This is a genomic window from Sphingobacterium sp. UGAL515B_05 (assembly GCF_033097525.1).
In the GTDB taxonomy this organism is placed as follows: domain Bacteria; phylum Bacteroidota; class Bacteroidia; order Sphingobacteriales; family Sphingobacteriaceae; genus Sphingobacterium.
Map to the genome: position 1 here is coordinate 4,843,350 of NZ_CP109907.1, position 57,671 is coordinate 4,901,020.

55 protein-coding genes (2 of these 55 cut by a window edge) are annotated in these 57,671 nt (G+C 38.5%); 39 read left to right on the forward strand and 16 right to left on the reverse strand.

The features are described from left to right. The 8 genes from OK025_RS19955 to OK025_RS19990 form a co-directional block, all read left to right on the forward strand. Nucleotides 1–370 carry the end of an FAD-binding and (Fe-S)-binding domain-containing protein gene (locus OK025_RS19955; RefSeq protein ID WP_317666428.1) on the forward strand. It extends 1,490 nt beyond the left edge of the window, so 370 of the gene's 1,860 nt are visible here — the last part of the coding sequence; its start codon lies beyond the left edge, outside the window; it ends in the stop codon at nucleotides 368–370. Nucleotides 371–463: 93 nt separating this feature from the next. Then, nucleotides 464–1,114 carry a hypothetical protein gene (locus OK025_RS19960; RefSeq protein WP_317666430.1) on the forward strand — a complete coding sequence of 217 codons (651 nt, stop codon included), beginning with the start codon at nucleotides 464–466 and terminating at the stop codon, nucleotides 1,112–1,114. 158 nt (nucleotides 1,115–1,272) lie between these two features. Next, nucleotides 1,273–2,487 (forward strand): DUF763 domain-containing protein, encoded by a 1,215-nt coding sequence (locus OK025_RS19965; protein ID WP_317666432.1) that lies wholly within the window; start codon nucleotides 1,273–1,275, stop codon nucleotides 2,485–2,487. 84 nt (nucleotides 2,488–2,571) lie between these two features. Continuing rightward, nucleotides 2,572–2,973 (forward strand): hypothetical protein, encoded by a 402-nt coding sequence (locus tag OK025_RS19970; RefSeq protein ID WP_317666434.1) that lies wholly within the window; start codon nucleotides 2,572–2,574, stop codon nucleotides 2,971–2,973. 178 nt (nucleotides 2,974–3,151) lie between these two features. Then, nucleotides 3,152–4,234, forward strand: a complete 1,083-nt coding sequence (locus tag OK025_RS19975) for an efflux RND transporter periplasmic adaptor subunit (protein ID WP_145326753.1) — start codon at nucleotides 3,152–3,154, stop codon at nucleotides 4,232–4,234. Nucleotides 4,235–4,255: 21 nt separating this feature from the next. Beyond that, complete coding sequence (locus OK025_RS19980; protein ID WP_088161595.1) at nucleotides 4,256–7,420, forward strand: efflux RND transporter permease subunit; 3,165 nt, start codon at nucleotides 4,256–4,258, stop codon at nucleotides 7,418–7,420. Continuing rightward, nucleotides 7,413–8,852 (forward strand): efflux transporter outer membrane subunit, encoded by a 1,440-nt coding sequence (locus tag OK025_RS19985; RefSeq protein WP_317666437.1) that lies wholly within the window; start codon nucleotides 7,413–7,415, stop codon nucleotides 8,850–8,852. Before OK025_RS19980 ends, OK025_RS19985 begins: the two co-directional genes overlap by 8 nt. A gap of 68 nt (nucleotides 8,853–8,920) precedes the next feature. After that, nucleotides 8,921–9,664, forward strand: coding sequence for a Bax inhibitor-1 family protein (locus tag OK025_RS19990; protein ID WP_317666439.1), 744 nt, complete (start codon nucleotides 8,921–8,923; stop codon nucleotides 9,662–9,664). Nucleotides 9,665–9,743: 79 nt separating this feature from the next. Here the strand turns inward: OK025_RS19990 and OK025_RS19995 are convergent, their stop codons facing one another. From OK025_RS19995 to OK025_RS20015, 5 genes are all read right to left on the reverse strand, one after another. Next, the gene (locus OK025_RS19995; RefSeq protein ID WP_317666441.1) at nucleotides 9,744–10,256 is read right to left on the reverse strand and encodes an SRPBCC family protein; all 513 of its coding nucleotides are present in this window, start codon (nucleotides 10,254–10,256) and stop codon (nucleotides 9,744–9,746) included. 138 nt (nucleotides 10,257–10,394) lie between these two features. Then, nucleotides 10,395–10,835, reverse strand: coding sequence for a carboxymuconolactone decarboxylase family protein (locus OK025_RS20000; RefSeq protein ID WP_317666443.1), 441 nt, complete (start codon nucleotides 10,833–10,835; stop codon nucleotides 10,395–10,397). 124 nt (nucleotides 10,836–10,959) lie between these two features. Beyond that, complete coding sequence (locus OK025_RS20005) at nucleotides 10,960–11,325, reverse strand: VOC family protein (RefSeq protein ID WP_317666445.1); 366 nt, start codon at nucleotides 11,323–11,325, stop codon at nucleotides 10,960–10,962. A 27-nt stretch (nucleotides 11,326–11,352) separates the two neighbouring features. Next, nucleotides 11,353–12,384 carry a glutaminase A gene (gene glsA / locus OK025_RS20010; RefSeq protein ID WP_317666447.1) on the reverse strand — a complete coding sequence of 344 codons (1,032 nt, stop codon included), beginning with the start codon at nucleotides 12,382–12,384 and terminating at the stop codon, nucleotides 11,353–11,355. Nucleotides 12,385–12,488: 104 nt separating this feature from the next. Then, nucleotides 12,489–13,880, reverse strand: a complete 1,392-nt coding sequence (locus OK025_RS20015; RefSeq protein ID WP_317666449.1) for a hypothetical protein — start codon at nucleotides 13,878–13,880, stop codon at nucleotides 12,489–12,491. Nucleotides 13,881–14,203: 323 nt separating this feature from the next. Between OK025_RS20015 and OK025_RS20020 the strand changes: the two genes are divergently transcribed. The 6 genes from OK025_RS20020 to OK025_RS20045 all read left to right on the forward strand — a co-directional run bounded on the left by OK025_RS20020 (nucleotide 14,204) and on the right by OK025_RS20045 (nucleotide 21,328). Beyond that, a complete protein-coding gene (locus OK025_RS20020; protein WP_317666451.1) occupies nucleotides 14,204–15,370 on the forward strand; it encodes a porin in 1,167 nt (388 codons plus the stop codon). 20 nt (nucleotides 15,371–15,390) lie between these two features. Then, the gene (locus OK025_RS20025; RefSeq protein ID WP_075992653.1) at nucleotides 15,391–16,821 is read left to right on the forward strand and encodes an anion permease; all 1,431 of its coding nucleotides are present in this window, start codon (nucleotides 15,391–15,393) and stop codon (nucleotides 16,819–16,821) included. A gap of 15 nt (nucleotides 16,822–16,836) precedes the next feature. Next, a complete protein-coding gene (locus OK025_RS20030) occupies nucleotides 16,837–17,493 on the forward strand; it encodes a succinate dehydrogenase cytochrome b subunit (RefSeq protein WP_317666454.1) in 657 nt (218 codons plus the stop codon). 12 nt (nucleotides 17,494–17,505) lie between these two features. Next, a complete protein-coding gene (locus OK025_RS20035) occupies nucleotides 17,506–19,422 on the forward strand; it encodes a fumarate reductase/succinate dehydrogenase flavoprotein subunit (protein WP_317666455.1) in 1,917 nt (638 codons plus the stop codon). 11 nt (nucleotides 19,423–19,433) lie between these two features. Further along, nucleotides 19,434–20,183 carry a succinate dehydrogenase/fumarate reductase iron-sulfur subunit gene (locus OK025_RS20040; protein ID WP_313188369.1) on the forward strand — a complete coding sequence of 250 codons (750 nt, stop codon included), beginning with the start codon at nucleotides 19,434–19,436 and terminating at the stop codon, nucleotides 20,181–20,183. 248 nt (nucleotides 20,184–20,431) lie between these two features. Continuing rightward, nucleotides 20,432–21,328 (forward strand): polysaccharide deacetylase family protein, encoded by an 897-nt coding sequence (locus tag OK025_RS20045; protein WP_075992649.1) that lies wholly within the window; start codon nucleotides 20,432–20,434, stop codon nucleotides 21,326–21,328. Between the two features lie 43 nt (nucleotides 21,329–21,371). Here OK025_RS20045 and OK025_RS20050 read toward each other — a convergent pair whose 3' ends face one another. Then, nucleotides 21,372–21,914 carry an N-acetyltransferase gene (locus OK025_RS20050; protein WP_317666457.1) on the reverse strand — a complete coding sequence of 181 codons (543 nt, stop codon included), beginning with the start codon at nucleotides 21,912–21,914 and terminating at the stop codon, nucleotides 21,372–21,374. A gap of 493 nt (nucleotides 21,915–22,407) precedes the next feature. Between OK025_RS20050 and OK025_RS20055 the strand changes: the two genes are divergently transcribed. Next, the gene (locus tag OK025_RS20055) at nucleotides 22,408–25,623 is read left to right on the forward strand and encodes a TonB-dependent receptor (RefSeq protein WP_317666459.1); all 3,216 of its coding nucleotides are present in this window, start codon (nucleotides 22,408–22,410) and stop codon (nucleotides 25,621–25,623) included. 35 nt (nucleotides 25,624–25,658) lie between these two features. Then, nucleotides 25,659–27,536: a RagB/SusD family nutrient uptake outer membrane protein gene (locus tag OK025_RS20060; RefSeq protein WP_317666461.1), complete on the forward strand. Its 1,878-nt coding sequence runs from the start codon at nucleotides 25,659–25,661 to the stop codon at nucleotides 27,534–27,536. Between the two features lie 193 nt (nucleotides 27,537–27,729). On the opposite strand, the gene OK025_RS20065 is transcribed toward OK025_RS20060, so the two are convergent. Beyond that, on the reverse strand, nucleotides 27,730–28,941 hold the full coding sequence (locus tag OK025_RS20065) for an MFS transporter (protein WP_317666463.1): 1,212 nt from the start codon (nucleotides 28,939–28,941) through the stop codon (nucleotides 27,730–27,732). An 88-nt stretch (nucleotides 28,942–29,029) separates the two neighbouring features. Further along, nucleotides 29,030–29,689, reverse strand: a complete 660-nt coding sequence (locus OK025_RS20070; RefSeq protein ID WP_317666465.1) for a FadR/GntR family transcriptional regulator — start codon at nucleotides 29,687–29,689, stop codon at nucleotides 29,030–29,032. 262 nt (nucleotides 29,690–29,951) lie between these two features. Between OK025_RS20070 and OK025_RS20075 the strand changes: the two genes are divergently transcribed. Together OK025_RS20075 and OK025_RS20080 are read left to right on the forward strand one after the other, a co-directional pair. Beyond that, on the forward strand, nucleotides 29,952–31,757 hold the full coding sequence (locus tag OK025_RS20075; RefSeq protein ID WP_317666467.1) for a serine hydrolase: 1,806 nt from the start codon (nucleotides 29,952–29,954) through the stop codon (nucleotides 31,755–31,757). A 39-nt stretch (nucleotides 31,758–31,796) separates the two neighbouring features. Then, the gene (locus OK025_RS20080) at nucleotides 31,797–32,063 is read left to right on the forward strand and encodes a hypothetical protein (RefSeq protein ID WP_317666470.1); all 267 of its coding nucleotides are present in this window, start codon (nucleotides 31,797–31,799) and stop codon (nucleotides 32,061–32,063) included. 77 nt (nucleotides 32,064–32,140) lie between these two features. Here the strand turns inward: OK025_RS20080 and OK025_RS20085 are convergent, their stop codons facing one another. Together OK025_RS20085 and OK025_RS20090 are read right to left on the reverse strand one after the other, a co-directional pair. Further along, nucleotides 32,141–33,718, reverse strand: a complete 1,578-nt coding sequence (locus OK025_RS20085; protein WP_317666472.1) for a Na+/H+ antiporter — start codon at nucleotides 33,716–33,718, stop codon at nucleotides 32,141–32,143. A 192-nt stretch (nucleotides 33,719–33,910) separates the two neighbouring features. Further along, nucleotides 33,911–34,375, reverse strand: coding sequence for an Lrp/AsnC family transcriptional regulator (locus tag OK025_RS20090; RefSeq protein WP_317666474.1), 465 nt, complete (start codon nucleotides 34,373–34,375; stop codon nucleotides 33,911–33,913). A 191-nt stretch (nucleotides 34,376–34,566) separates the two neighbouring features. Between OK025_RS20090 and eat the strand changes: the two genes are divergently transcribed. The 11 genes from eat (at nucleotide 34,567) to OK025_RS20145 (ending at nucleotide 46,270) form a co-directional block, all read left to right on the forward strand. Further along, nucleotides 34,567–35,889: an ethanolamine permease gene (gene eat / locus OK025_RS20095; RefSeq protein ID WP_317666476.1), complete on the forward strand. Its 1,323-nt coding sequence runs from the start codon at nucleotides 34,567–34,569 to the stop codon at nucleotides 35,887–35,889. Next, nucleotides 35,886–37,247, forward strand: a complete 1,362-nt coding sequence (locus OK025_RS20100) for a glutamine synthetase family protein (RefSeq protein WP_317666478.1) — start codon at nucleotides 35,886–35,888, stop codon at nucleotides 37,245–37,247. The genes eat and OK025_RS20100 overlap by 4 nt, the downstream gene beginning before the upstream one ends. Nucleotides 37,248–37,254: 7 nt before the next feature. After that, complete coding sequence (locus OK025_RS20105) at nucleotides 37,255–38,412, forward strand: iron-containing alcohol dehydrogenase (RefSeq protein ID WP_317666480.1); 1,158 nt, start codon at nucleotides 37,255–37,257, stop codon at nucleotides 38,410–38,412. Nucleotide 38,413: 1 nt separating this feature from the next. Further along, the gene (locus OK025_RS20110) at nucleotides 38,414–39,163 is read left to right on the forward strand and encodes a gamma-glutamyl-gamma-aminobutyrate hydrolase family protein (RefSeq protein WP_317666482.1); all 750 of its coding nucleotides are present in this window, start codon (nucleotides 38,414–38,416) and stop codon (nucleotides 39,161–39,163) included. Further along, nucleotides 39,141–40,517 (forward strand): aldehyde dehydrogenase family protein, encoded by a 1,377-nt coding sequence (locus OK025_RS20115; RefSeq protein ID WP_317666484.1) that lies wholly within the window; start codon nucleotides 39,141–39,143, stop codon nucleotides 40,515–40,517. Before OK025_RS20110 ends, OK025_RS20115 begins: the two co-directional genes overlap by 23 nt. Nucleotides 40,518–40,890: 373 nt before the next feature. Further along, complete coding sequence (locus OK025_RS20120; protein WP_317666486.1) at nucleotides 40,891–41,466, forward strand: DUF3267 domain-containing protein; 576 nt, start codon at nucleotides 40,891–40,893, stop codon at nucleotides 41,464–41,466. Nucleotides 41,467–41,899: 433 nt separating this feature from the next. Then, on the forward strand, nucleotides 41,900–42,739 hold the full coding sequence (locus OK025_RS20125) for a class I SAM-dependent methyltransferase (protein ID WP_317666488.1): 840 nt from the start codon (nucleotides 41,900–41,902) through the stop codon (nucleotides 42,737–42,739). After that, complete coding sequence (locus OK025_RS20130; protein WP_317666490.1) at nucleotides 42,729–42,950, forward strand: hypothetical protein; 222 nt, start codon at nucleotides 42,729–42,731, stop codon at nucleotides 42,948–42,950. The genes OK025_RS20125 and OK025_RS20130 overlap by 11 nt, the downstream gene beginning before the upstream one ends. A gap of 53 nt (nucleotides 42,951–43,003) precedes the next feature. Beyond that, on the forward strand, nucleotides 43,004–43,492 hold the full coding sequence (locus OK025_RS20135; protein WP_317666492.1) for an NUDIX hydrolase: 489 nt from the start codon (nucleotides 43,004–43,006) through the stop codon (nucleotides 43,490–43,492). A gap of 27 nt (nucleotides 43,493–43,519) precedes the next feature. After that, nucleotides 43,520–44,221: an HAD family hydrolase gene (locus OK025_RS20140; RefSeq protein WP_317666494.1), complete on the forward strand. Its 702-nt coding sequence runs from the start codon at nucleotides 43,520–43,522 to the stop codon at nucleotides 44,219–44,221. A 330-nt stretch (nucleotides 44,222–44,551) separates the two neighbouring features. Further along, the gene (locus OK025_RS20145) at nucleotides 44,552–46,270 is read left to right on the forward strand and encodes an amidohydrolase (RefSeq protein WP_317666496.1); all 1,719 of its coding nucleotides are present in this window, start codon (nucleotides 44,552–44,554) and stop codon (nucleotides 46,268–46,270) included. 325 nt (nucleotides 46,271–46,595) lie between these two features. Here the strand turns inward: OK025_RS20145 and OK025_RS20150 are convergent, their stop codons facing one another. Then, nucleotides 46,596–46,877: a hypothetical protein gene (locus tag OK025_RS20150; RefSeq protein ID WP_317666498.1), complete on the reverse strand. Its 282-nt coding sequence runs from the start codon at nucleotides 46,875–46,877 to the stop codon at nucleotides 46,596–46,598. A 61-nt stretch (nucleotides 46,878–46,938) separates the two neighbouring features. Here OK025_RS20150 and OK025_RS26835 point away from each other — a divergent pair, with 61 nt between their 5' ends. After that, entirely contained in the window at nucleotides 46,939–47,061 is a 123-nt protein-coding gene (locus tag OK025_RS26835; RefSeq protein WP_411567707.1) for an iron-containing alcohol dehydrogenase, read from the forward strand. A gap of 39 nt (nucleotides 47,062–47,100) precedes the next feature. Here OK025_RS26835 and OK025_RS20155 read toward each other — a convergent pair whose 3' ends face one another. Continuing rightward, a complete protein-coding gene (locus tag OK025_RS20155; protein WP_317666500.1) occupies nucleotides 47,101–47,922 on the reverse strand; it encodes an AraC family transcriptional regulator in 822 nt (273 codons plus the stop codon). Between the two features lie 325 nt (nucleotides 47,923–48,247). On the opposite strand from OK025_RS20155, the gene OK025_RS20160 reads away from it, so the two are divergent. Together OK025_RS20160 and OK025_RS20165 are read left to right on the forward strand one after the other, a co-directional pair. Then, nucleotides 48,248–49,036 carry a hypothetical protein gene (locus OK025_RS20160; protein ID WP_317666502.1) on the forward strand — a complete coding sequence of 263 codons (789 nt, stop codon included), beginning with the start codon at nucleotides 48,248–48,250 and terminating at the stop codon, nucleotides 49,034–49,036. A gap of 49 nt (nucleotides 49,037–49,085) precedes the next feature. Then, nucleotides 49,086–49,550 (forward strand): GNAT family N-acetyltransferase, encoded by a 465-nt coding sequence (locus tag OK025_RS20165; protein ID WP_317666504.1) that lies wholly within the window; start codon nucleotides 49,086–49,088, stop codon nucleotides 49,548–49,550. 122 nt (nucleotides 49,551–49,672) lie between these two features. Here the strand turns inward: OK025_RS20165 and OK025_RS20170 are convergent, their stop codons facing one another. Further along, nucleotides 49,673–50,395, reverse strand: coding sequence for a DUF6090 family protein (locus tag OK025_RS20170; protein WP_317666506.1), 723 nt, complete (start codon nucleotides 50,393–50,395; stop codon nucleotides 49,673–49,675). Nucleotides 50,396–50,637: 242 nt separating this feature from the next. On the opposite strand from OK025_RS20170, the gene OK025_RS20175 reads away from it, so the two are divergent. After that, on the forward strand, nucleotides 50,638–51,798 hold the full coding sequence (locus tag OK025_RS20175) for a TlpA disulfide reductase family protein (RefSeq protein ID WP_317666508.1): 1,161 nt from the start codon (nucleotides 50,638–50,640) through the stop codon (nucleotides 51,796–51,798). A gap of 23 nt (nucleotides 51,799–51,821) precedes the next feature. On the opposite strand, the gene OK025_RS20180 is transcribed toward OK025_RS20175, so the two are convergent. From OK025_RS20180 to OK025_RS20190, 3 genes are read right to left on the reverse strand one after another with little or no spacing between them, the layout of a single operon-like run. Continuing rightward, a complete protein-coding gene (locus tag OK025_RS20180) occupies nucleotides 51,822–52,310 on the reverse strand; it encodes a GNAT family N-acetyltransferase (RefSeq protein ID WP_317666510.1) in 489 nt (162 codons plus the stop codon). Between the two features lie 59 nt (nucleotides 52,311–52,369). After that, a complete protein-coding gene (locus OK025_RS20185) occupies nucleotides 52,370–52,915 on the reverse strand; it encodes a hypothetical protein (RefSeq protein ID WP_317666512.1) in 546 nt (181 codons plus the stop codon). Between the two features lie 2 nt (nucleotides 52,916–52,917). Next, a complete protein-coding gene (locus OK025_RS20190; protein WP_317666514.1) occupies nucleotides 52,918–53,130 on the reverse strand; it encodes a hypothetical protein in 213 nt (70 codons plus the stop codon). Between the two features lie 434 nt (nucleotides 53,131–53,564). On the opposite strand from OK025_RS20190, the gene OK025_RS20195 reads away from it, so the two are divergent. From OK025_RS20195 to OK025_RS20215, 6 genes are all read left to right on the forward strand, one after another. Then, nucleotides 53,565–54,179 carry a hypothetical protein gene (locus OK025_RS20195; RefSeq protein WP_317666516.1) on the forward strand — a complete coding sequence of 205 codons (615 nt, stop codon included), beginning with the start codon at nucleotides 53,565–53,567 and terminating at the stop codon, nucleotides 54,177–54,179. Between the two features lie 384 nt (nucleotides 54,180–54,563). Further along, a complete protein-coding gene (locus OK025_RS20200; protein ID WP_317666518.1) occupies nucleotides 54,564–55,061 on the forward strand; it encodes a hypothetical protein in 498 nt (165 codons plus the stop codon). Between the two features lie 240 nt (nucleotides 55,062–55,301). Next, entirely contained in the window at nucleotides 55,302–56,153 is an 852-nt protein-coding gene (locus OK025_RS20205; protein ID WP_317666520.1) for an AraC family transcriptional regulator, read from the forward strand. 602 nt (nucleotides 56,154–56,755) lie between these two features. Continuing rightward, nucleotides 56,756–57,001, forward strand: coding sequence for a helix-turn-helix domain-containing protein (locus OK025_RS26840; protein WP_411567708.1), 246 nt, complete (start codon nucleotides 56,756–56,758; stop codon nucleotides 56,999–57,001). A gap of 170 nt (nucleotides 57,002–57,171) precedes the next feature. Then, nucleotides 57,172–57,417 carry an alpha/beta hydrolase gene (locus OK025_RS20210; protein ID WP_317666522.1) on the forward strand — a complete coding sequence of 82 codons (246 nt, stop codon included), beginning with the start codon at nucleotides 57,172–57,174 and terminating at the stop codon, nucleotides 57,415–57,417. Next, nucleotides 57,380–57,671 carry the 5' end (the start) of a hypothetical protein gene (locus tag OK025_RS20215; RefSeq protein WP_317666524.1) on the forward strand. The gene runs 344 nt beyond the window's last position, so only the first 292 of its 636 coding nucleotides appear in the window; its start codon is at nucleotides 57,380–57,382; its stop codon lies off the right edge, out of view. Before OK025_RS20210 ends, OK025_RS20215 begins: the two co-directional genes overlap by 38 nt.

The following is a 57,671-nucleotide window of genomic DNA, read 5'->3' on the forward strand; positions in this document are numbered from 1 at the left end:
GGCAGGACGTATTCATCCGGAACAGTTTACTGGAACAACAAAAAAGATAAAGCTGCATGGTCACTGTTACCAAAAGGCTTTTCACCTCGTGACTGTGACAGAACAGGTTCTATCATTCCCGACGAATTTTAGCGTAGAAATTATTCCTTCGGGCTGTTGTGGTATGGCAGGATCATTTGGTTATGAGGCTGAACATTATGATGTTTCGATGAAAGTGGCCGAACTGGTTTTGTTACCAACCATACGTAAAACATCATCCGATACGCTAATTGCTGCGGCGGGCACTTCCTGTAGGCATCAGATTAAAGATGGTGTAGGAAGAAAATCTTATCATCCTGTGGAAATTTTATACGATGCTTTATTGAAATAAAATAAAAACATTGATAATAGTTGTTTGTTATCAGTAATAATGGTAATATTATAAGAGCAATATTCATTAATAACTGATAACAAACAATTCAATATGTACAAGATTCAATCTATAGCATTTCTTGCTACCGCTACGGTGCTGATGGCTAGTTGCGGAAATTCCAATCAGAAGAAAACTGATGGAAGTGATACAACAACGGTTAACAAAATTGAAGGTGTAAAAATCGAACAATTTACGAATGGTACACCGGGCGCAGAAAAGAAGAACTTTTTTCTACGTATCACAGATGAGATCTTAACCGATTCAAGTCGTATTTATATCACAAAATCTCTTTACAAACAAGATACTGTAGGAGCGAAGTTTGAGGTTGTAGATTTTATACCCGCAGGTATAATAGATGGCCAGCCGAGTGATGACGTCGGTTTTACCAAAGGTAAAATTAGAATCTCGTCATCGGGCCAACAGTCTGACAATTTAATTAAAGCGTTAGGGGAATTATTTCAGACGCCTACAACGGATTCTTTTACAAAAGATGTAATTCTTCCGAATGTGTTTTCATCCAATAAGGTGAATGCTGACTTGTCCAAAAAAACAGCCTATAGCTTTAAATTATTTTTGGATAATAAAAAAGCTGCTCCAGCGGAGCTCTTCTTTAATGTAGACACATATAAGCATTCTATTGAATTTTCAGAGAAAGATCCTTCGTTCCGTGCTGGTTTGTTGTCAGCGTTAACCGGTAAATAGGGAAGCTGTGACATGTGCCGCTACTTCGATGAGCCCTAAGTTGTATGCTCAGGTGTAGTGTATAGATTGATTATAAAATAAAAACGGCTAGAAATTATCTAGCCGTTTTTATTTTATATGAAAAAGAGATAGATTTGTACTAATATATTTAGTTTACAATGAAACGTTCCGGCACTGCAGATCTCCCATTACATTATGGCAAAGTACCAGCGTGGCTTTACGAACGAATGGCTTCCCTAGGCCGTTCAATAGTTGAAGTTATCCTCATGGATTATGGTAAAGATGAAGTTTTAAGAAGACTGGCGGATCCATTCTGGTTTCAGAGTTTCGGTGCTGTTCTTGGGATGGATTGGCATTCTTCAGGTATCACAACGGCTGTTATGGGGGCATTAAAACGCGCTATTAATCCAGATGCGAAGTCGCTGGGGCTTTATATCTGTGGGGGGAAAGGCAAGTTGTCAATGCAGACTCCACAGGAACTACTTCAGTTGTCAGATCGAATTGGGTTGGATGGCAACGGCTTGATTCGCAGCAGTAAGCTTGTCGCTAAAGTGGATAACACAGCCATTCAAGATGGTTACCAACTGTATTTACATAATTTTATCGTAACAGATCAGGGTAATTGGTCTGTTGTCCAGCAAGGTATGCATGAAAAAGATGGTACTGCTCGTCGCTACCATTGGCATTCTGAAAAGGTCAAATCGTTCGTTGAAGAACCTCATGCTGGTATCAGTGGGCCTTCGCAAGGTATAATCCTCAACTTGACAGCTGCAGAAGCGGCTGCCAATAGAGCCGGTATCATGACTATAGTGAGAGAGGATTCAAGTAAAGTAATGCAAGATTTCGCTAAACTTATTATGCCAGCTCATCACGATGTACGTGCTGCAGATGTTGACTTGAAAAGATTGGGAGCGATGTTGTACGTCGCCCGAGAAAGTCAACCAAGCCATTTTGAAGATCTACTGCTGTTAAAAGGAGTTGGTCCACGCACGTTACAGTCATTGGCCCTGGTTAGTGAGGTGATCCATGGAGCGCCTTCACGGTTCAACGACCCCGCACGATTTTCCTTTGCTCATGGCGGAAAAGATGGACATCCTTTTCCGGTTCCATTAACCATTTACGATGAGAGCATTCAGATTTTACAAAAAGGTGTTGAAAAATCTAAACTGGGTTATGGTGAAAAGTTAAAATCAATAAACAAGTTGCACCAGATCGTCGTGGATAGCGAAAGAGATTTTCAGCCACAGTTTGATATTCAGCAAATTATAGCGGAGGAACGGAGGGATTCTTGGAAGTATGGAGGCAGGACAGTCTTTGGAGATGCAGAACCTTTGCGAACAAATGGACGGGGTTTGCAATTATCACTTTTCTAGCGGAAATCTGCGGATTGTAATTGTTTTGTTAAAATGTGTTAAAGATCGTTAAAATTATTTGTACGCTAGTATATTTGCTCCGCAATGAAAGCGGTTATTACCATATTCCTTTTCCTATGCTTCTTATTTATCAGAAGCAGTAATAGCCATGCTGTGCTCATTGAATCCGATCGACCAGCTGTCAGTTTTATGTATCAGCATAATCATGCTGACATGCAGCATTATATTGATGCATCGGTTGATCACATCGATCCGCTATTTTATGGTAATATACACAGTGATAATCCCGTTATAGAGGAGTTTGATGCCGAGAATTTTCAATTGACCAAGGATTTGCAGGTAACGTCTCAATTTGTTGCGCTGCTGCTTTTTGCAATTGTCCTTTTTGTTTTTGTTTTTCGATTTGCAAAGAAGATTCCTTTTTGCAATTTCATAGCCTATCTTTTCCCTCAAAGATACGTTCTTCAACAAAACTGGAGAATTTAAAATATTCCCTTCGAAATTTCATATGCTTTGGTGGATATCCTAAGGGATGCTCCATTGCGTTGTAATCGATTTGTACAATCTATTAACAAGTCGAAACGGCCATAAACCAAAGTAGAGGTTATTTCACCAACCAGCACAACAAACAATCAAACTTATTTTTTTAATTAGACGCTTACAAATGAAAAGAGTATTTATGCTCGCTAGTTTGGCTATTAGCTTATGCCAAATCGGGTGTACTTCCAAAAAGGAAGAAAAGGAAGAAAAAGAGAAATTCACAGCGACCTCTCCGGTACAAATGGATACAACTATCCGTAAGGATTTTGTCTCCCAGATTAGATCTTTCCGAAATATTGAGCTTCGGGCTCAAGAGAAGGGCTATCTTGAACAGATTTTCGTGGACGAAGGACAATTTGTCCATAAGGGGCAACTACTTTTTCGGATTATGCCGAAGATGTATGAGGCCGAATACCGCAAATCTTCTGCAGAAGTTAATGTAGCGGAAATTGAAGTTCAAAATACAAAAACATTAGCTGATAAAAATGTTGTATCGCCCAACGAACTCGCTATGGCTAAAGCGAAGCTTGAGCAAGCCAAAGCCGAGGCAGCGATTGCAAAATTACATCTCTCCTTTACAGAAATCAGGGCACCTTTTGACGGAACGATTGATCGGATTCCATTGAAATTGGGGAGTTTGGTGGATGAAGGCGAATTATTGACAAGTCTGTCTGATAATAGTGAGATGTTGGTTTATTTCAATGTTTCCGAACCAGAATATTTAAGTTATCAAACTAACGTTAGTAAACGCGGGGATACCCATGTGGGCCTGCTACTTGCCAATAATGAGCTATTTGCTCAAAATGGTCTTGTAGAGACCATAGAAAGTGAATTTAACAGTGAAACAGGAAATATTGCTTTTAGAGCGAAATTTCCCAACCCAAACCGTCTATTAAAACATGGCGAGAGCGGCAAGGTGGTGATGAACTTTCCGTTGAAACAGGTTTTAATTATTCCACAGAAAGCGACATACGAAATGCAGGACCGTAAATATGTGTATGTAGTCGATAAGGATGGGAAATTAAAAGCTCGTCATATCACAATCGGTAACTCCCTACCAGATCTGTATGTGGTAACGAGCGGACTTCAAAAAGATGATAAATTTTTGTTGGACGGTATTCAGAAAGCAAAAGAGGATGATAAAATCAGCTACAGCTTTGTGCAACCTAAAGACGCTATTTCAAATTTGAAGTTAAAAACAGAATAGACCCCTTACACTTAAATTACTATGTTTAGTCGTTTTATAAATAGACCAGTACTTTCAATCGTTATATCACTGATCATTGTGTTTTTGGGTGTGCTTTCTATGGTACAGCTTCCTGTAACACAATTTCCATCTATATCGCCACCGAAGGTGAATATCACTGCGGAGTATCCTGGAGCAAATGGTGAGTTGATGATTAAATCAGTTATCATACCGCTAGAGCGGGCGATAAATGGGGTTCCGGGCATGAAATACATGGCTTCTGATGCCGGTAACGACGGGGAAGCAAGTATCCAGGTGGTATTCAACCTAGGAACAGATCCGAATCAGGCTTCATTAAATGTGCAGAACCGTGTGGCTTCTGTGGTGAATAAGCTTCCTCCAATTGTGGTACGTGAGGGGGTGAAGATTACACGTGAAGAATCCAATATGCTCATGTACATCAATCTCTATAGCAAAGACAAGGAGCTTGATGGAAACTTTATGTATAACTATGCGGACATGAACATTGTCTCCGAATTACGTCGTGTAGACGGTGTTGGGGTGGCTAATATTCTTGGAACGCGCGAATTAGCGATGCGTATTTGGTTGAAACCAGATCGTATGACAGCCTACAAGATTTCTGCAGAAGAGGTGATGAAAGCCTTATCAGAGCAGAGTTTGGAAGCCTCACCAGGTAAAGCCGGCGAGTCATCTGGTATGACCTCCCAATCTTTTGAATATGTATTGAAATACCCCGGACGTTTTACGACAACTGAAGGCTATGGCAATATCGTGTTACGTGCGGGTGAGAATGGTGAAATGTTACGCTTAAAAGATGTTGCAGACATCAAATTCGGTTCGGCGATGTATGATATCTATTCTACACTGAACGGAAAACCATCCGCAGCCATTGTCTTAAAACAATCCTATGGAAGTAATGCTTCTCAGGTAATCCAAGACGTTAAAAGCAAAATGAAGGAATTGAAGGCATCTTTTCCTAAAGGACTGGATTACGAAATCAGTTATGACGTTTCAAAATTTTTGGATGCATCCATGGAAAAGGTAGTCCATACTTTATTGGAAGCATTTGTGCTTGTTGCTATTGTCGTCTTTCTATTCTTAGGAGATTGGCGCTCGACCTTGATTCCAACCATTGCAGTGCCCGTTTCATTGGTGGGATCATTTTTGTTCATGCAATTTTTTGGAATTACCATCAACTTGATCACCCTATTTGCATTGGTGCTTGCCATTGGTGTGGTTGTGGATGATGCGATTGTGGTTATTGAAGCTGTCCATGCCAAGATGGAAGAGCTTCATATTTCGGCCTATAAGGCGACCAAAAAAGCGATGCATGAAATCAGCGGTGCCATTGTTGCGATCACATTCCTCATGGCGGCGGTTTTTATCCCCGTTGCCTTTATGTCTGGTCCCGTAGGGATATTCTATCGGCAGTTTTCCATTACCATGGCAACATCTATCATCCTATCGGGTGTTGTGGCATTGACACTGACTCCAGCATTATGTGCGATCATGCTGAAGAATAATCATGGCAAGGCGAGAAAGAAATCTATTATCGATAAGTTTCTTGATTCCTTCAATAGATTGTTTGACAAGATGTCCAACAAATATGTTTACTTGTTGAAAGGGATAGTGGATAAACGGGTGTTTACATTTTTAGTCTTAATTGGTTTTTGTATTGGAGCCTACTTTTTGAATAATGCTGTTCCTGCAGGTTTTATCCCCAATGAAGACCAGGGGATGATTTATGCCATTATTCAAACGCCGCCAGGATCAACATTGGAACGAACCAATCTAGCGGCCCAGACATTGCAAAAAGAAGCTGAAAACATTGATGGTGTACAATCGGTATCGTCGTTAGCTGGTTATGAAATCCTGACTGAAGGAACCGGGGCAAATACGGGTACTTGTTTGATCAACTTGAAAAGCTGGGAAGAACGTAAAGAATCCTCGCAAGAGATTATTGAGCAACTAGAGGCCGCTGCCAAAAATATCCCAGGGGCGTCTATCGAGTTTTTCCAACCACCAGCCGTACCGGGCTATGGTGCCGCGGGTGGATTTGAGCTTCGTCTTCTGGACAAAGCAGGTTCTGGTGACTACAAGAAAATGGAAACGGTAAGTAAGGATTTTGTACGTGAGCTGAACAAGAGACCTGAATTATCGTCGGTATTTACCTTCTACAGCGCGAGTTTTCCGCAGTATATGTTGCATATAGACAATGATCTGGCGCAACAGAAGGGTGTTACCATTGATAATGCGCTGAATACGCTTTCGACCTTGGTTGGTAGTAATTACGAAACGAACTTCATTAAGTACGATCGCCAATATAAAGTTATGGTTCAGGCTTTGCCGCAATACAGGGCTTTGCCGGAAGATATCTTAAAGCTATATGTGAAGAATGAAAAAGATGAGATGGTTCCATTTTCAGCATTTATGCATATGGAAAAGGTTTACGGTCTTTCTGAGATCACTCGGCACAATATGTATATGGCATCTGAGATCTCAGGTTCTGCCGCACCGGGTTACAGTAGTGGTGAAGCAATTCAGGTAATTAATGAAGTCGCTGCCAAAACGTTACCTCGAGGCTATGGCATTGACTGGGCTGGTATCTCCAAAGATCAGGTAGGTCGTGGAAATCAGGCAATTTATATCTTCTTAATTTGTCTTGGTTTCGTTTATTTGATACTTTCCGCACAGTATGAGAGCTTTATTATGCCTTTTGCCGTGTTGCTTTCTTTACCAATCGGAATCTTTGGGGCCTTTCTATTATTGAAGTTATTGGGATTGGAAAACAACATTTATGCACAGGTCGCTTTGGTCATGCTCATAGGTTTACTTGGTAAAAATGCGGTGTTGATTGTTGAGTTTGCTGCCCAGCGGCATTCGCAAGGATTGAGTATTATTGAAGCTGCCTTGGATGGTGCAAAAGTTAGGTTTAGACCCATTTTGATGACGTCTTTTGCCTTTATAGCAGGCTTGATTCCCTTAGTTATGGCGTCTGGCCCAGGTGCAATAGGGAACCGTACGATCGGTACGGCAGCAGCGGGAGGTATGTTGTTTGGAACAGTGTTCGGTATTTTAGTGATACCAGGCTTGTACTATATCTTCGGAACTATTGCCTCTAGACGTAAGCTTATTAAACACGAAGATGAAAATCCATTAACTGAAGAACTTGATAATAATGACTAATCGCAGAAAAATACAATGGGTCATTGCATTTTCGCTTTCAGCAGCAGTGACGGGATGTAAGGTTCCGAAAGCGACACAAATAAAGGAGAATAAATTTGTTCCGCAGCAATTTACAGACGTAGATAAATCTGACACAACGAATTCAGCATCGGTTAAGTGGCGTGAATTTTTTACTGATCCAAATCTAGTTGTATTAATAGATACAGCGTTAAAAAACAATCAGGAACTGAATGTTACTTTGCAGGAGTTGGCAATCGCAAAGAATGATATTCTTTTACGAAAAGGGGCGTTGAAACCTACGGTTGGTTTACGTGCTGGAGGAGGTGTTGAAAAAGTTGGACGATATACCAGCCAGGGGGCGGGTGATGCCAGCACAGAAATTGCTCCTGGAAAGGAAATGCCGGATCCACTAGGAGATTTGACAATTGGTGCGTATGCAAGCTGGGAAATCGACGTTTGGAAAAAACTTAAGGACTCCGAGCAAGCCGCACTCAACCGTTATCTTGCTACGGTAGAAGGGAAAAATTTTGTCTTGAGTAGCCTTATTGCCGAGGTTGCCCGTTCGTATTATGAATTATTGGCATTGGACAATCAGTTGACCATTATCAAACAGAATATCGAGCTACAGGACAATGCGCTTTCGGTAATCCGATTGCAGAAGCAGGCTGCTCGTGTAACAGAACTGGCGGTTCAAAAGTTTGAAGCTGAAGTATTGAAAACCAAAGGTATGGAATTTGAGACGAGGCAGCAGATCAAAGAAACTGAAAACCGCATTAATTTTCTGTTGGGACGTTTTCCACAAGAGATCAAACGCGACAAAAGCAATTTTGTCGATTTGATCCCGGCGAAGGTTCAAACAGGCATACCGAGCCAATTACTAAGCAATAGACCTGATATTCGTGAGGCAGAATATGAGCTCGCTGCCGCGAAATTGGATGTACAGATCGCACGGAAAGAGTTTTACCCTTCTTTGGAGATTTCGGCTGCTTTGGGTTTACAGGCATTCAAGCCTTCTTATCTATTTAAGATGCCTGAATCAGTTTTGTATAATCTAATAGGGGAGCTTGCAGCACCATTGATCAACAAAAACGGGCTTAAAGCTGAATTTAATACGGCCAACGCGAAACAAATACAGGCTGTATATAATTACGAGAAGACAATTCTGAATGCTTACTTAGAAGTCTCTACACAACTTTCTAATATTGAAAACCTAGGGCGCAGCTACGATTTCAAAACAAAAGAAGTTGAGGTTCTGAATAATTCCGTGTCTGTGTCAAATGATCTCTTTAAATCAGCGAGGGCAGACTACATGGAGGTTTTGATGACACAACGCGATGTACTGGATTCGAAACTTGAATTGATAGAAACGAAGAAGCAGCAGCTCAATGCTGTTGTCAATATCTATAAAGATTTGGGAGGAGGCTGGAAATAAGTTGTTTGTTTGAATGGACCCCGCTAGGCGGGGTTCTTTTTTTATAAGCCCGTGCAAACTTCTTTCTTGTGGAAATAGAATTAATGCTTATTTTTAATCCTTATTTAATCAATCGTATTTGTTTTATGGAATCACAAGAGTACATTCTTATCAATGATGACGCTGAAAGGGGAGTGTTTTATAAAAAAACTTATCTTCATGTTGCGCTTTCGATTTTGGCATTTATCGTTTTGGAAACTTTGCTGATCAAATTGATCCCTTATGATTTTATCGTTTGGATGGTTAGCGGAAAATTTATTTGGTTATTCTTATTGGGATGTTTTTGGTTAGGGTCCACACTTTCATCAAGATGGACACTTTCGCAAAGCCGTCAAACCCAATATCTAGGACTAGCTTTCTATATTGTACTGGAAGCAATCATCTTCCTCCCAATGATTTTTATGGCGGTGTTTATGACGGAAGGTATTAGTGTCATTTATCAAGCAAGTATAATGACTTTGGCATTGTTTACTGGGCTTACCGTCGTAGCATTTGTATCCAATAAAGATTTTTCATTTCTCAGGAATATCCTGGTAATTGGAGGCTTCTTATCTTTGGGGGCAATTGTCGCTGGCGCTATTTTTGGTTTTGAACTTGGATTATGGTTCTCGGTTGCAATGATTGGCCTTGCTTCCGGAAGCATACTCTATCAAACTCAAAATCTGAAGTATAGTTACGGCAACGAACAATATGTTGGGGCGGCCCTACAGCTATTTTCATCGATAATGTTGCTGTTCTGGTACATTCTACGAATTTTAATGCGGAGAAGATAAATTTTGTTCCTTTTGAAAATAAGAAAAGGTGGTTAAAGTAAAGTTTATTTTAACCACCTTTTTTTGCTTTGTATAGTTTCTATTTTAGTATGTTTTTCAGATTTTTCAGTCCCTGATCGAAATCTTTGTTCATATTCATAAATAAGTTCATAAAGTTCCATGGATAGGGCGATTTTCCTGAAATCCCCCAAGTCACTGAGGTTTGATTAGGCGAGATCTCTTTTAGGATAAAATAACCTTTGGCTGGTTCACCCATGCCGAAATCGAGGGACGTTTCGATCGTTTCGCCATCGACTATTTTTGTAATAGTCTGTGAACCTTTACCAACTTTCCTACCATCCCAGCTGGATTTATAGCCAACTTGACCATCTACACCCTGTTCAGTTTTTTTCATTTCTGGGTCTGAAAGCTGCCATACACCAAAGTTATCTTGGTTCTTAAGCATTTTTAGGTAGTTGAACACTTCCTGCTTTGGCTTATCGATCGTGATCTCACTTTCGGCCGAGAAGTCTTTACTGACGAAGATCGCTGTAATTAAGGGGATAGCGACGATGATCGCTAAAACAATGAGGATTTTTTTTATGATTTTCATAATCATGTATTTATATAGGTTTTCCTAATAAAGATAAATGATAATTGGGATTTTAACAGGAAAATAAAAGGAAATTATTTGTAAATGAAAAAGCCTTTTCCAATATTGGAAAAGGCTTTTTTGCGAAAGCGCCTAAAACTACTTTAATAGTTCCAAATGCGTGCTGATGCCAATTCTATTCCATGCATTTATGGTAATAATCGCCATAATAATCTGAGCAATCTCTTTTTCTTCAAATATCTCTTTTGCTTTTTGAAAAGTGCTTTCTGTTAATCCCTTATGATGGATTAAAGTGATCTCTTCTGTCATCTCCAACAATATCTGCTCTTCCTTGGTGAATAGATCCGTTTCTCGCCAGGCATTTAATAAAAATATCCGTTGTGGAGTTTCACCATACTTCAGTGCATCCTTTGTGTGCATATCTAAGCAAAAGGCGCAGCCATTGATCTGTGAAGCACGTATTTTTATGAGTTCCTTCTGAATAGGATTTAAAAAAATATCGTTGAGATATGTTTCCAATCCCATTATCGCCTTATAGGCGGTTGCATCTACTTTTGCAATATTAAATCGTGTGGTCATTGTTTTAAATTTTGATAAGACAAAGTTGCATCAAACATTCAACACAAAAGTTAAACTGGTTTAAGAACGGAAATTTCACTGATGAATACAATCCTGCACGCGATTGACAAACAAATAGATCTGACTAGCCTGATACTATCAGGTAATAGTTGTCGGGGTCACGTAGGATAAATTGATTCTTCAAAGAATTCTCATTGAAATGTATATCTTTCTCTATGACTGCATTTAGCAAAGTGGCGTTTTCGAAAATTTGCTGTAAATTGTCAACTCTAAAGAATAATATGAGTCCATTCCCTGCCTGTATTTGATCCCGCATAGTAGGGTGATCATGTTCACCCCATTTGTGTAAACAGAGAATAACAGTTCCGTTATCTGTGAGAATTTCAAATGTTTCTCCTCCATGTTGACCGGTACAGCCTAAAAGCTTTTGATAGAATTGTGAGCTTTTGGGAACGTTTTCCACTGCGATGATTGGTTCTGTCCGTATCATGTTATCGTTGACTTGAATTTACTAAGGTTAATAAAAGAGACTTAGTGATTTCTCTTTCACCAAATCTAATATCATGCGATAAGCGGCCACCGAGTTGCCGTGTTGATCCAATGCTGGACTATAGGCCCCTATACCCATTTTATTCGGTACACTTACAGCGATTCCGCCACCCACGCCCGATTTACTTGGAAGTCCTACAGTTCTGGCATATTCGCCGCTAAATTCGTACATCCCTGCAATGAGCATTTGCGATTGAACTAGCTGAGATAGACTTGGATTATTGTATTGCTTATTTCCATCATAGCGCACACAGTGATTGGCAAAAAAGAAACCTATTTTAGCCAGATCCTCTGCGGTTATCTCAATTGAGCACTGTTTAAAATAATTATTTAGTTTATCTTCACCTTCACCATCAATGAGTCCATTGTTGCGCATCAGGTAGAACATACCTCTGTTTCGATTTCCAGTCTCCCGTTCCGAATTATATACGGATTTATTATAATCAATCTTTTCATTATTTGTTATAAAACGAATCATATTGCGTATTTTAAGAAAAGGTTCCTCACCTGTTCCTTTAATAAGCGATGTCGTTAAAATGGCGCCAGCGTTCATCATTGGATTGAACGGTTTACCCGATGTTTCCAAATTCGCAAAATGATTGAAAGGTTTGTCCGTGCCATAGTATCCCATATTATTGAAAACAACTTGCTCGCCATTTTCCAGTACGGCAATCATCAGGGAAACAATTTTTGAAATACTCTGAATTGTAAATCTTTGCTGTACGTCGCCGATACTAACAATTGTTCCATCACTATTTACGACCGAAAGAGCAATGGACGATGCGTTGGCTTTACCCAATTCCGGAATATAATCGGCTACTTTACCTTCTTTGAATGACTGTCTATTTTTATCCAATATTCTATCCAACAATGCTTTATCAACAATCGCAGTTTTAGTAGCCTGCTGGTTTTGAATACTATTTTGAGCAAAGGCTACAGGAATTGATCCGCAAGATATCAAGCCAATAATACAGGCTACCAACCTAACATTTTTTCTCATTTTTTAATTATTTATTCGTTCCAAAGATAGGGAACAGTGTATTAAAAAGAAAAGAGGTGCCCAATAGATAACGTTTTTAGCACCTCTTCCTGGTAGATCATCCTTTAGGCTGCATTTGGAGCTGGGTCTACATTCCAACCGGAAAGTATACCGCCATAGAAAAAGAAGGTGACGTAAAAATTCTTTTTGCTCACCTTATCAGTAACGAGGTATTTTTGAGTGACATCATATGCATCTATTTTTTTATATCTAGATAATGCTATCGGGCTGGCAGCAGGGTTTTCTGAACGGACCAAATCTTGTATCTTTTGGTTGATTAATTTCATAATTCCTTCTTTTTTGAAGGGATTATTTTCGATTTTCACGTGCGCCAACCGTGTTAAAGTTCCATTATTTTGAGCTTTTCTCGCTTTCGCCGCAGCTGTATAGGCTCTGAATTTTTCCTTGATCTGAGGGTCTTTTAAGCTATGGATGGTAAAAATAGAAATTCCCTGCGCACCATTATTTAGCGCTTCATCCATATCAGTAAATATTTCCTCATTATTTTTAGCCATCAACCCACAGTATAGGGTCGTATTTGCACCTTTGTCGCGCACATTTTCTAAGGTACAATCGCTAATAAAGCTTGGATCTTCTGTATAGAAATTGCTATACACCATTGGAAAAACAACATCTAAATTCCACTTACCCCAATCCTGACGTACCATACGCGAAGCCATTTTGGGGGTCGGAAATGGGGATGCTGCCATTGTTTTGCCATGAGAATGAACAATTTCTGCAATCATATTGGCGATATCTGTTATCTGATCGCAACGAAATTGGCGCCATTTGAGATCTTTCGATGGATCTTTTTGTGCACGAGGGTCATAGCCATATTGTTTTTTAAATTTTTCTATAGCAATGGGATGGTATCCGTAATCCCAAGCGGGATACTCGCGATCTTGGACAATATTGTATTTAGGCCAAAGGGTTGTGGGGAGGACAACATCCACATAACGATTGTAGTCAATAGAGATACCCTCCAATCCCTCAACTTCACAATAGGATTCAATTTTCTTTTTGATATATTCTTTTACTCCTGGTACTACAGGCGATAAAAATTTATAATAACCAACGTATGCAGTGGTATCTGCGAGACTTTTTCCGTTGCGATTGACACTGAACCAATCTGGATGCTCTTTAAGTATTTTATCTCTGTCGTGTTCCAGATTCATCGTCCAAAGCCAGGCTATAACCTGGATTCCGTATTTTTTTGCAATAGGAATCGCTACACGATACTCATCTGGACTAGCAGCATTTAACATCACGCCATCGATCCCTAGATAGTTCATCTCACGGCAAATAGAATCAAAGTTTGTTTTAGCGTTGTAATCTAGCCAGGTCCAAAACATAGCGGTTTTTTCTTTTTCTGTGGCGTGAACGCTTGATACTGAAAAGCTTTGGATCAAAAGGAGCGCAAGGCCAATAAAGCATGTTCTGAGTAGTTTTTCTTTCATAATATATTTATCGATTCTAAAATGTATTCCATATATAAATGATGAAGTTTTCTCATGAACTGCAAAATTCATGAAAAGATCAATCTATAGGTCTTAAATTTAGATTGTATTGAAATTCGCCTGTGAAATTACATAAAAACGTGGAATTTATACCTGATCTTTTTTTAATCCGTTTGATTTTCTTACAGTTATTAAATTTTATTAGAATAACAAAACATTTTTTAAAGCTATGTGTTGTACCTACAACATTAGATTTAGAACGACAAGATTATTAACAATGAGAAGTGAGCTGGGCTACTGGCTAAGAAAAAAATTGTTTAAGTATGAAGAAACGCTACATTCCAATTTCTATTGCATGTTTATTGAGCCATACCTTGGTCAAAGGGCAAGAACCAGGTACTGTACAAGAAAATAAAGTTGATTCTGTGCAACAAAAAAAAGATGACACGACTTATCCCAAGCTTCAGGTGAAAGGTTTGTTTCAGGCCCGTTACCTTGTTAGTGCTACAAAAGATGTCGATGTCAATGGGCTACATCACAGTGATGGTTCAGGTACGGATAACAATTTTATGGTAAAATATATGCGGGTACAGATGCGCGCTCAGATTAGCAAGCGTACTGAAGTTGCTGTATTAGCTAACCTCGCAGATTTCAAAAGCGATCCCAAAACAAAAGTGCTCGAAAATGCCTACTTGAAATATACATTTAGTCCCAAATTGGCAATCACAGTGGGCCAATTTCGTCCTTGGTTTGGCATCGAGGAAACTTACCCTATTGACATCATCAAATCTTTGGACTGGTCGAACCAGTATCTTGAATTCGGTAAATTAGGTTGGGCAAGTTTTCAAATCGGGGTTGCTGCGACAGGCGAGACTACGCTAGGCGATATGCCCTTTAGTTATTCCTTATCTGTGGTGAACGGGAACGGGAAGAATCAAGTTGTTGATAACGATAATGGTAAGCAATATGCCACCCGTCTGGTCTTTGGGCTTTCAAAGAAGTATGGTATTAATTTAGGGCTTAATGGAGGCGTTGGCGATGTGATGAAAAAACAGGTACATGCATTAGGTGTAGATCTAACTGGGAATGTCAATTTTGGTAAACGATGGAATCTTGATATGCAACTGGAAGCAAAACAGGCGATCAATCATAACCTGTATTATTCTTTGGAAGAAAGTGCGCGAACATCCAAGTTGAGCGACTATTTGGTCCGCGGTATCTATTTTCTACCCAACTTAAGATATGAAGTAAATTATTTCAATCTAAGTGCTTTTGAGCTATCATGTCGGTATGAGTATATTGACCCAAATTACAAACTCAATGCAAATGCGCGTCAAACATATACGCCGATGTTTGGCTTGGAATTTTTAAAAAATTATGGTGCAAGGATACAGTTGGGACTTCAGTTGGACCGATATAAAAAGCAGACCGAGAATACCAGCGAATTCAATAAAAAATTATTTATTGTTCAAGTACAAAGTCGATTCTAACCTATTAAACTACGTTTATCATGAAAGAAATCAGTATTAAAAATGTTGCCATTACTTTTCTAGTAGCACTCATTTTATGGTTTATCCCAATACCGAAAGGCGTCAGTCCGGAAGCCTGGCATTTATTTGCAATTTTCGCCGCAACCATTCTTGGGATTATTTTAAAAGCGGCTCCTATGGGTACGATGTGTATGATGGCCATTGCGTTTACGGCCCTGACACAAGTATTGGCCCCGGGAGATGCGGGTAAGTCGATTACTAAAGCTTTGACAGGTTTCGGAGATAAGGTAATTTGGTTGATTGGTATCTCCTTTTTTATTGCCCGGGGTTTTATTAAAACTGGACTGGGAAATCGAATTGCCTTTCTTTTTATTCGAGTTTTTGGAAAGAGTTCATTAGGACTTGCTTATGGATTGGGCTTGGCGGATGTTTGTTTGGCTCCGGCGATTCCAAGTAATACAGCCCGAGGGGGAGGGATTATTTATCCCATCATGAAATCGATGGCAATTAGTTTTGATTCTGTTCCAGATAAGCCAGAGACACATCGAAAATTGGGATCCTATCTAACTTTAAATAGTTATTATATGAATCTAATTGCTTCTTCGATGTTTTTGACGGGAACGGCCAGTAATCCAATGTGTCAAAAATTTGCTGCGAACCTAGGAATTGATATTACCTGGATGTCCTGGGCGATTGCTGGATTTATACCCGGTATTGTCGCATTTTTTGTCGTACCGCTTGTTCTTTATAAGTTATATCCACCTGAATTGAAAAAAACAGGTGATGCACCTAAGATGGCGGCGCAGAAATTAAAAGAGATGGGACCAATTTCCAGAAATGAATGGTTGATGCTTTTGGCGTTCTTTATCTTATTGGCATTATGGATTTTTGGTGGTTCTTTTTCAATTGATGCGACAACCACAGCCTTCATCGGTTTGACACTGCTTTTACTGACCTCTGTATTGACCTGGGAGGATGTTAAAGCCGAAAAAGGAGCATGGGATACGATTGTTTGGTTTGCTGTTTTGGTTATGATGGCCAGTTCTTTAAATGAGCTTGGCTTTATCGGTTGGTTTAGCGACCTGATCAAAGTACAGATTGGTGATTTGAGCTGGCAAATAGCCTTTCCGGTCATCATTCTTGTTTATTTCTTTAGTCACTACATTTTTGCGAGTGCTACCGCCCATGTTGCGGCTATGTATGCGGCCTTGTTGGGGGTTGGTGTTTCTTTGGGTATTCCGCCAATGCTGCTTGCAATGATGCTTGGATTCTTGGGCTCTATCTATGGTGTTTTGACACATTATGGCCATGGCCCTGCACCGGTATTTTTTGGAAGCGGATACGTCGATTTAAAATCATGGTGGCTACGTGGACTGGAAATTGGTATCGTATTATTGGTGATTTATATGGGCGTTGGTGGATTGTGGATGAAGGTTATAGGCTATTATTAAAATTAAGATCTTATTATGTTATCTACATTGTCAAAAAAGATGCTTATGTGTCTGACGGGTTTATTTTTAGCGTTCTTTTTACTGATTCACTTTCTAGGGAACTTACAGCTATTCTTACCGCAGGAACAAGCACATCTACAATTTAATGCCTACTCACATTTTTTGGCAGGCAATATCTTGATCAAAATTATTTCTTACGTACTTTATGCAAGCATTATTGTGCATGCTTTGGACGGATTGATCATCACCGTAAAGAATAAAAAGACCGGTGCCCACTATGTTTCAGATCATCGGGGAAGAGCAAGCAAGTGGTATTCGCGCAATATGGGGATTTTAGGGACCCTGATCCTCATTTTTTTAGTTATCCATTTCCAGAATTTTTGGTACGTGTATAAATTTGGCGCTCCTCCACTTGATGAACGCGGTAACAAGGATTTATATGTGCTTGTAATCGAGGTTTTTCAGCAATGGTGGTATGTACTTATTTACGTTTTATCGATGGTTGCCCTGTGTTATCATCTTATTCATGGGATTCATAGTGCGATTCGAACTTTGGGGTTATTCCATCCCAAATTTGTTAAATGGTTTAAGATTATTGGTATCAGCTATTCGGTCATCATAAGCCTAGGTTTTGCTTTGATGCCTATTTATATATTTTTTACAGTTAAATAAGGGGGAGAAGTCATGACATTAAATTCAAAAATACCGGATGGACCGTTGGATCAAAAATGGACCCGTTATAAAAAGACTGCCAAGCTTGTTAATCCTGCAAATCGTAAAAAACTGGATGTTATCGTTATCGGAACCGGACTGGCGGGTAGCTCCATTGCAGCTTCTCTTGGGGAGATGGGGTATCAGGTAAAATCCTTCTGCTTTCAGGACAGTCCGAGAAGAGCACATTCTGTGGCTGCTCAAGGTGGTGTAAATGCCGCAAAAAATTATAAAAATGACGGGGACAGTGTTTATCGTATGTTTGTTGATACGCTAAAGGGCGGTGATTTTCGTGCCCGTGAGGCCAATGTCTATCGTATGGCCGAATGTTCGCTCAATTTAATCGACCAGGCAGTTGCACAGGGTGTTCCTTTCGGTCGTGAATATGGAGGCTATCTGAACAATCGATCTTTCGGAGGTGTACAGGTAAGTCGTACATTCTATGCGAGAGGTCAAACTGGACAGCAGCTTCTTTTGGGAGCTTATCAGGCACTTATGCGCCAGGTCGGCAAAGGTGCCGTACAGCTTTTTTCCAGACATGAAATGCTCGACATCGTTGTAATAGATGGAAAGGCCCGTGGCGTTATTGTTCGAAATCTCGATACAGGGGAGCTTGAACGACACGCTGCACATACCGTTATACTAGCAACCGGAGGGTATGGTAAAATTTATTATCTATCGACACTAGCAATGGGTTGTAATGGCTCTGCCATTTGGCGGGCACACAAGAAGGGGGCATTAATGGCCTCCCCGAGCTGGATTCAGATTCATCCAACTTCGTTGCCGCAGTCTGGCGATTATCAGTCTAAATTAACACTAATGTCAGAGTCGTTACGTAATGACGGAAGGATTTGGGTTCCCTTGAAAGAAGATGAGAAGCGGGAACCAAACGCTATTCCGGAGGAAGAGAGAGATTACTATTTAGAACGTCGTTATCCGGCATTTGGTAATCTTGCTCCAAGGGACATTTCATCTCGAGCGGCCAAAGAAAGGATTGATGCTGGCTTTGGGATTGGTCCACTTAAAAATGCTGTTTACCTTGATTTTGCAAAAGCTATTAGAGAACAGGGGAAACAGAAAATACAAGAGAAATATGGTAATCTGTTCGATATGTATGAAAAGATTACGGGATATGATGCTTATAAAGAACCGATGATGATTTCACCTTCCGCGCATTTTTCAATGGGGGGATTATGGATAGATTATGAGCTGATGACAAGCCTGCCGGGCTTATTTGCGTTAGGTGAAGCTAATTTTGCAGACCACGGTGCAAATAGATTGGGTGCCAATTCCTTGCTCCAAGCCTCTGTGGATGGTTATTTTATTGCGCCCTATACGATTGCAAATTATTTGGCAAACGATATTCACACGGGCAAAATTTCTACGGACCATATTGAGTTTGAACGTGCAGAGGCAGGTGTTCGTGCGCAAATTGATCGATTTTTAAAGATTAAAGGCAGTAAAACCGTAGATTATTTTCATAAAACACTGGGTAAAATACTCTATGACTATTGTGGGCTCGCGCGTAATGAGAAAGGCCTCCGTTATGCTATTGTGGAGATTAATAGGCTGAAGCAAGAGTTTTATAAAGATGTAATTGTTAGTGGTGAAGCCAATACCTTAAATACGGAATTGGAAAAAGCTGGACGTGTAGCCGATTACTTTGAAATTGGAGAATTGATGTGTTATGATGCGTTGACGCGGAACGAATCCTGTGGGGCACATTTCCGGGAGGAATATCAGACTGCAGATGGGGAGGCATTACGGAATGACGCTGAATACCAGTTTATTTCCGCTTGGGCCTGGAAGGGAGAAGGGCAAGAACCTGAGCTAATTCGGGAACCATTAATTTTTGAAGAAATACAACCAACTGTAAGAAGCTATAAATAAATAGAACGATTATGGATTTACACCTTAAAATATGGCGGCAAAAAGATCGCAACGCTACAGGAAAATTAGTTACTTACACCTTAACAGATCTCAATCCACATATGTCGTTTTTGGAGATGTTGGATACCCTAAATGAACAGCTTATTACGCATGGAGACGAACCTGTAGAGTTTGACCATGATTGTCGCGAGGGGATCTGTGGGCAATGCGGTATGATGATCAATGGCATCGCACATGGACCTCTTAAGCATACAACCACCTGTCAGCTACATTTACGTTCATTCAAAGATAACGATACGATTCTTATCGAACCTTTTCGATCAGCAGCATTTCAGGTTAAAAAGGATTTGAAAGTGGACCGTTCGGCTTTTGACCGAATTATTTCTTCCGGGGGATTTGTATCCATCAATACTGGTCAAGCCCCAGACGCGACAGTGATCCCTATTTCTCATGAGTTAGCTGAGTCAGCATTTGACTCAGCGGCCTGTATTGGTTGTGGTGCTTGTGTTGCAACGTGTAAAAATGGTAGTGCTGCATTATTTACCTCCGCAAAGATTACCCATATGGCTTTGCTTCCACAGGGAAAAGAAGAGCGCAGTGAACGTGTTTTAAATATGGTGAAGCAAATGGATCTGGAGTCATTTGGTCACTGCACGAATACAGAAGCCTGCGAGGTGGAATGCCCACAAGGTATATCAGTTTTGAATATAGCGCGCATGAATTTTGAATATAACAAAGCACTATTTTTTAAAAAGAAATAGAGACCAACTGTCGAAAAAAGTGGCACGATTGTTTCTTATATCGGATTTATAATAAAAACTGAAGCCATAAAAGAGGTGTACGGGATTGTTGAAGGTTACTAACCTTATCCCTGAAAGTAGGGATTTGTAAGATTTTATGGTTAATAAATAGGTTTTTGTAGTAATTTTGAAAAAAGAAATTCATTAAAGTTTTATCGATTGATATGAAGTGTAGTAGGTTGTTTGTGGTACTTTTCATTTGTAGTACAATGTTTAGTGTAACCGCATGTAAGGATTTTTCAAACAAAGTCTTGGGAAAAGGCGAGCTGAAGGACACACTTACGGAAAAATTGGTTGTCAAGGAAAAAATACCACATTTGTTAAATAGGTGGGATTCACTTCAGAAAAATCAGATTCAATTTACAGTAGATAGTTTACATCCTGTTCCGATCAAACAACAAAAACGTGAACTTAAGGATTCCCTGCGGAAAGCATTTGATACGTATCCAAAACATATCTATCTGACTTTCGATGATGGACCCTTGATTGGTAGTGCCTTTATTGATTCTATAGCGAAAGAAAAAAACATTAAAGTGAGTGTATTCTTGATTGGTAAGCACGCTAATATGAGCAAAGGGCGGAAACGCGATCTTGCCCGTTATGAATCCAATCCGCTTATAGCCTGTTATAATCATAGCTATACACATGCAAACAATCAGTATTCTCGATTTTATAATAACCCCCAAAATGCATTTGCTGATTTTGAAAAGAATGAAAAAGATCTCAATCTAAAACATAAGATCGTTCGACTTCCGGGCAGGAATATCTGGATATATGATGATGTTCGTAAGATCGACCTTAAGAATGGATCGAGTACCGCCGATCTATTGCATAAGAACGGATATACAATTTATGGTTGGGATGTCGAGTGGCGGCTTAATAGCATCACTGGTGCACCTATACAGAGCCAGGAGTCTACTTTGTCACATATTCGGAATTATATGAACAATAAAAGCTCAATGGTGCCTAATAATGTTGTTTTCTTGATGCATGATGATATGTTTCAAACGCAAAAGGGGCAACAGGAGTTGTCTTCTTTAATAGATGCATTGAAAAAAGATGGTTATCAGTTTGAATTTATGCAAGACTATCCGATTAAATATTAAATAGAATTGTTAATTAGCATCAAATCATAACGAAGAGTTTGGTTTATGAAATAACACCAAACTCTTCTGGATAATGGACAGTGCCCTTTATACCTTTTAAGGAATTGTCTGTTAGTTCTTTTATCATACAATTTTCATCAGGAACATCAAATGGAAATTTTATACCATAGACTGATGCAGGTACATATCCAAATTTAGGATAATAGTCTGCATGTCCGAGCACAACTACCGATCCATAACCCAATTCTTTTGCAATCTGATGGGCACCAAGAATTAATTTTCCGCCAATTCCTTTTCCTTGAAACAGAGGTAGCACAGCGACAGGAGCCAAGGCAAGAGAATCGAAAACTTTTTGATTCTCTTTATCAATAATCTGCACCTTTGTCAGGAGGATGTAGCCTACTATTTCTCCCTCAACTTCTGCTACCATGGACAGTTGTGGTATAAATTCCGCTCTCTTTCTCAGTTTTTCTACTAGAATGTGCTCTTGATGATCGCTATACTGTTCGTTCTCAAAAGCGAGTCGGATCAGTTCGAATACAATAGTTGGATTACTTGACTTTTCTTGCCTGATTTTTAGGTGCATAGTTTTGTTCGTAGATATAACTATTTCTTTGCTATTAATAGATCCGTATTGAGCTCCATTGTTTGTACACACATAGTTGTTTTAAAACAATCAATTATAGATCTAATTATAAGGAATAAAGATGCATATTATTATTTAAAAAATTGATAATATACTTTCGATATACTAGAGTATACTTTTCTGTCAGAAATTTCTTTTAAAGACGAGCAGTTAGCGATTTTTGTACCAGGTATCATCCTAATAAGGTTGTTTTATACCTGATCGAAAAATAAGGCTAACCATTTTTGTTTTTGCAAACTGCTTAATTTCAGTTGATTACAGCTAAAGTGTTAAATAGTGTAAAATTAACACTTGCTTTGTATATTTATTTTCGTATTTTCATGTTAGATAAACAATTATAAACCACTTCTGATAAGACGCCTAAACCGATATGTCTTTAAGGAGTAAAAAAATAACTAATTAAACACAAAATTTAAACAATTAAACAGTTTTTATGATTAACTGCCATTATTTCTCAAATCAATGGAAGAGAGCGTTTTGGACTGGATCGTTGTGCTCTTTAGTGGCCCTGAGTCCTCAAATCGTTGATGCTGCAACCCTCGTAAGCTATGGAATTCTCTTTCAACAGGAGCAAAGCGTTTCCGGAACGGTACATGATGAAACAGGAATTCCTATTCCTGGAGTAACAGTATCTGTAAATGGAACGAACCTTGTAACAAAAACCGACAGTCAAGGTAAGTACAAGTTGGATAAGGTCCCTATGAATGCGATCATTAATTTTAGGATGGTGGGTAAGCAGTCTATGGATGAATCTGTAAAAGGACGGCATGCGATAGATGTCACGCTTTTGAATTCGGAATCCAATCTTGAAGAAGTCGTTGTTGTTGGTTACGGAAAACAACGCAAGGAAACGGTTACAGGTGCTGTAGCTACTGTTAAAGGTAGTGATCTTGCTCAATCACCGGCATTAAACGTTTCCAATGCATTAACTGGAAGAGTACCTGGTGTAACCGCGACTAATGGAAGTGCTGAACCTGGATACGATGGTTCAAATATAAAAATACGGGGTACAAATACATTAGGGAATAGCAGTCCATTGGTTGTTATTGATGGGGTTCCAGCGCGTGAAGGTGGGATCGATCGGATTAATCCTCGTGATATAGAAAACATCTCAGTTTTAAAGGACGCTTCTGCGGCTATTTATGGTGCCCGGGCGGCAAATGGTGTTATTCTGGTTACGACAAGAAGAGGGAAAACAGGAAAACCTCAGTTTTCATACACTTTTAACCAAGGATATTCACAACCGACTGTCATACCTAAATTGACGAATGCAGCTCAATTTGCTGATATCCGAAATGAACTCGAGATTTATAACCTTCCTGTTGAAGAATGGTCTGCGGCTTATACCGCCATCAACGAGAAAGGTAGTTACAACAAGCAGGGCGGTGGGGTATTAGATGCACCATTTAAACCAGATGATATCCAAAAGTTCAAGGACGGATCAGATCCTTGGGGACATCCGAATACGGACTGGTATAAGGCGACTTTAAAAGACTGGTCACCTCAACAACGCCATAATTTGCAAATTAATGGTGGTACGGAGGATGTGAAATATTTAATGTCTTTGGGGTATCAAAATCAGGATGCTTATTATAAAAATTCGGCTACAGGCTATAAACAATATGATTTAAGGATTAATTTGGATGCCAATATCAGCCAGTATATTAAAACACAATTTGGCGTTTTGGGAAGACAGGAAAATCGAAATTTTCCGACTAAGAGTGCGGGCACAATCTTCAGAATGCTAATGCGGGGAAATCCAACACAACCTGCAATATGGCCCAATGGAATGCCGGGACCAGATATCGAAAATGGCGAAAATCCGGTGGTAATTACCACTAATGCGACAGGTTACGATCACGATAAACGGTATTATTTTCAAACAAATGGGCAGGTTGAGATCACAAATCCATGGATAGATGGCCTTAAATTAACATTGAATGCCTCTGTTGACAAATACGTAAAGAATCAAAAGACATGGGTTACACCCTGGACATTATATTCTTGGCAAGGGGCCTATGAAGCGGATGGTACTACACCACAACTGGTTCCGGGAAGACGCGGGCCTGCCGACCCAAATTTGAATCAAAGTAATGAAGATCAGTTAAATATCTTACTCGGAGGGATCTTGAGCTTTGACCGAAAATTTGGTGACCATCAAGTGAATGCTATTGCTGGTATCAACAGAGAAACAATCGATAATGATAAATTTAGTGCATATCGTCGCTATTTTCTTTCAACTGCCATCGATTATCTTTTCGCGGGTGGAGAACAGGAAAAAAACAATGACGGATCTGCATGGAAAAGAGCACGGTTAAATTACTTTGGTCGTTTTGGCTATAATTACAAAAGTAAATACATTGCGGAATTTCTGTGGCGCTATGACGGCTCGTATATGTTTCCGGAAAGTGAACGATTTGGTTTTTTCCCGGGTGCTATGGCGGGATGGGTCGTATCTGAAGAAAATTTCTGGAAAGAAAATATTCCTGTAATCAATTATTTCAAGATACGCGCCTCATATGGTCAGATGGGAAATGATAATATCTATTATGATGACAAACTACAAGAGTATCAATACTTCTCGACCTACTCTTTCGGAACATACATCGTCAACGATAAACTTGCGAAAACTCTTTATGAAAGTCGTGTTCCGAACGAAATGATTACTTGGGAGGTTGCCAATAATTATAATCTTGGATTTGACTTTCAGTTTTTGCAAGGGAAGTTAAACTTTGAGTTCGACATTTTTAAAAATCGTCGTAACTCTATTTTATGGCGCAAAAATGCTTCCATACCGCAAAGTACGGGTATGACATTACCCGCTGAAAATATAGGTAAAGTGGATAATAAGGGCTGGGAGTTTAATTTAGGTTACCGTGGCAAAGTGGGAGATCTGGGCTATACTGTCGGTGTTAATGGTGGATATGCAAAGAACAAAATTATCTTCTGGGATGAAGCTCCCGGCGCTCCGGCATGGCAACAAAGTACCGGTAAGCCTATCAAAACGGATATTTATTATGTTTATGATGGCGTATTTCGCGACATGGAGGACATTGCCAACAATAAATTGGATTACAGTGCCATTACAAAAACTCTACGTCCAGGAGATATGAAGTATAAAGATTTCAATGGTGATGGAAAAATAACACCAGATGATAAAGTTAGACGCGACAAAAATAGTGACCCAACGTTCCAGGGCGGGTTCAATTTTAGCTTAACCTATAAAGACTTTGATCTATCGGTCCTATTTCAGGGAGCTACAGGTGGAGAGATACGTGTAGGCACGGATGAATCGGGTTCTATCGGAAATTTTGTACAAGAGTTCTACGATAAACGTTGGAGCATTAGTAACCCGAGTAGTGTATATCCCCGTTTGACAGATCGTGGAAATCAATATTATTCCTATAACAATACCTATTGGATGCGCAGTACAGATTATCTAAGGTTGAAAAACGTAGAATTGGGATATAATTTAGCCTCAAGTATTTGTAGCAAAATTGGTATTGGTTCATTACGTCTTTATGCCAATGGTATGAATCTCCTCACTTGGAGTAAGATAAAGATGTATGATCCAGAAGCAGTTAATGCCTTGGGCCAATATTATCCGCAAGCAAGATTGATTAATGTCGGTGCATTATTATCATTCTAACCAGCTGTTATCGCAAGAACTTAACTAAGAAAAAAATGAAAAAAATTAAAAATATATCACTTATACTCCTTGTACTTTCTGCTTCATTACAAGCTTGTAATGACGATTTTGTAAATACAAAGCCACTCAGTGAAGTGCCACAGGAGATCGTTTGGTCGGATGCAGGGTTATCTGAGGCTTTCGTGACAGAAATCTATAACGGTTTTGGAGTAGGAGGCTTTTATGAACAGGAGATGGCATCTATGACAGACGAGGCTTTATTTACACACCCTAACCGCGGTATAAATACTGTCACCGAATCTCGATCTAATCCAGCTGATCAAGGCTATATAATGGATACTTATGAATATGGACGTATGTATACACGTATCCGTGCAACAAATATTGCCATTGCTAATTTAAGCTCACCCAAGTTTGACAAAGCAAAGGCTGATAAGTTTTTAGGCGAAGCCTACTTCCTACGTGGTTATTATTATCAACAGCTGTTACGCTTTTATGGTGGCATACCCATTGATAATAAGATATATACATTGAATGATAAAGACTATATGGTTCCGAGAAACAGCTATGAGGAGTGTGTCAATGCGATCGTGAAGGATCTCGATAGCGCAGCTCTTTTATTAAAAGGTATTTCATCGGCAAAAGGACGTGCTAATGAAACAGCTGTATTGGCCTTAAAGTCAAGGGTGCTTTTATATGCCGCCAGTGACCTCCATGATGCGGGTAAAGCCAAAGCAAAATCAACATTATTAGCTGGGTATAAAAATCCAGAGTATTTAATGTACACGAGTGGCAATCAGGTGGAGCGCTGGACAAAAGCAAAAGCTGCAGCGAAAGCCGTATTGGATCATACGGAATTTGCCTATAAATTAGACTTGAGTCAACAAGCGTCACCCAGTGAAGGCACGGCCAACTATATGGCTGTATCGTTAGGAGGGGGGAGCAAGACAGTTGATTTTACAGCAGGAAAAGATATCATTCTGGGTAGATTCTTTATTGACGAAAAGGATGAACGTGGTGGCTGGGTAGGGCGAGATAACGGTCCAAATGGCTATCATAACTGGGCAGGAAATACACCGATACAACTCTTGGTAGACGATTACGAGACCATTAACGGCCAAAAATTTGATTGGTCCAATCCTTCTATGGCTACAAATCCTTATCAAAACCGCGACCCGCGTTTAAAGGCAACGATTTTATATGATGGTGCAGATTGGAAACCCAGGACAGCAGATGTCGCTGAAAGAGATAAGGCGAACCAAATTCAAACAGGTCAATACGAAATAATGAACGCCAAAGGACAAAAGGTAATCCAATTTGGTCTCGATACAAGAAAAAGTCCGATTGAAGACTGGAATGGTTCCCGGACAGGATATTATATTCGTAAGTTTACGGATCCGGATCCTACAATGCAGGATCAGAACACAAGGCAGCGCATACCCTGGCCAATGTTTCGTTACACAGAGGCGATATTGAACTATGTAGAAGCATGTCTTGAATTGGGAGAAGAGAATGAAGCCAAAACATGGTTAAACAAAATCCGCTTTAGAGCTGGAATGCCTGCAATACCTACCAGTGAAACAGGCACGGCATTAAAAGCACGCTATAGAAACGAGCGCCGTATTGAATTGGCCTACGAAGAGCACCGCTTCTTTGATGCTCGACGTTGGATGATCGCTGCAGAAACTATAGGTCGGAAAGCAAATATTATAAACATTACGGGAACCCTAAAAGCTGGTAAAAATGTAACCCTTTATCAATATAGTCCCGATAACTACACTTATACATATACGGTCTCCAATATTGATCCAGGCATCGAAAATAGGAACTGGGATGACAAGATGTACTATACTTCTTTACATCGCGATGAAGTTAATCGAAATACAAAATTGATCCAAAATCCAGGTTATTAGTATTTAAAAAAAGCTGTCCAAATGTGGACAGCTTTTTTTTGCGGCTAATTTATAATACGGTTTGCGTAGGTACAATTTTAGTTATTATGATGTCATTCACGATAGCTCTTTCGATAGGTTGACGCCGTAACAGCTATTCAAAATAGTTCCCACAAAACGGAAGACTAACTTTTTGGACGCACTGATTTTAAAATTACTTTTTCTTCTGATTTATATTGGGTAATAGCCCCGTAACTACTCCAATTAATGGAAGATAAGCACAGATATTAAATACATATTCGATTGAGGTTTGATCTGCGAGCCAGCCCAGAACTGCTGAACCAATTCCCCCCATACCAAAAGCAAAGCCAAAAAATAAACCAGCAATCATACCGACCTTTCCTGGGATGAGTTCTGTTGCATAGACCAAGATTGCAGAGAATGCAGACGAGATAATAAGACCTATTAAAATAGCGAGTATAATGGTTGCTCCTAGACCTACATGGGGTAATAGTAAGGTGAACGGCGCCGCTCCAAGAATAGACACCCAAATAATTAATTTACGACCATATCGGTCGCCCAAGGGGCCGCCCAATATGGTGCCTGCGGCAACAGAAGCAAGAAATATAAATAAGTAAATCTGAGACTCCTGAACCGAAACATGGAATTTATTGATCAAATAAAAGGTGAAGTAGCTGGTCATTGAAGCCATGTAAAAATATTTGGAAAAAATGAGTATCAATAAAATTACAAGTGCAAATATTACTTTTGATTTTGACAGATCAGATTTTGAAGCAGCAACAGAAGTTGTTTGTGTCTTAGGCTTGAGGTGTATTTGATACCAATTACCAACATAAGTAAGAATCATAACGGCTACAATGGCCAATACCCCAAACACACCGATGTATTGTTGGCCAAAAGGGATCACAATAAGTGCGACAAGAAGGGGACCTATCGCACCACCAGCATTTCCACCGACCTGGAAGATCGACTGGGCGAGCCCTTTTTTGCCTCCGGAAGCTAAATGAGCAACTCGAGAAGCTTCAGGATGAAATATAGACGAACCCATCCCAATTAGACTTACAGAAAGGAGAATGTAGATAAAGTTTGACGCAAAAGAAATGCATATCAATCCGGCTAAAGAAAAAAGCATACCGACAGCAAGTGACCGGGGAGTAGGGTTTTTATCTGTATACAAACCTACAAAAGGTTGCAAAATAGAGGCGGTAAGCTGAAAAACCAACGTTATAATACCAATTTGGGTAAAACTAAGGGCATAATTTGATTTTAACATGGGATACACTGCTGGTATGACAGATTGAATCAAGTCATTTAGCAAGTGTGAAAGACTAATCGCAAATAAAATTGGATAGACGGTTTCGGAACTTTTCCAAGATCCATTCGGGTTTAATGATTGTGTTTTCATAAATGAAATATTCATCAGGTCATCTGATGTTTTGGTTGATAAAAATAAAATATATTGAGATTGATGGTTTGCATATGCTACAGGAAAATTACAGTTGTTGGATAATTCGGTTAGCAATATCAACAGCTTTTTTCACTTCTTTATCTTTGATTGCCAACATCAGTTCCTCGTGTTGCTGTTGTGAAGTTAGGAAGGGGACTGTATCCTTATAAATAGTCATGAAGAACTTATTGACATGCTCAGACAAGGTTGTATATAAAGCGGTCAAAATACTATTTCCACATGATTCAGCAATTGCACTGTGAAAGGCAATATCAGCATTAACGCAAGCGGTCAAATTTCCCATTTCGGCGTATTTAGCTCTATTTTTAAGTGCCTGCGCCATATCTTTGAGACCTTTCGAAGTACGATTTAAGGCTGCTTTTTCAATAATTCGTAACTCTAATACGTGTCTAACTTCAAAAATATCGTTAAAATTGGCTTTCTCAATTTTTGAATCAAGGGCATGATGACCGGTACGACTTTTGACAAAAGTACCAAGCCCCTGTTGCACATTTAGATAGCCTGATTGACTTAAATATTTGACGGCTTCACGAATGCTGGATCTGCCCACAGCAAATTGTTTCATCAATTCTGGTTCCGTTGGAAGCTTAGATTCAACAGGAAATTCTCCCGATTTTATTTTTTCCTCAATTGCTGTGGCAACTTCCTCTGCCAGAGATTTTCGTACGATAGCTTCAGTCTTCATATAGTCATATCATCTGATGATTGCAAAGGTAATAGAATTTCTTGTTTTGGCAAATGTTTAAACTTTATTTTATCGTTCATATTCGAACATAGAATGTTCAAATATGAACGATTTATATTGTGATTAGTTTTTTATGTAGCTGAATTATAGGTGTATATTATTTTGGTGGCAAAGTTGGTATTAAACATACGAGATCATGTAAGGGCACGACGGACATTCAGTGCCGCAGGTATAATCTCCTTAAATCAAATTTTAAATTATTATGGACAGCATAAAAGTTTTACCTATAATAGCAATTTTAGTGATAGCTGTAGCAACAGTCTCAGCGCAAACGAAACATCGTTTGAAGAACAGTATAGCCGAAGTCGAATCCAGTTTAATACCAACAGTTCGTTTCGAGGGAGAACCCCCTTGGGATATACGATCACGAATGGAATTCTACCATGTTCCCGGACTAAGTATAGCTGTAATCAAAGATCAAAAAGTGCTATGGAGTAAGGCATACGGCTTTGCGGATCTTGAATCGAAAACACCTGTCACCTCCAGTACGCTGTTTCAATTGGCCTCCATGAGCAAACCTGTGAGTGCATATGCGGCTTTGAAAGAAGTGGAGCTTGGCAAGTTAAATCCGAATGCCGATGTGAATGTATATCTGAAATCATGGAGGATATCAGATAATGACCTGACCAAAGCAAAAAATGTTACGCTTAAGAATATCCTCAGTCATACGGCTGGTTTCACGGTCAGTGGATTTCCGGGGTATAAAGTTATAGACCCAATTCCTACAGCGGTTGAAATACTGAGTGGTGTAAAGCCAGCTAATACACCGATGGTTTATGTTGATAAACTTCCTGGCTCAAATTTTCGATATTCAGGCGGTGGGTATACGGTACTTCAACAGATGATCGTTGACATTGAAGGAAAAGATTATGGCAGTATTATGGAAGAAAAGGTACTCTCACCTTTGGGTATGAAAAATAGTACTTTTGCCCAGCCTCTTCCTGAATCAAAAAGACAATTTGCGGCGACGGCTTATACGATGGATGGCAAAAAGGTCGTAGGAAGATATCATGTCTACCCGGAACAGGCGGCTGCGGGCCTATGGTCAACAGCAGAAGATTACGCTAGATTCGTAATCGATATTCAACGGACCTTAAATGGCAAAAGTAGTCTTGTTATCTCTAAGAAGATGGCAGAAGAATTCACAAGTCCCTATATTGAACCTATTGTAGGATTAGGTGTATTCCTAGAAGATTATAACGGCTCATCTTATTTTTGTCATGGCGGTTGGAACGAAGGCTTTAGCTCTTATTTTGTGGGAAGTAAAACAAGCGGAGATGGAGTTGTCATACTCACGAATACAAACCAGCCTGAATTTATCAGCGAACTTGTACGCGCTGTCGCATTAACGTATCAATGGCCCAATTATCTTGCTCCTGTAAATAAAATTTTGCCTTTAAGAAATCAAGATCTGCAGGTCTATGGCGGACGTTATCGGGTTGATAAATATGGATTTATAAAAGTGTACAAGGAAAATGGTAAACTAATGTCTGTCCAAAATCTAGATAAGCCAGTCGAATTGGTTAAAGTGGCTGCAGATACTTTTGCCATGCGAGATCGCAATGTGATGGTTGTCTTCCCAAAAGATTCTGTGACAGATCGATATGAACTTGTGCAGATCTTGCGTGATAAAAAGATTTACTCCAGAAATCCCAAACTTAGTGAGAACGATATTATTCCTTTTGAATTTATTATGCAAGGAAACTATGAAGATGCAGTAAAAGCTTATCAAAAAGCAAAGGAAATTGATAATGCACATGAATTACTCTCGGAAGGCTTTTTGAATAGTGCTGGTTATGAGTTGCTTAGTCAGAATAAAATAGATCAAGCTATTCAAATGTTTAGAGTTAATACGGTCCTATATCCGAATAGTGAAAATGTTTATGATAGTATAGCTGAGGCCTACCTGAAAGCGGGGCAAAAAACTAGTGCAAAGGAGAATTATAAAAAGGTCTTAAAAATTAATCCGAAAAATGAGAAAGTAAACAAGGTTTTAGAGTCGTTATAAGACGGACAGAATGAACTATTTTTTTGTTAATTTGCGCCCATGTCAAACCAAGCAAATAATTATCAATTATTTTCCAAAGAGATGCTATCACTTTGGAAAAGCCAAGACGTATCTTATATTAAAGTTGAAGAGCTATCTGTTGTGAACGGAATTACTTTTTTCGAGCTTATACCAGATTCAGAACTTTTGGATGATGGAGGAGCTGAAACCCTGTATGCTATAGACTCGGAAGATGTCGAAGATATGCTCGTATTTAACAAAAATATTAAATTTGTTGTTCACGATATTTACTTAGATGAAGAGTAATTGACTTATTTGTTTATGATCGACAATAAACTCCATTGTCGGTCATAAACTATAAGACTAAGCTGATCTTGAAAAACCTAACTTCTCATATTTAATCTTTCTTCCTGGAGATCTAATAAACGAAGATGTTTTCTGATAATCTCTTCGTCTAACAAAAGTTCTTCCCGATTTTTATTGATAAGCCAGATACGTTGTGACTCAAGAATATCGATATATATTTTACGGTATTCGGCATAATTAATGATGATTTCCGAGCTCCGCAATTGATTTTCATATTTCTGTAACTGATCTTTCAAGGTCGGAAAGCTTTCCACTTTGTCGGCATAGTCGTTTCGGATTTTGTCAACAGCCACTTGAGCCAGTCTATTCTGAATTTCATAGTCGATTTCCTTCTCACTTCGTACAAAATCTCTGTCAACTAATTTGATTTTTCTTAATATAAAAGGAAGTGTTAGGCCTTGAACGAGTAAAGTTAGAAGAATCACGACAAAAGTGATGAAAAGAATAAGGTTTCTTTGGGGAAATGGAGTACCATCTGCTAACGTCAAGGGAATAGACAGTGCTGCGGCCAGGGAAACGACACCACGCATTCCCGTCCAACCAATAATCAAGGGAGTTTGCCAACCTGGCGACTGTGCATCTGCAACTGTTATAAAATTTCTCATAATCAATGTCGTAATGACGGCCGCATATCCTGCAAAAATTCTTACAAGAATAAGTACTATTGTAACGGCTACACCATAGCCAATTGCAGTAGAGATATTAGTATCGCCCAATCCAGAAACTATCTCAGGTAAATCTAATCCAATAAGCATAAAGACGATTCCATTTAACAAAAAGCAGAAGCTTTCCCATACGGTTACTGTTCGGATTCGAGATGCACTACTCAAGAAATCGTGACTTCGGTAAGAGAGAAATAGGCCGCCACTCACTACCGCCAAAACCCCTGAAGCGTGAAGTTGTTCTGTCATCAAATACATCGAAAAAGGCGCTATGAAAGTTAATAATATGTCTGTATTGGAATCGGTAGGCAAAAGTTTGTGCATTTTGAGGAAAATATACGCGATGATAAGACCAATTCCTACACCACCAACACACATCCAAATAAAGCTTCCAGCAGCTTGGTACCAGACATATTGACCAGTAGCTGCGGCAATCATGGCAAATCGAAAAATTATTAATGAGGAAGCATCGTTCAATAAACTTTCGCCTTCTAGAATGGAGGCTAATCTTTTGGGTACCTTTACAAATTTTAAAATTGCACCAGCGCTAACCGCGTCAGGAGGGGAAACTATTCCTCCTAGTAAAAAACCTAAGGCCAGAGAGAATCCTGGTATAAAATAGTTAGCAAATATGGCAACCGATAATGCTGTGAAAAATACGACGACGAAGGCAAAGCTGAAGATAATCCTGCGCCATCGCCAGAGTTCTTTCCAGGAAGTTGACCAAGCAGCTTCGTATAATAGCGGTGGTAAAAAGATGATGAATATTAATTCAGGCTCTATTTTAATAGGGGGAACTCCAGGGATAAAACTTATTACAAGTCCCGCCAATACGAGTAGAACAGGGTATGCGACCTGGATTTTTCTTGCCACCATGATTAGCATGGTGATCAATAGAACTAAAAATAAATAAAATTCAAAATTTTCTAACATATACAAACTTTACGTACATAAATATAAATCAAATTTCCACAATTATTTACACGTGGAAGACCGATCGGAATACTTTTCATATTGCCCTAGACCTATGGGTGTGGTGTAGGTAGGCGTTCAACTTGTATTGATCGGAAATGAGAAATTACTACTTGCAGAAGAAAAAACAAAAAGAGTCTAGCTGTAATTTTATTAAAGAAAGAGCGGAAGTCGGTTTGTATTCACAATTTCCTTCATCACGAAATAACTTTCCATGTGTCTGATTCCTTTGATGGTTGCCAGTTTGCTGAAATTGAACTCGTGATAGTGATCAACATCCCTTACCATCACCTTGATTTGATAATCAAATGCGCCAGTTACATGAAAACACTCAACTACTTCCGGAAACTTTTGTATCTCTTCCATAAATAGTAGTGCACTTTCATTCGAATGTTTCTCCATACTAATAGATACTAAAACCATCAGATTAAGCTCAAGTTTTCTTCTATCTAGTAGATAGACCTTCTGCTTTAAAACCGAAGTTGCTGTCAATTTCTTAATTCTTTCATATACAGGAGTCATAGATAAACTAACACGATCAGCTATTTTCTTGTTACTGATATTTGCATCCTGTTGCAGTAGATCCAGAATCATAAGGTCTTTCTCATCCAATTTCATAAAGACAGTAAATTAAATCTAAAAAAAATATATCTAAGCGTATGGTTAGATTCCCTATACTGCAGATATATGTTTAACAATATTATTTTACTAAAATAGGTATAATGATAGATATATAATACTGTATAATAAGGAATAAGTAGTAAATTTATATTAGTTAATTAGAATCAATTACCGACCTAAATAAAATTATGAGTGAGCCTCAATTAAAGAAAGTTCTGGGTCCTGTTATGTTGTGGGGGTTAGGTGTAGGCTATGTGATCTCAGGAATGTATTTTGGATGGAATCTCGGTTTGGCCGAAGGGGGCACATTGGGGTTAGCCATTGCGACAATATTTGTTATTGTCATGTATCTAACATTTACCTTTAGCTATACGGAGATGGCCTGTGCGATACCAAAAGCCGGGGGTGCCTTTGAATATGCCAATAGGGGATTGGGTAAGCAATTGGGGTTTGTTGCTGGAATTGCACAAAACATTGAGTTTGTTTTCGCTCCTCCTGCAATAGCAGCAGCAATAGGTGCTTATTTGCATTTATTACATCCTACGGTTGGCTATCTTACTTTCGCTATTGGCGCTTATGCCATTTTCACTTCAATGAATATATTGGGGGTTAAGCTTGCGGCATCATTTGAATTGATTGTGACAGTCCTAGCTGTAGTCGAATTAGTGATATTTGCAGGAGTAACGCTACCAGCATTCGAATATTCCAACCTTGAGCGCAATGCTTTACCGAACGGTTTTTCTGGTATTTTTGCAGCGATTCCATTTGCAATTTGGTTTTTTCTGGCTATTGAAGGCATCGCCAATGTTGCCGAAGAAACTATCAATCCGCAGAAAAACGTGTTAATTGGATTCGGATCTGCGATTGTAACTTTAGTTGTACTTTGTATCGTTACATTTTTGTCTGCGGTTGGTGTTGCAGGCTGGGAAGCCGTTGTGTATCCTGTGGGTAGTTCCGAGCCATCAGATTCACCATTGCCACTTGCTATTGCAAATGTGATCGATAATCACCATATCCTTTATAAATTACTAATTGGTGTTGGTCTACTGGGACTCATAGCTTCTTTTCATGGTATTATACTCGCTGGTGGTAGGGCGACCTTTGAATTTGGAAGGGTGGGATTTGCACCATCAATACTCGGAAAAGTACATAGGCGGTTTAAAACTCCGGCTAATGCACTGCTTGTCAATATGGCAATTGGTGTAATCGCGTTGCTTACGGGTAAGACTGCGGGTATTATTACTATTGCTTGTTTCGGCGCAATCTGTCTCTATATTATTTCCATGTGGTCATTTTTTGCATTGCGAAAGAATGAACCAATGCTGGAACGACCATTTAAAGTTCCTCTGTATCCAATGTTTCCAATGCTGGCTTTAGTTATCGCTGTCGTGTGTTTGATAGCAATGATCTATTATAACCCATTGACGGCTTTACTATTCTTCGGGCTTGTCATTTTATCCTATATCTATTTCCTAATCTTCCTTGACAGGGACAAAACCACCAAATTATGATCGATAAAAATGAAATTATTTCTAGATTAAAAGAATGTGCGAGCACGCATGTCAAAGTCGCAGTAGCCGACATAGACGGTGTCTTAAGGGGAAAATTTATGCACCGTGATAAGTTTCTCTCTGCGCTAGATAATGAATTTGGATTCTGTTCGGTAGTGTTCGGATGGGATGTTAATGATCAAGTTTATGATAATGTAGAAGTTACAGGCTGGCATACCGGATATGGGGATTTTCCTGCACGTATAGATAAAAACACATTTCGGCTGATTCCTTGGCAAGAAGATATTCCTTTTTTTTTAGCTGATTTCGACTCTCCAAATACTAGAGATCAGAATGTATGCCCGAGAGCACTACTAAAAAACATCCTTTCACAGTCAGAGACCGCAGGATATAAACCAATTTTTTCACAGGAATTCGAATGGTTTAATTTTGTGAAAGCTAATAACGGATCTTCACCAAATGTCTTTAAAGATATGATGCCGATTACTTCGGGTATGTTTGGTTATTCCGTCTTGCGGATGTCGGATAATTACGGCTTTTTTCAGGACTTGCTAGCCATGCTCGAAAAGTTTGGTGTACCACTTGAAGGTCTACATACAGAGACGGGACCAGGTGTACTGGAAGCAGCTATCCAATGCAGTGAAACTCTTGAAGCTGCAGATAGAGCGACACTTTTTAAATCTGCCGTAAAAGAAATTGGAAAGAAACATGGGATCACTGCGAGTTTCATGGCCAAGCAGACAAAGGAGTTGCCAGGCTGTAGCGGACACGTGCATCAGAGTCTTTGGGATCTTGACAAAGAGAAAAACCTCTTCTATGATAAAGAAGATCAGCTTGGAATGAGCAAGCTGATGAAACATTTTCTTGCCGGTCAACTGTATTGTTTACCTGACATACTTCCACTGCTTGCACCAACTGTTAACAGCTATAAGCGGTTAACTGAAGGAGCGTGGGCGCCCACAACGTTGACTTGGGGGGTAGACAATCGCACCACAGCACTCCGTGTCATCGAAGGAGGACCTAAAGCTACACGTATTGAGCATCGTGTTGTCGGCTCGGATGTGAATCCCTATCTGGCTATTGCGGCATGTTTAGCAAGTGGACTGTATGGTATCAAACATGAACTGTCACTGGACAATACTCATACCGTTGGTAATGGTTATAAGGATCTCGAGCATGGGGTCTTGCCTAGAAATCTTTATGAGGCTACCAGCCGATTGGCTCAATCAGAACTAGCAGCTCAATTATTTGGAGAAAAGTTTGTTGACCATTTCTGCAAATCCAGAATGTGGGAATGGCGGCAGTTTTCTGAACAAGTAACCGATTGGGAAACAAAAAGATATTTTGAAATTATTTAACTGAAAGATGGATACAGAAAGAATTTATGGTTTTAATTTTCCGACACAGATTCGTTTTGGTGCAGGGGCTATCAATGAACTACCTGACTACTTATTGGCAAATGGTCTGAGTCGCCCTTTGTTGGTAACCGATCCCACTATTGCTCAATTGCCATTTTTTAAAGAAATTCAGCAGAAGCTGACAATTAAAGGGATTGATGTTATCGTCTTCCATGAGCTGCACAAAAATCCCGTAAAATCAAACGTACTCCTGGGTGGCGATGTCTTTAGGGGACAAAATAGAGATTCCATAATTGGCGTCGGTGGCGGGGCTGCACTGGACGTAGCTCGAGCAATTGCATTGCGTGCATATCATCACCTTGACCTGTTCGACTATGATGATTTGATTGGTGGAGATATTTATGTGACCAATGAAATACCACCTTTGATTGCGGTACCTACAACGGCGGGAACTGGAAGTGAGGTAGGGCGGAGCGCTATTATCTCCGAAGATGAAACCAAGAAGAAAAGGATTCTGTTTAGCCCCAAGTTGATGGCAAGGATAGTATTTGCTGATCCCTTACTTACGATGGATCTTCCGCCGTTTATTACTGCGGCGACAGGAATGGATGCACTTACGCATAATATGGAAGCTTATTTAGCCAAGGGATATCATCCGATGTGTGATGGGATAGCGCTTGAAGGAATGGCGATGGTGGCTGGTTCAATTGAAAAGGCAACCAAGGAATCCGATTTAGCGTCGCGCTCAAAAATGCTTTTGGCATCTTTGATGGGTGCTGTTGCCTTTCAGAAAGGATTGGGAGTCGTTCATAGCTTGGCACATCCGCTATCGTCGCTCCTTGATACCCATCATGGACTAGCCAACGCTGTGAATTTACCCTACGGAATGCAGTTTAACTATCCCGGTTTCGAAGATCGTTTCGAGCGCATGGCCATGGCTCTTGGCCTTGGTAACGACGCTGGAGATCGCGTAGTGGACTATCTATTTAACCTCAATGTACGATTGGGGCTGCCTACACAGCTATCAGCCATTGGTGTACAAAGGGAGCATTTAGAACCGCTATCACAATTGGCATCTGTTGATTTTTGCCATCCATCAAACCCTAAACCTGTTAGCACAGAAGATTTTCGAGCTATTTATGAGACCGCATACGGAGGAAAATAATATGATAAAAATTGGTATCAGTGCCTGTTTTTTTTATCCAGACACCGGAAGGGCGGTCTTTGGTCATAAGTCATTGAGTTATATGGAAAATGATATGGCCAGATGGATATGTAAAAAAGGTGTTCTTCCGGTACTATTGCCTGATCTTGAAAATACATTATTAGATGATATCTTAGCGGATATGGACGGTATAATTCTTCAGGGCGGGAGTGATATAGCGCCACAGCATTATGGGGAGGAACCGATAGGCCACTGGAGAGGGGATCCATATCGGGATCAATATGAGTTAAAAATATTGGATTACGCCATTAAGCATCATAAACCTGTTTTGGGTATCTGCAGAGGTTTTCAATTGATGAACGTTTATTTTGGAGGTACAATGTATCAGGATATTGCCAGCCAGTTGCCAGAAGCAGGGATTCATCGATCAGCAATTTTATATGATACGATCAATCATCCGATACATATTGAATCGGGAACACTTTTCGACAGGTTATATGGTCATGTCCTCAACCCATTAGTAAATACCGTCCATCATCAGGCGATTAAGGATCTCGGGCGCGACCTTGAGGTATATGCGCGTTCAGATGATGGATTTATTGAGGCATTTGGATATATTAAAGAAGCGCCCGGTAAGGTTATGGGGGTGCAATGGCATCCCGAGTTCTCTCCAACACAAGGAGGAATACTTTTAGATGAAGATTTGATTTTTAATGTTTTTATTGAACATGCAAGACAACATAGAAATTAGAAATCCCGCAACTGGCGTTGTAGAGGCGCTGTTGCCTTCCACGACAACCATTGAGTTGGACGCAATGATGAGGCTGTTAAAACATGGACAACGCGATTGGGTTAAAGTACCTTTACAAGATCGTCTGGATTGTATCCTGCGATTTGGACAATTGATATCGGCCAACAAGCAAGAGCTTGCGGAGATCCTTACCAAAGAAACGGGTAAACCAATTACACAATCGTACAATGAGATTGGCGGAGCACAAAATCGTATTGATCATCTTCAGCAGAATGCGGTAAAATGGCTTTCTGAAGAAGTTATAATAAGTGAAGGAGCTACTTTGGAAAACATCCGATATGAACCTCTTGGCGTGATTGCCAATATCTCCGCATGGAACTTTCCTTACAATGTTGGATTTAATGTTTTTCTGTATGCGTTAGTTGCGGGTAATGCGGTTCTATATAAACCATCTGAATTTGCGGCTTTGACGGGACGGCAGTTTGCAAAATACCTTTATCAAGCAGGCATTCCTGATAATGTATTCCAATGCGTTGTCGGTGGTGGGCAGATCGGTCAGCATATGCTATCATTGTCATTGGACGGTTATTTCTTTACTGGGTCCTATAAAACTGGATTGCATATAGCAACAACAGTAGCACATAAATTGGTTCCGGTACAGCTTGAACTAGGTGGAAAAGACCCGCTATATGTTGCAGAGGATGTGACAGATGTCAGGCGGGCTGCGATTTCGGCTGCTGAAGGAGCGTTCTACAATAATGGACAGAGCTGTTGTGCCGTCGAACGCATCTACGTTTCTGAAAAGATATACGATCAGTTTGTTGAGGCCTTTGTTGAAGAAGTCGCTTCCTATACTGTTGGTGACCCCATGGATGCGGATACTTTTATTGGCCCATTAACCCGTGCTGCACAGTTGAATATCCTTGCAGACCAAGTAATAGATGCGCTGGAAAAGGGAGCAAAACTTCGTTTAGGGGGACATTCGCTCGAAGGAAATGGATATTATTATGCCCCTACAGTTTTCGAAAATTGTAACCATAGCATGGCGCTCATGCTTGACGAGACCTTTGGCCCGTTGATTGGTATTCAGAAGGTATCTTCCGATGATGAAGCAACTAATTTGATGCAAGATACGAAATATGGCCTTACAGCGGCGGTATTCTCTTCAGATCGCGATAGAGCTATGCGTATACTCGAAAAAATGGATACAGGAACAGTATATTGGAATTGTTGTGATAGGGTAAGTCCTAATGTGCCTTGGTCAGGACGTCGAAACTCAGGATTGGGTTCGACTTTATCCACTCAAGGTATCCGCGCATTTGTTCAGCCCAAAGCCTACCATTTACGGCCCTAGTAACTTTATTTACCCAATTTATTTAGTCTATTACACAGCTGTTAATTAAAAGCAGGAGGAAAGTGATCTCGGATATATCAAACTTTGGTTCTTTTCTTAGTTTAAACCAATGGTATGAATTATAGTCCAATACATAGAAGTATGGGTAGGAGAGGGAAAGATTAGTTTTTAATTGAAAGGTCGGGTTTTAACGCTCGACCTTTTCTATTAGATAACATCATCGAAAGATCTTAACGTTAAAATGATTATAGCGGATCGGGCTTATCACAATTATTGATCCTAATTCAAAAACTAAAACATAAAATTTGCTGGAAAAAAGTTAATTTAGTGGCAAGCCTGAAAATTAGTGTCTAAATAATCAAATGTAAACAGTATGTCTGAGTCTGAAAAATATGAGAAGGAGAAACTAACCATTGATCTCCTTTGGGCTAATAAGTTTGGATTACTCATCCTGTTTCCAATAGTTGTTGTATTTGGTTTACCCTACTACTTAGTCTGGAGATCTGAACTGGATTTTAAAGGTATGCTTGGAGGGCTGGGCCTCTCTGGTAGTTTCTATGTTTTTGGTATTATTTTGCTTGGGATTGCTGTTCATGAACTGATCCATGGAATCGCTTGGGCTATTTTTGCAAAGAATGGATTCAAGTCTATGAAGTTTGGCGTAATGTGGAAACTGCTTACACCATACTGTCACTGTAAAGACGCCTTGAAAGTGAGAGAGTATATTATTGGAGCCATCGCACCTGCTATTTTACTTGGTATTCTCCCTGCCATTGTTGCTATCTTCAATGGAAGTATTAGTTTGTTGATCTTTGGTATGTTTTTCACGATGGCCGCATGTGGAGATTTTTTAATTATTAATCTGATTAGAAAGGAAAATTGGGATGACCTCGTGGAAGATCATCCTACAGAGGCTGGATGTTATATCTATAGGAAGATCAGTAATTAGTCACGATTATTCTTCGTCGTATTAGGATATCGGGACTGTTGCAGCTTCATTTCTTATTTTCCATATGCCTTGAGAATGACTTATCGGACCGCACCATTCAGATTAGGTTGTTAGTAACCAAGTCCTTTACTATCCTAGTTATTTTCTTGCCTGAAAAACCGTATAAATAATTGAAATTAATCAGACATGATTTGTTAAAAATCTTTATTTTTGTAATCTGTTATCTTTATCTAACATATCATCAGTGTCTTAACTAAGAAGACCGGCTCTAAAAAGAGTACAGGATACGTTGAAATCTTGTGATTTTTAACGTAAGGATGGTTATTCCCTTTTATTTTTTTAATCTTAAATAAACAGTTGGTTGTAAAATCGAATGTTTTCTCAATTTGTAATACGAACTGTATTATAAATTGATGATAATACCGCGTGTATCATGAGTAGTAAACAGTTAATAAGTAGAGATATCGAAATATTCTATACAAAAGCGTCCGAAGAAACCCGGCTTAACAAAGGAATGGGGGTATTTGAATTTGAGAGAATCAAATTACTTATCGAGAGGTTCATTTTGTCTTCTCCTTTGACCATAATTGATGTCGGCGGTGGCACGGGCAAATATTCTGAATGGCTGGCAAATAAAGGACATCGGGTTCATTTGGTTGAGCCTGTTTCGAAACATATAAAGCTGGCACAAAATAGAGCGCATAAACTAAGGAACAAATTTTCTGTTCATATGGGAGAATCCCGAAAATTGGAATTTCCTCATAATTATGCAGACTTGGTAATACTGCATGGGCCACTTTATCATCTTCAAGAGCAAGAAGACCGCAATTTGACAATTTGTGAAGCAAAAAGAGTATTGAAAAATGGAGGAATTATTCTGGGATTTGCCATAAACTATACCGCTTCTACCTTAGTTGGTCTTTTAAGTGGTTTAATCCATAAAGCCACTTTTTTTCAAATGTGTAAAGGTGAACTAACGAATGGTCGGCATAATCCACCCAGTGATTTTCCGTGGCTTCTCGCAGAAGCATTTTATCATAGATCCCAAGAGTTGAAAGAAGAGTTTGTAAACCAAGGATTGACCCATTTAGATACTTATGCAGTAGAGGGAATGGTCTGGTTGGATAAAGATTTTTTTGCTAATATGCTGGATAGCAAAAGACGAAAAACATTGCTGGAGCTTATACAGATTACCGAAAATGATAAGTCTCTTTTACCATTTAGTCCACACATGATGGTGGCAGTTCAAAAAACAGACAAATATGGAAAATAAGGCAAAATATTATCAGATCTTTGTAGAAGATAAAGGCAAACAAAATGAAGTTGACCTTGGTGAGCGGCTGGGATTTAACGAGGCTGAGACCATGAAGATAATAGCACAGCTGTTATTTGAGAATAGAATTGAATATATAATGGATCGGTGTTGTAATTATCGCCCAACGAAGAGAGGAGGAGAAAGAAGGGCAAGTGCTAATATTTATTAATATTCTTGAAGACTCTCGTAGCATTTTCTATTTTTGTTACAAACAGAGAAAAGATGAGCAACGAAGTAATAGGTTTGAAGCGAGTAGCGACATTATGTATATTGAGAAATAAAGATAAGTTTCTATTGCTAAGACGCCTAAAGGATCCCAATAAGGATATGTATGTTCCCGTTGGTGGGAAAATAGACCCATTTGAAAACCCTGATACTGCTGTCACACGTGAGGTTATGGAAGAAACAGGAATCCGGATCACTTCAAAACAGTTTTGTGGAATTTTAACCGAAACCTCTCCGTTAAATTACAATTGGATCAGCTATGTATATGTATCCGATGTCGAATTTGTAGAAGCACCTTATTGTAATGAAGGCGATTTGGAATGGGTATCAGCAAAAGATTTGGACTCTATTCCGACACCTCTAACTGATCTTTATATCTATGACTATGTGGCGAAGGAAAAGTTTTTTGCATTTAACGCGATCTATGATTCAGCCTTAATCTTAACAGAGCTATGGGAACAATATAGCAATACTAAGATCATATAGAACTTGTAAATTGAATAAGAAATAAAAATGATTGTCAATAAAAACGCTATTAAAGTCATTGCATTTGATGCTGATGATACTTTATGGGTAAACGAACCCTATTTTCAGAAAGCAGAACATGATTTTTGTACACTGTTGGAAAACTATCTTCCGCAGCATGCAATATCAAAAGAGCTATTTGAGACAGAGATGAACAACTTGTCGCTTTATGGATATGGCGTGAAAGGTTTCATTCTTTGTATGATAGAGACTGCTAGCCGTATTTCTGCTGGTCAACTACCTTTAAATATAGTAAACAAAATTATAGGTATTGGACAGGATCTACTAAAGATGCCGATTGAATTACTGGAGGGAGTTGAGGATACCTTGGCCCAGCTCAGTGCTCACTACAAATTGATTGTAGCCACGAAGGGTGATCTATTGGATCAAGAGAGAAAGTTGAAAAATTCAGGTCTTCAAAAATATTTTCACCATGTAGAGATTATGAGTAATAAGAAAAGCGAGGATTATGCAAAATTATTGAGTAAGATCGAATGCCGAGCTGAGAATTTCATCATGATTGGAAATTCAATTAATTCCGATATTCTACCAGTTTTAGAGATGGGTGCACAAGCGATACATGTTCCTTATCATGTTACTTGGACGCATGAGCAAGCTAGTGCAGAAATTAAACCCAGCAATTTTTTGCAGGTAGGCAGTTTAGATCAATTGCTACCAATCTTGCTTTAATAAAAAATGCGTATCTAGGTGCGCATTTTTTGCGATTATTCCACGTATGAAGTGGCATATACCCGTATGTGCCTGGCATAGCAAATCTATATTCACTCTCTGTCATATTTAATCCAGTATCTTAAATCAATTCGATAGCCTGATAACTCTTTGTATTTAAACAAGTTTACAAAAGGAACTTGTTTGAACTTGCTGTATCAGACATTGATTTTGTATTACAGCATTTATATTATCCGATTTTGTGATTAGGGATGCTGTTAAATTAAGCGAAAAACAATTAACTATTTTTTTTGTTATTCATAAATACAGTTAATGGCTCGCATGAAAACAATGACGAAATATCTATTTTTCCTTTTATCCATTTTTATTTTAGGCTGTAAGAGCAATCGGCAGATAGGAGATACTATCTATTTTGGCGGAAATATTATTACCATGGAAGAAGAGTTTCCCGAAGTAGAGGCCTTGGTATTAAAAGATGGTAAGATCATTTTCGTTGGTGGTCGAAAAGAAGCGGAGACCTATATTGGTGAGAATACATTACAGATTGATTTAAAGGGAAAAACCTTACTTCCGGGATTTATAGATGCACATGGACATATCACTTCAAGAGCCGGGATGGAAGAGGCAATAGACCTTTCTCCAGGCCCTTATGGAACTGTAAATTCCATTCCAGACCTTCAAAAGGCTTTAATAACTGTTATTCAGCAGACAAAAATGGGACCTACTGTGCCGATATTAGGAAACGGCTATGACGATGCCATTATGCAAGAACATCGTCATCCGACCCGTCAAGAATTGGATGCAGTCAGCAGGACAAATCCTATTATTGTGATTCATGCTTCTGGTCATGCAAGCGTTGTTAATAGTGCTATGCTTACTTTTTTAGGTATTTCCGAAGATATAGAGGACCCAGAGGGAGGTCATTACGGCCGGACCAAGGATAATCGATTAAACGGTAAATTGGAAGAGAATGCATCTTTTGCGGCTTTGGTGAAGTTAACGGAAATGATGCCCAACCCCATTCAAGCCAGAGGCGAACTAACTCAATCCCTTAAAGATTTTGTTAAGGCCCAAGACGAATGGCTTAGTTATGGACAAACGACGATCTGTGACGGACGTTCGATGGGGGTGAGTGTTGGGCTGTTGAAGGAAGCCGCCTCGAAAAACCTTTTAAAGGCAGATGTAATTTATTTTCCCGACTTTGAAGCAAATAAAGCAGATTGGGAATCCTTTAAACCCAATTACATGAAATACGAAAAGCGGTTGAAATTTGGCGGTTTTAAATTTTCAGATGACGGTTCTCCTCAAGGGAAAACGGCTTGGTTGACAGAGCCATATCTTGTTCCTCCAGAAGGCCAGTCGGCAGATTACAAGGGCTTTCCAATTTTTTCAGACGAAACCCTTTATAATGATTTGAAAACTGTGTTTTCAAATCATATTACGGCGCAGCTACACGTTAATGGCGATGCAGCAATTGATCAGGCAATTCGTGTGATCGGCAAATTGAAAATGGAGGGAATTTACAAGCCTGAGCTTAGGGTAACGTTAATACATGTGCAGAACAGCAGACCTGATCACATCGCCAAGATAAAAGAAATAGGTGTTATACCCTCGTATTTTTCATCACACGTGTATTTATGGGGAGATTGGCACTATGAAAGTGTTTTTGGACCCAAACGTGCTGCTTTTATTAGTCCAGCTCAGTCAGCAAAAAAAGCTGGAATACTATTTACGATCCATCATGATAGCCCTGTGACGCCTCCTGATCTAATGACCGGGGTATACGCTGCGGTTAATAGAACCACACGTACGGGGATGGTCTTGGGGCCAGATGAGCGTATTGATGTCAGGGATGCATTAAAAGCAATTACAATCAATGCTGCCTATCAGTATCAGGAAGAAAATGATAAAGGATCCTTAAAAAGAGGGAAACTCGCCGATCTGGTTATTTTGGATCAGAACCCTTTAACAATCCATCCAAAAAAATTAAGGGAAATCAAAGTAGTTGAAACGATCAAAGAAGGAAAGACAGTCTTTAAAAGAGAATGATCAACCTAACATCTTATCAATAAGAACGTTGTAATATTTGGGTGATCGATATCTGTTCATTTATGAGCACAGAAATATAATTGAAGAGTAAATGAATATTATCTTTTCGGCTCGTTCACAATCCATTCTGCGATAAGATATTGCTAAAAGATCTGACGTTCCGGGGGAATAATCTGAGCGGTTTCTAAACGCAAATCTAACGAAGGGCCAAACTAAAAACGTCGAAGAATTGTTGCGAAAAGTTTAAGAAATTGGAGTATATATCAGGCGTTTGACCATATATATAATATTTATGCTCATACAATGCTATTTTTCCGTCTTCGATTCATCTTAGCCAGCTTGACTTTGGGGCAATAGCCATCCTCTTTGCCATCTTTGCCGGAATTGGACCAGATAGCATCTTGCTACGGTACAACTCCTTCTGTCTTGCATTATAGTACGATGCATAACAGTTGGGGTCTACGTTATAGGAGGCGTCCAGCGTCACCAATTTCAAATTTCCGGTAAAAAAATGAGTTTTTATATGACCATAAATGGTGTCATTTGTTCTGGTAACTACATAGCTACAGGGCTCGGTCTGTTCCTGTGCATGCAGTGCTAAATTCATTATCAGAATTATAAATGAAATTATAAATCTAAAAAACATGTAGCGAATTGTTTTATGTTAAATTGTTTCAACAAATCTTCCCTCAACGAGTGGTACCGGTACGGAAACGACTGGGCTTGCAGTAATCACGGATCGGGAAAAAGGGGTTAAAATACAGGTCTCGATGCACTCATGCATTGCGTAGAAGCTTATATGCTCTTAAATAAGAAAGACCTATAAAATACTAAATTTCGGAAGGAGCAAATCCATAGTGTTTTTTAAATGCTGTAGAAAAATGTGAAGGGTTTTTGAATCCAACTTCGAGATAAGTATCATTCACTTTTTTGCGCTCCTCTTTCAATTTAATGTAGGCAGCTTCGAGACGCCTTTTAATTAGCCATTTCTGCGGACTTAAGTTGCTTATCTTTTTAAAATCTCTTTTGAATGTTGCTAAACTTCGACCAGTATAAAATGCGATCTGTTCCATCGTCAGTTCGTCCATATAGTTTTCGTTCAAAAACTCCAAGATATCAATTTTCCAAGGTTCAGCAAAATCGAATAAAATCGGGAAGAAGATCTCCGAGTTGTTTAATAAAGCATAGATACCTTCTTGCAGTTTAAGTTGGGCAACGCTGTCCGAAGGTTTTAATTTTTCATCAAAATAGGGGATTAATGACTGAAACAGACTGGTAACATCGGCTCTGATATCAATTTTATAGACATTCTTATCGGATAGTGATGCCTTTTTTGGTAAATTATTTTTGCTCAGTTTACTATAGAACTCCCGGAGCAATGCTCGATTGAAAGTAAGGGAAATGCCATTGTATAAATCCTCACCTTTACTGTTCTTATACATCAACAGCCGGTGGTTGCGACGAATAAATGCGCACTCACCAGCTTGTATAGTAATCTTTTTATCCCTATCTTCAATTACAAGTTCGCCAGAATATAGATACAGCAGTACATGCTCTGGCGTTGCATGGATACATTTTTTGCTATATTCGGAAAAACAAGAGAGGAAGATGCCTGAATAGTTAATAGTTTTCAATGTAGTGTTCTGATTCATTTTTATCTTTTGTTCGCGTAAAGGCCAGGCAAATGTAGTACATTCTAACTATAATTATCTTTCTCTAAAGCTCAAATTTTAATTTTCAAACGGTCACTGAGGACAAATGAAAAAGGTCATATTTCAACATATCAACTACTTGTGTTTTCTCCTTCTCTTTTTGTTTTTATCCAAGAGCAGTAAAGCACAGACGAAAAGTGTCGATTTAAATACATCAGTGTCTACATCAAATGAAGGGTCTTTCTTTTTTAATACGGATAAGAAAAATTGTATAAGACTCCCAATAGGGTATGCTGATATTTCTAAACAGCTAAACATTGACACTATGTTGTCCATACTTCAAAATCAATCTGGCAATCTTAATGCGTTAAAGTTTGATCAATTAATCGAAAAAAAAAGTATATCACTTCCCGAAGAATACGATGTAGCCTTTCCGTTCAATGAAAATACCCGTGTAGATCAAGACAAAGTTAGTATAGCCTCTGATTTTTTTATTTGCGGAGCGTATTCACTTCATTTTATGGCAGTCTATAATACCATCAGCTACGCCGAACCCTTTATCGAAAAAATGTATTTAATTTCGGTAAAGGACAATAAACCTGTCGCTATGAAGAGAATATACCTGCACCATGAAAGAGAAATGGGATTTGCAGATTATACATTGTTTTATATCGACAAAAAGTATAGAGTCTCGTTACAAGATTATGAATTTAATGAGGATCCTTTTAAACCAAAACCAATACATCACTATCAGATTTTAGCTAATGGAAAATTCTCCCGTTACTACTATCATAATGGTTTTTATAAAAGTGATGAAGAAGAGGGCTTGATCAAGAATCACAGTAAAGAAGGAAAATGGATAGAACTTAAAGTAAATCACTGTGTGGATTTGGAACAATATCCGGAATTTATAGATCGCTATATCTATTTAGAAGCAACTTATAAAGAGGGACTTCCTACTGGCAAATGGAAATACTACAAATTATTGCAGGAATATAATGAAGAAACGGGTGAACCGATAATCGATACAAGGAAAAAGGGACCGCTGATTTATACTGAATCTTACGAAAATGGAACATTGGAAAAGCGAGAGTTTAATGGGGATAATTCATAAAAATAAATTTATATGAGTACAATAATGCAATTATTTTAGAGAGTTAAGTATGGAAACAATCATTAGACAAGCACAAGAAGATGAAATCAGTCTATTAATAGAATTTGAGCAAGGAATTGTTGAAGCTGAACGATCTTTTGACAACACATTAAAGGACGGCACAATTCATTATTATGATCTTTTAGAACTGATCAAGTCGAGTGAAGCAGAAGTTCTCGTTGCAGTTAAAGACGATCAACTTGTCGGATCAGGGTATGCCAAGTTGCTGGATGCAAAGCCTTATCAGAAGTATGAAAAGTATGCCTATTTAGGTTTTATGTATGTTAAGCCTGCCTATCGGGGTCAAGGCATTAACAAATTGATTCTGCAGAAGTTGATAAACTGGGCTAAAAATAGAAATATTTCAGAAGTTAGGTTACAGGTTTATGATGAAAATACCATCGCAAAGAATGCCTATCAAAAAATCGGATTTAAACCCAATCTATTGGAAATGCGGATGGTAATTGATGGTTAATTAAGACGAAGATCTATGGCGATTATTCTGTTGACAAAATTAAAAAAGACTGCGTTTAAGGTTTTTCGAACACAGTCTTTCTCATAAGAACAGGATTTAGCTGTGGTTAACAGTTGTCTTTATTAGCTATCATGTTCAATCTCTTTAATGATTTCTTTGGCAGATTTGATTACGTTTTTATTTAATTGAATAATCATATCTGCTTGGGATGCAGCATTTGACAGGATTCCTTTTATTTTCGGGGAAGCATTAATTGCTTTGTAAATAATATCGGGATTCGTATTTGCATCCGGAATTGCTACTAATTCATCTGCAAGCTTAAAAACGAGTGAGTTGTAATAGGCTTGCCAATCGTCTTTTGCTGGAACTGTTGTTTGATAATATTCCAAAATTCCGGTTTTTAATTTTCGGTCTTTAATCAAACCAATTTTACCGCTAGAACGAAATCCTTCATAATTTCCTGTATTTCTAATCTTGAAAATAGGATTAAGATTCATTTTGATACGTTCATTAGGGTCAACTTTAGCCAAGCTGTCAATCTTTTTTTGGTTTAGATCCCCATAAAATTTACAACCTTTAGATGTATTGCCAAGGTAAGAATTTTGTTGTTCTAAGTCTTTGACGTCTTTTTCTAGATCAACTTTTAGGTCTTCCAAAAACTCTCTTACTTCTTGTTGTTCATGGCGATGTTCACTCCAACCGTGAAGCCAGATGGAAAGTGATACAGCAAAAACAATAATAAAAATCTCAATGGAAATTTCTTTCAATTTTTCAGTAAGGCTATGTTTTGGCTCCTTTGCGGTTTTGTAAATCTTCTTTGTGTGCTTAATGATCTCGTCTTGCATTTTACAGCTTAAGTTAATATAGAGGTGATTTTTTTACATATTGGTGCTGACGTACAAATATGCAAAAGTTTGGGAAAACACGCAAATTAATAACTTCTCAATTACATTTTTTCAAACTGAAATGCAACTTGCTAAATCTTTCGTTATACTTATCTAATAATGCATTAAAGTTGCAATGCAGTAAAATAGAAAAATTACTTATATTTATTTCTGTGTAAACAGCTGCAAATAAACCGTATACTATGAAAAGATACCTGAAATCGCTTTTATTACTGGTTTTTATACTGCCATTTTTCGTTCGTGGGCAAAAGGGGTATCGTATAAATGGGGAGATATCCCAATTGAAAGACGGTGCTAAAATATTCTTGATTTATGAAATAGAAGGCCGTTCTGTCGTTGATTCTGCTTTTTCACAAAATGGAAATTTTTCTTTTTCAGGAGAGGTGGATTATCCCATTTCCTCATCGCTATATCTCAACAAGAATCCTTTTGTAAATAGACCTGCCCGTAATGAACAGATGGATTTTTTTCGTTTTTATCTTGAACCTGGTAAGTTAGTGATGCGAGCAAAGGATTCACTGAAAAATATTGCTATCAGCGGATCTCAGGTTAACGTCGACCAAGAGATATTCAAAAAAATGCGTACCTCGGTCGATGATAAGTTTACAGCACTCAATAAAGAATTTTATGTACTTCCTACCAGTCAGCAGAATGACTCTAAAGTACGTGATGCATTTATTGATAGGGAGAAAGGTCTTATGGATGAACTTTACAGTGTTCATTTAGCATTTGCTCGTCAACATCCATCATCTTATCTAAGTTTAATCAGTTTATCATTTGTTGCTGGACAGGAGAAATTTACGAGAGAAGCTGCTGCCGTATATGTTGGTTTAGCCAAAAAGCTCAAAAAGTTTCCTTTAGCCAAAGAAATACCCATGCAACTGGAAGCTTCGGTCAGGACCAAAGTTGGAGAGATAGCACCCGATCTTGAACTGCGAACAGCAAATGGTAATTACATCAAGTTATCTGATTTCCGAGGAAAATATCTTTTAGTAGACTTTTGGGCTAGTTGGTGTGGACCGTGTCGTGAAGAAAATCCTAATCTTGTAGCACTCTACAATAAATACAAAGATTCGGGATTCGAAATCTTGGGGATATCATTGGACAAGGCAGCCCAGCGTGAACAGTGGATCAAAGCAATTGCGGATGATAAGCTCAATTGGCCACAGGCATCTGATTTAAAAGGCTGGGATAGCCAAGCCGCGAAACGCTATGGCATCAATTCTATTCCAGCAAGCTTTTTACTGGATCCCCAAGGAAAAATAGTAAACCGCAACCTTAGGGGAAAAGATCTAGCGGAAAAAGTACAGACTATCTTTCAGATAAAGAGTGATCCCAAATAGTCTATTTAATTGGATCTACTCTATTAATCGTCAAGTCTATAAATAAATTCCTCAATTTCAGCTTGTCGCGCATTTGCATAACCGCGATCTGTACCAACTTTAACAAAACCACAATGTTCCAACACTTTTTGTGATCCGAAGTTGTCAAAAGCTACACGACCATAGATAGGACGGTTTGTTTCGAGTGTAAGAAAGTTTTTCAGAGCTTTTGTCGCAACACCTTGTCCCCAGAATTTTCGATCAATCCAATAAGTGATCTCGGCATCACCTTCAATAACAAACTTTGCAATAGTTCCTGCGATTGTTCCATCAACCAGAATTGTCTGATTATTGATGCTTGGCTCAGTAAGAAATTTGCCGTATTTCTCAATGTAAGTTTTCTTATCCGAAGAACTTGTCGAGGTAAAAGCGGCGAGATGATTTGCTTGTTCATCAAGCTGAAACTCATAGTGTGTTTCTAAGTCAGCGAATACTGTCGGCCTAAGGGTAAGTTGAAAGTTGCCGTTATCCATGCGTTTGATATTAGATTCACAATCAAATATATTGATAAAAACGTAAAGGATTCATCAAATCATTGTGCCCATAAAGGAAGATAGGCCGAAACTTCGATTCCTGAAGCGGTATCTTGAAAGTTAAACACGGTTTCGGGTACAATATAATTATCACCTATATCGATCCCCTTAATGGAGGAAAAAAGATTCAGATGTCGTTTTACAGTTGGAATAATATGAATATAGGAACTTGCTATTTTTTCAGGACTAAGTACACTCTTACTATTTTGCATCCCTTTGGACCTTGCGTAGCATAATTGGATATTGTCGGTGTAAAAAAAGATCATTTCAATCCTATTTTCAGGAAACAACGCTTTGATATCTTGTAACATTTGAAGATGTGTTTTGTTCGCGATATCGACCTCTACCGCAAAATCCTCGTTATTATTTAGTAGTGCCAAAAGCTGTTCTTCAAATCGCCGATATCCATCTTTTACTCCTTGGGCTGTATATCTTTGAACAAAGAGCTTTGGATCAAGTATCTTGATCCCTTCGGGAATGAAATATGGTCCACAAGTACTTTTCCCAATATGGGGGGCGCCAGTTATCACATATATTTTGGCCATGATCAGATACTTTGAATTGTCCCATCTTTACGTTCCTCAACCAATTGCCCATCCTTACTGTAAACCAATGGCTGTTCGCGAGAAAACAAATAGGAACGAATACTCTTTTGCAATTCTTGTCTCCATTGAATCTTTTCATCCGCAGACATTGTAAATGGATCTTTCTTCATTTTTCCAATTTTGACAAGTTGTTCCTCCTTTATTATCCTTTTCATTTAAAACGTAATTTATTTTAGTCAGTAATATCACTTAAATATAAACATATATTAATATATTATAAAAAAATATTAATATAAAAAATCCTATGGATTTGGTAAATCTCTTTTAAAGTGACCATCAACACTGATTGGAAAAACTAACAGTTACCAAATGGAACTTTTACAAAGAATAGACATTGGAAAGAGAATTATATAATTATTCCAACAATGTCATTTCAAAAAAACAAGTGATCTTCCTGATTATTAATTTGTGATATCTATGTGAAGTCTAGATTTTTGCGATACTCCTATAAACTTCCGATCTTAGTTATCAACAGGACAGAAGTGGTGACAAAAAATAAATGGTGAACTTGCCATACGATTCAAGGAACAAAAAATCTATGAATGTTTATTTCTGTAGACAAAAAATCAAAATTAAAGCGTCGAAAAGAATGGGAAAACTAACTGATCATGAATTGGCAAAATTTATTTCAAAAAGAGTTACAGAATTGACTGAAGTAACAGGCTTGCCTCTAAAAGGCCTTGCAAGTTTTACTGGAATTTCCTATTCAACACTTAGAAGCGCAAAAAATGAATCATTATCACTTTCGCTCGATAGTTTTGCTCGGCTTTGTTCTCCTTTTTCAATTCACCTTTCCGATTTCTTCAATCCCGAGATCAAGTTGACTGTAGATGGGAATAGACTTCCAGAATTAGTCAAGTTTAAAGAGGCATTTTTAGACCGAGCTAATAGTTTTAAGTCATTTGAAATGTCGGTATCTCCGTCTCGGGGAATTAATGATGAACTTAGGAAGCAACGGGAATTTGTCGCTCGAATGATTTATACTTCTGATTACTTTCATACAGAGAAAACACTTAACCAAATGGTTCTCGATTTTGAAAGAGAGCATCAAATACAATTTAGCAAGGACCGTTTGACTGTATTACTTAAGAAATATATTGGACTCGAATTACTAGACAAAAAGGTTTTACCAAGAACAATCCGAAGACCAAATGATTTGCGTAGACCTTATCTTTATTTTAGGAAATCAATTCCGAATTTCTGATATACGTTTAGATGTGTAATAAGCCTATATCGATGTGATGCCTTGCAGATCAGTGTAACGTCAGGAGAGGCTTTTTTAATTACAGATGAAATGGAGAAACAGATGGCTTTTAACAGTTGCTTACTGAATAGTAATACATAGATTTAAATTGTGGAAGTGAAAGGCAAGTAGTAGATTATGGGGCAAGCTTTGGGTAGAAACCTGTAAATACTTTAATTTCTTTCCTAGGTCTTGATTTGATGAAGGGGATCTGAGAAACATAAGAAATTTTCAATATTTTTGAGCTATATAACCAAATAATTGAACAAATATACAAAAAGGTAAACATTTTTGATATGCAATTTTGAACGATCAATAGAACGTTTAAATTTTAAAATTAACATCATGGGTTTATCAAATTTGGGTATTTTTCATACCATTATCGGAATAGTTGCCATTATTTCAGCATTTCTTTCACTCTTTAAAAGTGGTAAAATAAATCTGGATGCGCTCACAGGTAAAGTTTATTTTTACTTCACATTGATTTCCTCGTTGACCGCTTTAGGCTTATCCAGTGTCAAAGGTATTAATCCAGGGCATGTATTGGCCTTAATGATTGTAATTTTTGTCTCTACAGCCTATTTTTTTAATGTGAGGAAGAAGGGTAAAAATGGTTATCGCCTCATCGAAAACTTTTTATTATCCTTCAGTTTTTTTCTATCATTAATTCCGACTGTTAACGAAACCCTTAGCCGGGTGCCAGTTGGTAATCCAATAGCATCAGGACCAAAAGATCCTATAATAGGTGTAAGTATCCTTATCATCCTTGTTTTGTTTATTATTGGTTCGATAATACAGTTTAAGAAGCAAAAAAGAGTAAACAGTCGTGACATAACACCTTAGAAATAGGGTGTAAATAGTAAGAAAAATGTTTGAATAATTTACGAATATTTAGATTGATAGCAAATTTTAACTACTTTACATCCATAAAATCAGGCGAATTTGTTTTATGGATGTATTATCTAAAGACGAGGATGTTTTTTTAGCACTGATCAGAAAGATACATCAGGATTATCTCGTATACAGCTCGTTTCGCTGGTAATAATGTTGGCAACATTTTGGTTAATATAATCGTTATTTTGAATGGTTACAAGCTATAAAAAATTTGATCTATTTGGGAAAACCGTTATTCAGAAGGTAGATTTTAATTCACCCTTTAAATTTGTTTTTCCTATTGCAGAACAGGCATGTTTTCTTTATATGCTAAAGGGACAGCTAGGATTTCAAAATGGAGATACTAAACAGAAGATAGAGGCACATCGTTCTCTATTGTTGAATTGCCTGGCCTCCGGCAAGCAGATACAACAATCAGGGATGGAAAGGGAAGGTGAGATTATTATCGTTAGCTTTCATCCAGACATACTGAAAATGGTATATGATCGGGAGATTCCTCCGGGTTTTAAGTCCGACGGCCAGGTAACTAATAAAAACAGCCATTTAATCAATAACGATTTTCTAATTCAAAAATATATTGAGGGCTTACTTTTTTACTTTGAAAACCCGTCTTTGGTAAACGATGAACTTTTGGTATTGAAATTGAAGGAAATTATCCTTTTACTAGCGCAGACTAAAGATGCAGAACATATCCAGGTTATTCTTTCACAGCTTTTCTCTTCAACAGCCTATTCCTTCAAACAGATTATTGAAGCCAATTTATTTCTACAATTGGGTATTGGAGAGCTTGCGCAGAAAACAAATCTGAGCATATCTTCTTTTAAACGGGAATTTAAAAAATTGTATAATGATTCACCAGCCAGTTATATTAAAACTAAGAAGCTCGAGAGAGCGGCAGAACTCCTCATCGCTTCCAGTACACGCATTACGAACATAGCATTTGATTGTGGATTTAACGACCTGGCAAATTTTACCAAAAGTTTTCACGAAAGATATAAGCAATCACCTACAAATTACCGGTTAAAGTTCAGAGGAGAATGATTTAACTTTAAATATCCCAATTCAGGTAAGTTGTAACAAAATCTCTGGAATGTGATGCCTGCTATTAACGTATTAAAAGCTGATTATTTTTAATGTGTATGTCGTTTTATTTAAGTTGGATACCTTTAGATTGCTTAATTATATATGCAGATTACACCGACCTATATTTAAAGTCAAATAAGTTGTAGATTCTGTAATAATAGTTGAATCAGTAAAATGTATCTGTTTTACCTGGAAATGTATCATTATTTTAGCTGATAAAGAAGCTATTTTTGTAGGAGCACAAATACTACATTGTAATGATGAATAAAATATTTAATATAAAAGAGTTTGCATTCTATCTTAATGTTACCAAGCCTAAGAATGAGGATCTCCTTATTATTAATTATGAACATGAGGATAACTTACGACTGCAATCCGATTCTGTTACCATAGATTTTTATTTGCTCGCTATAAAGCCTCCGTTGGACACACAAGTGTTTTATGACAGACAATTTGATTTAAGGGGGTAGGGAATATAATTCTGTGATTGATAATTTTTATAAAAATCTAAAGCAGTATTTTGCGAACAGTGATGGAATTGCAGGTCTCCCTTCTGTTGCATATTTTGCCAGAAAGCCAATCTTTCACCCAACTATTTTGGAGATTTGATCAAGCATTTTACGGGAGAATCACCGATCGAACATATCCATAATTTTGTTCTAAACCAGGCAAAAGACAAACTTAAAAACACTTCACTATCTATCAGTGAAATTTCGTATAGTTTGGGTTTTGATTACCCTAATTATTTTGCACGATTTTTCCGTAAGAAAACAGGTTTATCCCCAAAAGTATTTAGGGAAATGTAATTGTTAATATAATTCAGAGCAACCTAACAAGGTTGCTTTTTTTTTGCTCTAATTACAAATCAGTAAAATGTGTCCGTTTTCGAGTAATCTGTCTACGTTCCAAGTAGGAAGCTGTATTTAACTTTGTCTTATCAAAATAACAAGACGTTTAATTTAAAAAAGAAAATATCATGTCACAACAAAAGATCAGTATCAATAACGGAAACGGACAAGGAATTACCTTATCGGCTATTATTAATTTCCCTGAAGGGTTTGATGAAAATAAAAAATATCCAACCATTTTCAGTACCCATTCTATAGGAAGCTGTAAAGAGCAGACTTTGGGTAATGTATACGGACAGGCTCTCGCAGATGCAGGGTTTATCGTATTGGTTCCAGATGCTTCATTTCAAGGAGAAAGCGGTGGCGAACGTTGACTTATATTTAAATTCCAACAGCAAGTCTGAGGTTTCTAAACTAATTGCAGACCTAAAACTTGACGAAGAGAAAACTGAAAAAATAAGACAAATATTGAATGTAGTTTTGAGAGATGCCTTTTATTCAACTTTATTGGGTCTTGATGGAGAAGGTCAAATTGGCGAGCGACAAGAAAATTATAAAATTGAAGATGAAAATGGAAGGGAATTGACTGGTGGAGAAATCGGGAGTTTCGCTTGGGAGTATTTTTATA

What these genes read in the sequence shown, in the direction of transcription:
- OK025_RS19960 (WP_317666430.1), top strand. Translation starts at nt 464, where the DNA reads ATGTACAAGATTCAATCTATAGCATTTCTTGCTACCGCTACGGTGCTG.
- OK025_RS19965 (WP_317666432.1), top strand. Translation starts at nt 1,273, where the DNA reads ATGAAACGTTCCGGCACTGCAGATCTCCCATTACATTATGGCAAAGTA.
- OK025_RS19970 (WP_317666434.1), top strand. Translation starts at nt 2,572, where the DNA reads ATGAAAGCGGTTATTACCATATTCCTTTTCCTATGCTTCTTATTTATC.
- OK025_RS19975 (WP_145326753.1), top strand. Translation starts at nt 3,152, where the DNA reads ATGAAAAGAGTATTTATGCTCGCTAGTTTGGCTATTAGCTTATGCCAA.
- OK025_RS19980 (WP_088161595.1), top strand. Translation starts at nt 4,256, where the DNA reads ATGTTTAGTCGTTTTATAAATAGACCAGTACTTTCAATCGTTATATCA.
- OK025_RS19985 (WP_317666437.1), top strand. Translation starts at nt 7,413, where the DNA reads ATGACTAATCGCAGAAAAATACAATGGGTCATTGCATTTTCGCTTTCA.
- OK025_RS19995 (WP_317666441.1), bottom strand. Translation starts at nt 10,256, where the DNA reads ATGAAAATCATAAAAAAAATCCTCATTGTTTTAGCGATCATCGTCGCT.
- OK025_RS20000 (WP_317666443.1), bottom strand. Translation starts at nt 10,835, where the DNA reads ATGACCACACGATTTAATATTGCAAAAGTAGATGCAACCGCCTATAAG.
- OK025_RS20005 (WP_317666445.1), bottom strand. Translation starts at nt 11,325, where the DNA reads ATGATACGGACAGAACCAATCATCGCAGTGGAAAACGTTCCCAAAAGC.
- glsA (WP_317666447.1), bottom strand. Translation starts at nt 12,384, where the DNA reads ATGAGAAAAAATGTTAGGTTGGTAGCCTGTATTATTGGCTTGATATCT.
- OK025_RS20015 (WP_317666449.1), bottom strand. Translation starts at nt 13,880, where the DNA reads ATGAAAGAAAAACTACTCAGAACATGCTTTATTGGCCTTGCGCTCCTT.
- OK025_RS20020 (WP_317666451.1), top strand. Translation starts at nt 14,204, where the DNA reads ATGAAGAAACGCTACATTCCAATTTCTATTGCATGTTTATTGAGCCAT.
- OK025_RS20025 (WP_075992653.1), top strand. Translation starts at nt 15,391, where the DNA reads ATGAAAGAAATCAGTATTAAAAATGTTGCCATTACTTTTCTAGTAGCA.
- OK025_RS20030 (WP_317666454.1), top strand. Translation starts at nt 16,837, where the DNA reads ATGTTATCTACATTGTCAAAAAAGATGCTTATGTGTCTGACGGGTTTA.
- OK025_RS20035 (WP_317666455.1), top strand. Translation starts at nt 17,506, where the DNA reads ATGACATTAAATTCAAAAATACCGGATGGACCGTTGGATCAAAAATGG.
- OK025_RS20040 (WP_313188369.1), top strand. Translation starts at nt 19,434, where the DNA reads ATGGATTTACACCTTAAAATATGGCGGCAAAAAGATCGCAACGCTACA.
- OK025_RS20045 (WP_075992649.1), top strand. Translation starts at nt 20,432, where the DNA reads ATGTTTAGTGTAACCGCATGTAAGGATTTTTCAAACAAAGTCTTGGGA.
- OK025_RS20050 (WP_317666457.1), bottom strand. Translation starts at nt 21,914, where the DNA reads ATGCACCTAAAAATCAGGCAAGAAAAGTCAAGTAATCCAACTATTGTA.
- OK025_RS20055 (WP_317666459.1), top strand. Translation starts at nt 22,408, where the DNA reads ATGATTAACTGCCATTATTTCTCAAATCAATGGAAGAGAGCGTTTTGG.
- OK025_RS20060 (WP_317666461.1), top strand. Translation starts at nt 25,659, where the DNA reads ATGAAAAAAATTAAAAATATATCACTTATACTCCTTGTACTTTCTGCT.
- OK025_RS20065 (WP_317666463.1), bottom strand. Translation starts at nt 28,941, where the DNA reads ATGAAAACACAATCATTAAACCCGAATGGATCTTGGAAAAGTTCCGAA.
- OK025_RS20070 (WP_317666465.1), bottom strand. Translation starts at nt 29,689, where the DNA reads ATGAAGACTGAAGCTATCGTACGAAAATCTCTGGCAGAGGAAGTTGCC.
- OK025_RS20075 (WP_317666467.1), top strand. Translation starts at nt 29,952, where the DNA reads ATGGACAGCATAAAAGTTTTACCTATAATAGCAATTTTAGTGATAGCT.
- OK025_RS20080 (WP_317666470.1), top strand. Translation starts at nt 31,797, where the DNA reads ATGTCAAACCAAGCAAATAATTATCAATTATTTTCCAAAGAGATGCTA.
- OK025_RS20085 (WP_317666472.1), bottom strand. Translation starts at nt 33,718, where the DNA reads ATGTTAGAAAATTTTGAATTTTATTTATTTTTAGTTCTATTGATCACC.
- OK025_RS20090 (WP_317666474.1), bottom strand. Translation starts at nt 34,375, where the DNA reads ATGAAATTGGATGAGAAAGACCTTATGATTCTGGATCTACTGCAACAG.
- eat (WP_317666476.1), top strand. Translation starts at nt 34,567, where the DNA reads ATGAGTGAGCCTCAATTAAAGAAAGTTCTGGGTCCTGTTATGTTGTGG.
- OK025_RS20100 (WP_317666478.1), top strand. Translation starts at nt 35,886, where the DNA reads ATGATCGATAAAAATGAAATTATTTCTAGATTAAAAGAATGTGCGAGC.
- OK025_RS20105 (WP_317666480.1), top strand. Translation starts at nt 37,255, where the DNA reads ATGGATACAGAAAGAATTTATGGTTTTAATTTTCCGACACAGATTCGT.
- OK025_RS20110 (WP_317666482.1), top strand. Translation starts at nt 38,414, where the DNA reads ATGATAAAAATTGGTATCAGTGCCTGTTTTTTTTATCCAGACACCGGA.
- OK025_RS20115 (WP_317666484.1), top strand. Translation starts at nt 39,141, where the DNA reads ATGCAAGACAACATAGAAATTAGAAATCCCGCAACTGGCGTTGTAGAG.
- OK025_RS20120 (WP_317666486.1), top strand. Translation starts at nt 40,891, where the DNA reads ATGTCTGAGTCTGAAAAATATGAGAAGGAGAAACTAACCATTGATCTC.
- OK025_RS20125 (WP_317666488.1), top strand. Translation starts at nt 41,900, where the DNA reads ATGAGTAGTAAACAGTTAATAAGTAGAGATATCGAAATATTCTATACA.
- OK025_RS20130 (WP_317666490.1), top strand. Translation starts at nt 42,729, where the DNA reads ATGGAAAATAAGGCAAAATATTATCAGATCTTTGTAGAAGATAAAGGC.
- OK025_RS20135 (WP_317666492.1), top strand. Translation starts at nt 43,004, where the DNA reads ATGAGCAACGAAGTAATAGGTTTGAAGCGAGTAGCGACATTATGTATA.
- OK025_RS20140 (WP_317666494.1), top strand. Translation starts at nt 43,520, where the DNA reads ATGATTGTCAATAAAAACGCTATTAAAGTCATTGCATTTGATGCTGAT.
- OK025_RS20145 (WP_317666496.1), top strand. Translation starts at nt 44,552, where the DNA reads ATGACGAAATATCTATTTTTCCTTTTATCCATTTTTATTTTAGGCTGT.
- OK025_RS20150 (WP_317666498.1), bottom strand. Translation starts at nt 46,877, where the DNA reads ATGAATTTAGCACTGCATGCACAGGAACAGACCGAGCCCTGTAGCTAT.
- OK025_RS20155 (WP_317666500.1), bottom strand. Translation starts at nt 47,922, where the DNA reads ATGAATCAGAACACTACATTGAAAACTATTAACTATTCAGGCATCTTC.
- OK025_RS20160 (WP_317666502.1), top strand. Translation starts at nt 48,248, where the DNA reads ATGTTGTCCATACTTCAAAATCAATCTGGCAATCTTAATGCGTTAAAG.
- OK025_RS20165 (WP_317666504.1), top strand. Translation starts at nt 49,086, where the DNA reads ATGGAAACAATCATTAGACAAGCACAAGAAGATGAAATCAGTCTATTA.
- OK025_RS20170 (WP_317666506.1), bottom strand. Translation starts at nt 50,395, where the DNA reads ATGCAAGACGAGATCATTAAGCACACAAAGAAGATTTACAAAACCGCA.
- OK025_RS20175 (WP_317666508.1), top strand. Translation starts at nt 50,638, where the DNA reads ATGAAAAGATACCTGAAATCGCTTTTATTACTGGTTTTTATACTGCCA.
- OK025_RS20180 (WP_317666510.1), bottom strand. Translation starts at nt 52,310, where the DNA reads ATGGATAACGGCAACTTTCAACTTACCCTTAGGCCGACAGTATTCGCT.
- OK025_RS20185 (WP_317666512.1), bottom strand. Translation starts at nt 52,915, where the DNA reads ATGGCCAAAATATATGTGATAACTGGCGCCCCCCATATTGGGAAAAGT.
- OK025_RS20190 (WP_317666514.1), bottom strand. Translation starts at nt 53,130, where the DNA reads ATGAAAAGGATAATAAAGGAGGAACAACTTGTCAAAATTGGAAAAATG.
- OK025_RS20195 (WP_317666516.1), top strand. Translation starts at nt 53,565, where the DNA reads ATGGGAAAACTAACTGATCATGAATTGGCAAAATTTATTTCAAAAAGA.
- OK025_RS20200 (WP_317666518.1), top strand. Translation starts at nt 54,564, where the DNA reads ATGGGTTTATCAAATTTGGGTATTTTTCATACCATTATCGGAATAGTT.
- OK025_RS20205 (WP_317666520.1), top strand. Translation starts at nt 55,302, where the DNA reads ATGGTTACAAGCTATAAAAAATTTGATCTATTTGGGAAAACCGTTATT.
- OK025_RS20210 (WP_317666522.1), top strand. Translation starts at nt 57,172, where the DNA reads ATGTCACAACAAAAGATCAGTATCAATAACGGAAACGGACAAGGAATT.